General features: G+C 65.9%; 50 protein-coding genes, 1 tRNA gene and 2 riboswitches (1 of these 53 running past the window's edge). Of the genes, 25 read left to right on the top strand and 26 right to left on the bottom strand.

Annotated features, from left to right (window positions below; translation table 11 throughout):
* Positions 1–190, bottom strand: the 5' portion of a protein-coding gene (locus G3T14_RS16550) for an HAD family hydrolase (RefSeq protein ID WP_163643644.1). The gene continues 491 nt to the left of window position 1, outside the view; the window shows 190 of its 681 coding nt (coding positions 1–190); the start codon lies at positions 188–190; the stop codon falls past the left edge of the window.
* 232 nt (positions 191–422) lie between these two features.
* Here G3T14_RS16550 and G3T14_RS16545 point away from each other — a divergent pair, with 232 nt between their 5' ends.
* The 4 genes from G3T14_RS16545 to G3T14_RS16530 all read left to right on the top strand — a co-directional run bounded on the left by G3T14_RS16545 (position 423) and on the right by G3T14_RS16530 (position 3661).
* Positions 423–911 (top strand): hypothetical protein, encoded by a 489-nt coding sequence (locus tag G3T14_RS16545; RefSeq protein WP_163643643.1) that lies wholly within the window; start codon positions 423–425, stop codon positions 909–911.
* Positions 912–1060: 149 nt separating this feature from the next.
* The gene (gene rpiA, locus G3T14_RS16540) at positions 1061–1771 is read left to right on the top strand and encodes a ribose-5-phosphate isomerase RpiA (protein ID WP_163643642.1); all 711 of its coding nucleotides are present in this window, start codon (positions 1061–1063) and stop codon (positions 1769–1771) included.
* 56 nt (positions 1772–1827) lie between these two features.
* The gene (locus G3T14_RS16535) at positions 1828–2415 is read left to right on the top strand and encodes a DUF2059 domain-containing protein (protein ID WP_163643641.1); all 588 of its coding nucleotides are present in this window, start codon (positions 1828–1830) and stop codon (positions 2413–2415) included.
* Between the two features lie 121 nt (positions 2416–2536).
* Positions 2537–3661 (top strand): O-antigen ligase family protein, encoded by a 1125-nt coding sequence (locus tag G3T14_RS16530; RefSeq protein ID WP_163643649.1) that lies wholly within the window; start codon positions 2537–2539, stop codon positions 3659–3661.
* A 5-nt stretch (positions 3662–3666) separates the two neighbouring features.
* Here G3T14_RS16530 and G3T14_RS16525 read toward each other — a convergent pair whose 3' ends face one another.
* Both G3T14_RS16525 and G3T14_RS16520 read right to left on the bottom strand, forming a co-directional pair.
* On the bottom strand, positions 3667–5040 hold the full coding sequence (locus G3T14_RS16525) for a PleD family two-component system response regulator (protein WP_163643640.1): 1374 nt from the start codon (positions 5038–5040) through the stop codon (positions 3667–3669).
* Positions 5041–5079: 39 nt separating this feature from the next.
* Positions 5080–5460 (bottom strand): response regulator, encoded by a 381-nt coding sequence (locus tag G3T14_RS16520; protein ID WP_163643639.1) that lies wholly within the window; start codon positions 5458–5460, stop codon positions 5080–5082.
* A 74-nt stretch (positions 5461–5534) separates the two neighbouring features.
* Here G3T14_RS16520 and G3T14_RS16515 point away from each other — a divergent pair, with 74 nt between their 5' ends.
* On the top strand, positions 5535–5840 hold the full coding sequence (locus tag G3T14_RS16515; protein ID WP_163643638.1) for a DUF3572 domain-containing protein: 306 nt from the start codon (positions 5535–5537) through the stop codon (positions 5838–5840).
* A gap of 9 nt (positions 5841–5849) precedes the next feature.
* Here the strand turns inward: G3T14_RS16515 and G3T14_RS16510 are convergent, their stop codons facing one another.
* Positions 5850–6692, bottom strand: a complete 843-nt coding sequence (locus G3T14_RS16510; RefSeq protein ID WP_163643637.1) for a cell envelope integrity EipB family protein — start codon at positions 6690–6692, stop codon at positions 5850–5852.
* Between the two features lie 315 nt (positions 6693–7007).
* Here G3T14_RS16510 and G3T14_RS16505 point away from each other — a divergent pair, with 315 nt between their 5' ends.
* Both G3T14_RS16505 and G3T14_RS16500 read left to right on the top strand, forming a co-directional pair.
* Complete coding sequence (locus G3T14_RS16505; RefSeq protein ID WP_163643636.1) at positions 7008–7538, top strand: GcrA family cell cycle regulator; 531 nt, start codon at positions 7008–7010, stop codon at positions 7536–7538.
* 195 nt (positions 7539–7733) lie between these two features.
* Positions 7734–7976 carry a hypothetical protein gene (locus tag G3T14_RS16500; RefSeq protein WP_163643635.1) on the top strand — a complete coding sequence of 81 codons (243 nt, stop codon included), beginning with the start codon at positions 7734–7736 and terminating at the stop codon, positions 7974–7976.
* Positions 7977–8006: 30 nt separating this feature from the next.
* Here the strand turns inward: G3T14_RS16500 and G3T14_RS16495 are convergent, their stop codons facing one another.
* From G3T14_RS16495 to murB, 9 genes are all read right to left on the bottom strand, one after another.
* Positions 8007–8216, bottom strand: a complete 210-nt coding sequence (locus G3T14_RS16495; protein WP_163643634.1) for a hypothetical protein — start codon at positions 8214–8216, stop codon at positions 8007–8009.
* A gap of 113 nt (positions 8217–8329) precedes the next feature.
* Entirely contained in the window at positions 8330–9997 is a 1668-nt protein-coding gene (gene recN / locus G3T14_RS16490) for a DNA repair protein RecN (RefSeq protein WP_163643633.1), read from the bottom strand.
* A gap of 108 nt (positions 9998–10105) precedes the next feature.
* On the bottom strand, positions 10106–10984 hold the full coding sequence (locus G3T14_RS16485) for an outer membrane protein assembly factor BamD (RefSeq protein WP_163643632.1): 879 nt from the start codon (positions 10982–10984) through the stop codon (positions 10106–10108).
* A gap of 219 nt (positions 10985–11203) precedes the next feature.
* Positions 11204–12151: a UDP-3-O-acyl-N-acetylglucosamine deacetylase gene (lpxC, locus tag G3T14_RS16480; protein WP_163643631.1), complete on the bottom strand. Its 948-nt coding sequence runs from the start codon at positions 12149–12151 to the stop codon at positions 11204–11206.
* A 419-nt stretch (positions 12152–12570) separates the two neighbouring features.
* Positions 12571–14331, bottom strand: a complete 1761-nt coding sequence (ftsZ, locus tag G3T14_RS16475; RefSeq protein ID WP_163643630.1) for a cell division protein FtsZ — start codon at positions 14329–14331, stop codon at positions 12571–12573.
* Positions 14332–14454: 123 nt separating this feature from the next.
* Positions 14455–15777 carry a cell division protein FtsA gene (gene ftsA / locus G3T14_RS16470; protein WP_163643648.1) on the bottom strand — a complete coding sequence of 441 codons (1323 nt, stop codon included), beginning with the start codon at positions 15775–15777 and terminating at the stop codon, positions 14455–14457.
* 70 nt (positions 15778–15847) lie between these two features.
* Positions 15848–16831: a cell division protein FtsQ/DivIB gene (locus G3T14_RS16465; protein ID WP_163643629.1), complete on the bottom strand. Its 984-nt coding sequence runs from the start codon at positions 16829–16831 to the stop codon at positions 15848–15850.
* A complete protein-coding gene (locus G3T14_RS16460; protein ID WP_163643628.1) occupies positions 16798–17721 on the bottom strand; it encodes a D-alanine--D-alanine ligase in 924 nt (307 codons plus the stop codon). Before G3T14_RS16460 ends, G3T14_RS16465 begins: the two co-directional genes overlap by 34 nt.
* A 112-nt stretch (positions 17722–17833) precedes the next feature.
* Positions 17834–18784, bottom strand: coding sequence for a UDP-N-acetylmuramate dehydrogenase (gene murB / locus G3T14_RS16455; RefSeq protein ID WP_163643627.1), 951 nt, complete (start codon positions 18782–18784; stop codon positions 17834–17836).
* Between the two features lie 88 nt (positions 18785–18872).
* Here murB and G3T14_RS16450 point away from each other — a divergent pair, with 88 nt between their 5' ends.
* Positions 18873–19118: a type II toxin-antitoxin system RelE/ParE family toxin gene (locus tag G3T14_RS16450; protein ID WP_281409819.1), complete on the top strand. Its 246-nt coding sequence runs from the start codon at positions 18873–18875 to the stop codon at positions 19116–19118.
* 10 nt (positions 19119–19128) lie between these two features.
* Positions 19129–19518, top strand: coding sequence for a helix-turn-helix transcriptional regulator (locus G3T14_RS16445; RefSeq protein WP_163643625.1), 390 nt, complete (start codon positions 19129–19131; stop codon positions 19516–19518).
* Between the two features lie 7 nt (positions 19519–19525).
* On the opposite strand, the gene murC is transcribed toward G3T14_RS16445, so the two are convergent.
* The 4 genes from murC to G3T14_RS16425 all read right to left on the bottom strand — a co-directional run bounded on the left by murC (position 19526) and on the right by G3T14_RS16425 (position 25591).
* Positions 19526–20941, bottom strand: coding sequence for a UDP-N-acetylmuramate--L-alanine ligase (murC, locus tag G3T14_RS16440; RefSeq protein WP_163643624.1), 1416 nt, complete (start codon positions 20939–20941; stop codon positions 19526–19528).
* Between the two features lie 52 nt (positions 20942–20993).
* A complete protein-coding gene (locus G3T14_RS16435) occupies positions 20994–22103 on the bottom strand; it encodes a UDP-N-acetylglucosamine--N-acetylmuramyl-(pentapeptide) pyrophosphoryl-undecaprenol N-acetylglucosamine transferase (RefSeq protein WP_163643623.1) in 1110 nt (369 codons plus the stop codon).
* Positions 22100–23266 carry a putative peptidoglycan glycosyltransferase FtsW gene (locus G3T14_RS16430; protein ID WP_163643622.1) on the bottom strand — a complete coding sequence of 389 codons (1167 nt, stop codon included), beginning with the start codon at positions 23264–23266 and terminating at the stop codon, positions 22100–22102. Before G3T14_RS16430 ends, G3T14_RS16435 begins: the two co-directional genes overlap by 4 nt.
* 165 nt (positions 23267–23431) lie before the next feature.
* Positions 23432–25591 (bottom strand): S9 family peptidase, encoded by a 2160-nt coding sequence (locus G3T14_RS16425; protein ID WP_163643621.1) that lies wholly within the window; start codon positions 25589–25591, stop codon positions 23432–23434.
* Positions 25592–26078: 487 nt separating this feature from the next.
* Here G3T14_RS16425 and G3T14_RS16420 point away from each other — a divergent pair, with 487 nt between their 5' ends.
* Entirely contained in the window at positions 26079–26513 is a 435-nt protein-coding gene (locus G3T14_RS16420; protein WP_163643620.1) for a MucR family transcriptional regulator, read from the top strand.
* 263 nt (positions 26514–26776) lie between these two features.
* Entirely contained in the window at positions 26777–27598 is an 822-nt protein-coding gene (locus tag G3T14_RS16415) for a DUF6456 domain-containing protein (RefSeq protein WP_163643647.1), read from the top strand.
* A 12-nt stretch (positions 27599–27610) separates the two neighbouring features.
* Here G3T14_RS16415 and G3T14_RS16410 read toward each other — a convergent pair whose 3' ends face one another.
* From G3T14_RS16410 to G3T14_RS16400, 3 genes are all read right to left on the bottom strand, one after another.
* On the bottom strand, positions 27611–28036 hold the full coding sequence (locus G3T14_RS16410; RefSeq protein ID WP_163643619.1) for a SufE family protein: 426 nt from the start codon (positions 28034–28036) through the stop codon (positions 27611–27613).
* An 85-nt stretch (positions 28037–28121) separates the two neighbouring features.
* Complete coding sequence (locus G3T14_RS16405) at positions 28122–29165, bottom strand: PAS domain S-box protein (RefSeq protein ID WP_163643618.1); 1044 nt, start codon at positions 29163–29165, stop codon at positions 28122–28124.
* Positions 29166–29347: 182 nt separating this feature from the next.
* Positions 29348–30352, bottom strand: a complete 1005-nt coding sequence (locus G3T14_RS16400) for a D-glycerate dehydrogenase (protein ID WP_163643617.1) — start codon at positions 30350–30352, stop codon at positions 29348–29350.
* Between the two features lie 257 nt (positions 30353–30609).
* Between G3T14_RS16400 and G3T14_RS16395 the strand changes: the two genes are divergently transcribed.
* Positions 30610–31206: an SH3 domain-containing protein gene (locus tag G3T14_RS16395; protein WP_163643616.1), complete on the top strand. Its 597-nt coding sequence runs from the start codon at positions 30610–30612 to the stop codon at positions 31204–31206.
* Positions 31207–31304: 98 nt separating this feature from the next.
* Here G3T14_RS16395 and irr read toward each other — a convergent pair whose 3' ends face one another.
* Positions 31305–31808, bottom strand: coding sequence for a Fur family transcriptional regulator Irr (gene irr, locus G3T14_RS16390; protein WP_163643646.1), 504 nt, complete (start codon positions 31806–31808; stop codon positions 31305–31307).
* A gap of 300 nt (positions 31809–32108) precedes the next feature.
* Here irr and fabA point away from each other — a divergent pair, with 300 nt between their 5' ends.
* The 3 genes from fabA (at position 32109) to fabI (ending at position 35264) form a co-directional block, all read left to right on the top strand.
* The gene (gene fabA / locus G3T14_RS16385) at positions 32109–32687 is read left to right on the top strand and encodes a 3-hydroxyacyl-[acyl-carrier-protein] dehydratase FabA (protein WP_163643615.1); all 579 of its coding nucleotides are present in this window, start codon (positions 32109–32111) and stop codon (positions 32685–32687) included.
* Positions 32688–32779: 92 nt separating this feature from the next.
* Positions 32780–34006 (top strand): beta-ketoacyl-ACP synthase I, encoded by a 1227-nt coding sequence (fabB, locus tag G3T14_RS16380; protein ID WP_163643614.1) that lies wholly within the window; start codon positions 32780–32782, stop codon positions 34004–34006.
* Between the two features lie 424 nt (positions 34007–34430).
* Positions 34431–35264: an enoyl-ACP reductase FabI gene (gene fabI, locus G3T14_RS16375; protein ID WP_163643613.1), complete on the top strand. Its 834-nt coding sequence runs from the start codon at positions 34431–34433 to the stop codon at positions 35262–35264.
* A 22-nt stretch (positions 35265–35286) separates the two neighbouring features.
* On the opposite strand, the gene G3T14_RS16370 is transcribed toward fabI, so the two are convergent.
* Positions 35287–36348: an HD domain-containing phosphohydrolase gene (locus tag G3T14_RS16370; protein ID WP_246733388.1), complete on the bottom strand. Its 1062-nt coding sequence runs from the start codon at positions 36346–36348 to the stop codon at positions 35287–35289.
* Between the two features lie 267 nt (positions 36349–36615).
* On the opposite strand from G3T14_RS16370, the gene G3T14_RS16365 reads away from it, so the two are divergent.
* The 3 genes from G3T14_RS16365 (at position 36616) to G3T14_RS16355 (ending at position 38938) form a co-directional block, all read left to right on the top strand.
* Positions 36616–36705 (top strand) — tRNA-Ser (locus tag G3T14_RS16365).
* Between the two features lie 100 nt (positions 36706–36805).
* On the top strand, positions 36806–38332 hold the full coding sequence (locus tag G3T14_RS16360; RefSeq protein ID WP_163643611.1) for a site-specific integrase: 1527 nt from the start codon (positions 36806–36808) through the stop codon (positions 38330–38332).
* A gap of 306 nt (positions 38333–38638) precedes the next feature.
* Positions 38639–38938, top strand: a complete 300-nt coding sequence (locus G3T14_RS16355; RefSeq protein ID WP_163643610.1) for a TSUP family transporter — start codon at positions 38639–38641, stop codon at positions 38936–38938.
* Between the two features lie 102 nt (positions 38939–39040).
* Here the strand turns inward: G3T14_RS16355 and G3T14_RS16350 are convergent, their stop codons facing one another.
* Together G3T14_RS16350 and G3T14_RS16345 are read right to left on the bottom strand one after the other, a co-directional pair.
* The gene (locus G3T14_RS16350) at positions 39041–39442 is read right to left on the bottom strand and encodes a DUF190 domain-containing protein (RefSeq protein ID WP_163643609.1); all 402 of its coding nucleotides are present in this window, start codon (positions 39440–39442) and stop codon (positions 39041–39043) included.
* 10 nt (positions 39443–39452) lie between these two features.
* The gene (locus G3T14_RS16345; protein ID WP_163643608.1) at positions 39453–40847 is read right to left on the bottom strand and encodes a voltage-gated chloride channel family protein; all 1395 of its coding nucleotides are present in this window, start codon (positions 40845–40847) and stop codon (positions 39453–39455) included.
* A 23-nt stretch (positions 40848–40870) separates the two neighbouring features.
* A riboswitch (Fluoride riboswitch) is annotated at positions 40871–40943 on the bottom strand.
* Positions 40944–41039: 96 nt separating this feature from the next.
* On the opposite strand from G3T14_RS16345, the gene G3T14_RS16340 reads away from it, so the two are divergent.
* The 3 genes from G3T14_RS16340 to G3T14_RS16330 all read left to right on the top strand — a co-directional run bounded on the left by G3T14_RS16340 (position 41040) and on the right by G3T14_RS16330 (position 44997).
* Positions 41040–41645: a hypothetical protein gene (locus tag G3T14_RS16340; protein WP_163643607.1), complete on the top strand. Its 606-nt coding sequence runs from the start codon at positions 41040–41042 to the stop codon at positions 41643–41645.
* Between the two features lie 50 nt (positions 41646–41695).
* Positions 41696–41767: riboswitch (Fluoride riboswitch) on the top strand.
* A 744-nt stretch (positions 41768–42511) separates the two neighbouring features.
* The gene (gene xoxF5 / locus G3T14_RS16335; RefSeq protein WP_246733390.1) at positions 42512–44266 is read left to right on the top strand and encodes a lanthanide-dependent methanol dehydrogenase XoxF5; all 1755 of its coding nucleotides are present in this window, start codon (positions 42512–42514) and stop codon (positions 44264–44266) included.
* A gap of 92 nt (positions 44267–44358) precedes the next feature.
* A complete protein-coding gene (locus G3T14_RS16330) occupies positions 44359–44997 on the top strand; it encodes a 2,3-bisphosphoglycerate-dependent phosphoglycerate mutase (protein ID WP_163643605.1) in 639 nt (212 codons plus the stop codon).
* A 193-nt stretch (positions 44998–45190) separates the two neighbouring features.
* Here G3T14_RS16330 and G3T14_RS16325 read toward each other — a convergent pair whose 3' ends face one another.
* Positions 45191–45412 (bottom strand): hypothetical protein, encoded by a 222-nt coding sequence (locus G3T14_RS16325; RefSeq protein WP_163643604.1) that lies wholly within the window; start codon positions 45410–45412, stop codon positions 45191–45193.
* A gap of 1340 nt (positions 45413–46752) precedes the next feature.
* Positions 46753–47229 carry a hypothetical protein gene (locus G3T14_RS16320; RefSeq protein ID WP_163643603.1) on the bottom strand — a complete coding sequence of 159 codons (477 nt, stop codon included), beginning with the start codon at positions 47227–47229 and terminating at the stop codon, positions 46753–46755.
* 1296 nt (positions 47230–48525) lie between these two features.
* Between G3T14_RS16320 and G3T14_RS16315 the strand changes: the two genes are divergently transcribed.
* The 4 genes from G3T14_RS16315 to G3T14_RS16300 all read left to right on the top strand — a co-directional run bounded on the left by G3T14_RS16315 (position 48526) and on the right by G3T14_RS16300 (position 56356).
* On the top strand, positions 48526–51030 hold the full coding sequence (locus G3T14_RS16315; protein WP_163643602.1) for a recombinase family protein: 2505 nt from the start codon (positions 48526–48528) through the stop codon (positions 51028–51030).
* Positions 51031–51517: 487 nt separating this feature from the next.
* Positions 51518–53431, top strand: coding sequence for a DEAD/DEAH box helicase family protein (locus G3T14_RS16310; protein WP_163643601.1), 1914 nt, complete (start codon positions 51518–51520; stop codon positions 53429–53431).
* 114 nt (positions 53432–53545) lie between these two features.
* Positions 53546–54817 (top strand): hypothetical protein, encoded by a 1272-nt coding sequence (locus G3T14_RS16305; RefSeq protein ID WP_163643600.1) that lies wholly within the window; start codon positions 53546–53548, stop codon positions 54815–54817.
* A gap of 321 nt (positions 54818–55138) precedes the next feature.
* Positions 55139–56356, top strand: coding sequence for a hypothetical protein (locus tag G3T14_RS16300; RefSeq protein ID WP_163643599.1), 1218 nt, complete (start codon positions 55139–55141; stop codon positions 56354–56356).
* The last annotated feature ends 1 nt before the right edge of the window (position 56357 follow it).

Genomic DNA, 56357 nt, shown 5'->3' with positions numbered 1-56357 from the left:
CGGTCGCGGTAAAGCCGCGCTGGATCAGCGCCTTGGCCCCGGCTCCGATCATGTCGCGGGCCTCCTCCAGCGGCAGAGCCTTCAGGCCCTCGCGCTCGAGGATGACGTTGAGGGTTCCGACGAGGTCGCCGGCCGTCTCGGCCAAGGTGCCGTCGAGGTCGAACACGGCGATGGGCGGCAGGGTCGACATGGCGTCTCGCAACGTGAAAGGGAACGCGGCCGGTCCGGCCAGAGCGTTTTCGGGGCGGGTGGACACGGCTCGGGTGAAGACGATGCGACCACTCGGACACTGAGAGCCGATCTCTCCCGCACCGAAACGGCTCTAGCGGCGCCTCCCGGTACCGGCAAGAGCCGGTCTCGCGGGTCATGGTTGCGCCGCAAGGCGCTGATACCGCCCCGCGACATCCCGCAACGAGGCGACCATGCGTTTGACGACACTGCGTTCCGGCTTCCGTACCGCCCTCTGCGCCGGCGGCCTCTGCGCCGCGCTGGCAGGCCCTGCGGTGGCGGGTTCCTACGAGTTCGTGCCGGCCCCGCAGATCGACCTGAACCGCGTCTATCGCGTCGACAGGGTCACCGGCGAAGTCACCTCCTGCCAGTACGGCCTGCGCGAAGGCGCCGTCGGGAGCGTTGGGCTCACCGTGTGCTACGGCGCCGGTGAGGGCGCGAGCGCGCAGGTCGCCTCCGAATACGGCCTCGTCGCCTCCCGCCACACCCGCGAGGCAGGCGTGTTCCGGGTCAATTACCGCACCGGCGAGATGAGCATCTGCTACGTCCAGCTCCAGAAGGAGGCGGTGGTCTGCACCGCGCAGGCGAACCCCGCCGCCATCGGCGCCGACGAGGCGGCCACCGGCCCGTCGCCGGGTCGGGCCGGCCCGAGCGCCACGCCACCGCAGGGCGCTCGCCCATGAAGCGTCCGCACGGTCTCGGATGACACGCGACGGCGTTGGACGGGCCGGCACGGCGTGCTAGGGGCAGCCGACCCATCGCGCCCACTTGTGTCCATCCCGAGTTTCCCCATGCGCCTTGCCCCACCCTCCCCTGCCGGCCGAGTCGCGGCATGAGCGGGCCGGATCTCCGGCGCGCCGCCGCCGCGGTCGCCCTCACCCTGGTCGAACCCGGCATGCGGCTCGGGATCGGCACCGGTTCCACCGCCAATGCCTTCGTGGAGTTGCTCGGTGAGCGTGTCCGCGGCGGTCTCGACATCGTCGGCGTACCGACCTCGGAGGCCACCCGGATCGCCGCGACACGCGCCGGAATTCTCCTGGCGACCCTCGAAGAGATGCCGCAGCTCGACCTCACCATCGATGGTGCCGACGAAATCGACGGGCAGATGCGTCTGATCAAGGGCGGGGGCGCCGCGCTCCTGCGCGAGAAGATCGTGGCCTGCGCCAGCACCCGCATGGTGGTGATCGCCGATGCCGCCAAGTCCGTGGCGATGCTGGGAGCCTTCCCGCTGCCGGTGGAGGTCAATGCGTTCGGCCTGTCCTCCACCCGGATCGCGGTCGCCGCCGCCATCGCTGCCGCGGGTTGCGCCGGCGCCCTGACCCTGCGGACCGGCCCGGATGGCGCGCCGCTGACCACGGATGGCGGACATTACATCCTCGATGCGCATCTCGGCCGGATCCCCGATCCGGAGGCGCTCTCGTCCGCCTTGTGGGCAGTGCCGGGCGTGGTCGAGCATGGCCTGTTCCTCGGTATCGCCACCGGCGCGATCCTCGCCGAGGCCCGCGACGGCGAGGCCGTGGTGACCCGCCTCGGCGGGGTCTGACCCAGCGCCGCCCATCCCCCTATTCGAAACAGCACTGAAAGCCCGGAGCGCCCGCCATGTCCCGCCGCACCCTCGCCCTCGTCGTCTCAGGCGCCCTCCTCGTCGCCGCTCCGTCCGCCGCCTTCGCGCAGCAGGCACAGCCGAAGCCGGCCGTAGCGCCCAAAGCCGCCGCCAAGCCCGCGGCAACCCCGGCCGCGCCGACCCCTGCGGCCCAGAATCCGGCCTTCACGCCCAATCACATGGCCCTGGCGCGCGAGGTGATGCTCAGCTCCGGCATCGCCCGCTCGTTCGACTCGATCATTCCCGCCTTCAGCGAGCAGATCCGACAGAACGCGGTCACGCGGCCCGAGCTGGCCAAGGACCTCGACGAGGTGCTGGGTACGCTCGCGCCGGAGATGGAGATGCAGAAGCAGACCATGATCGACACCGCCGCGCGCATCTACGCGCAGCGCCTGAGCGAAAGCGAACTCAACGAGATCGCCACATTCTTCCGCTCGCCCGCCGGCAAGCGCTATGTCGAGACCCAGCCGCAGGTCCTCGACGGCATGGTCCAGGCCATGCAGAACTGGACCCAGGAAGTCTCCGAATACCTGATGGTGCGGGTGCGCGCCGAGATGAACAAGCGCGGTCACCAGCTCCAGTAATCGCCGGACACCCGCGGCCGTGCCGCCCGTCGCCGCCGCGGTCATCCGGGCCGGGACCTCGCGCCTACCCGACACCCTGCGCGCCACCGGCGCGGTGGCGCTTGCCGCCGTTCCGCTCGCGATGGCGGCGGCGAACCGGTCGAGCCCCCTGGTGGTCGGACTCGCCGCCCTGCTGTTCCTGTCGGCCGGATTGATCGAGGATGCGCGGGCGACGCGAATCGCCCTCCTGGCTCCGCTGAGAACACCGCTCGGGCTCGCAGCCCTCGCCTTTCTGGCATGGTGTGGGCTCTCGTTCGTCTGGAGCCCGTTTCCGGCGCTCTCCCTGCGTACCGCGGCCGAGTTCCTGCCGGCGCTGATCAGCGCCTATTGCCTCGCGAGACTCGCTCCCGGTCGGATGCCGGCCTGGGCACCGGCGCTCGCCGGGGGTCTGCTGGGGGCGGCCTGCCTCTATATCGTCGTCGATCTCGCCGCCGACCTTCCGGTGCAGAAGGCGCTGGGCGCGCGGGTCGCCTATTTCATCTTCAACCGCCCCTTGCTGACTATCCTGCTGGTGGCGGGGCCCCTCGCCGCGGTGCTGTACCAACGCGGCAAGCGGGTCGCAGGACTGGCGGTGCTCGCCCTCGGCGCCGTCGCGATCCTTCGGTCGATCAGCGGAGCCGCCGCCATGGGGCTCATGGCCGGCGCGGCGATGGCCGCCATCGTCCGCCTCCTGCCCCGCCGCTTCGGCCTCGGGCTGGCGGGTACGGGGCTCATGCTGGCGCTCGTACTGGCGCCGGTGGAAGGCGACCTCCTCGACAGGCTCATGCCCGAGGCGGTCCACGACCGCCTGGTGCAAAGCAGTTCGCGCGCCCGCGTCGCCATCGCGCGCAGCTTCGGCGCGGCCGTGGCCGCCGATCCCTGGCGGGGGGCGGGCTACGGAATTTCGGCCAAGTTCGCGCAGACGCCCGTCGCCGCCCGGATCGAGCCGGAATTCCGCACGCTACTGGCGGTGGGCCATCCGCATAACAGCTTCCTGCAGGTCTGGGCCGAGCTCGGATTCATCGGTGCGGCTTTGGCCGGCGCTGCCCTGCTGCTGATGCTGCAACGTCTCGCGCTCTTGGCGAGGCCACAGATGACGACCGCTCTCGGACTTGTCGCGGCGGCAGCGGCGGTGGCCTTCGTCGAGCACGGGGCGTGGCAGGGATGGTGGGTCGCCGGCCTCGGTGCGGCGATCGCCTGGTTGCGCGAGGTCGACGCCTCGGCCTGACGGGATCAGGCGGCGGCGGCTTCGACGCGGTTGCGGCCGCTGCTCTTGGCCCGGTAGAGGGCGAGATCGGCACGCTTCAGCATGTCGGCGGCACCGGCATCCTCCGCGCGCCGCCACGCCACGCCGATCGAGACGGTGACGGTCACGGTGCGGGTGTCGCGCTGGATCGAGAACGGCGTCGCCTCGATCCGCTCGCGGATGCGCTCCGCGATGGTGTAGGCGCCGTCGGCCTCGGCGTCGGGCAGGATGATGACGATCTCCTCGCCGCCGTAGCGCGCCACGATGTCGATGCCGCGGGTATGGGTGCGGATGCGCTCGGCGAAGGCGCGCAGCACCTCGTCGCCGGCCTCGTGGCCGTAGGTGTCGTTGATCGTCTTGAACCGGTCGATATCGAGCATCAGCGCCGCCACCGGGCGATTCCGCAGGGCCGCCTCGTCGAACAGGGCACCCAGATGGCTGTCGAGGTAGCGACGGTTGTGCAGGCCGGTGAGGCCGTCGGTGATCGCGAGTTCCATCGAGGCCTGAACGGCACCGCGGAGGGTGTCGGAGAAGCGGCGGCGGCGCACCTGAGTGCGCACGCGGGCGACCAGTTCGTTCCGGTCGACGGGGCGCATGAGGTAGTCGTGCACGCCGAAATCGAGGCCGCGGATCACGCGGGCGCGGTCATGCTCGTCGGCGATCATCATCACCGGCATCGCGCGGGTCCGGTCGAGGGAGCGCAATTGGCTGCACAGACGCAGGCCATCGAAGCCCTCGAGACTGAGGCTGACCAGGGCGAGGTCGAACGTCCCTTCCGTCGCCCGCACCAGGGCGGCATGCGGATCGGCCTCGATGGTGACGGTGTGATGCTGGCTCAGCGCCGCCGACAGGCGGTCGGCCGAACTCGGCCGGTCTTCGACGAGGAGGATCGCGGCATTCTGCCCGGTCTCGGCGGCGGCGAGCGCGAACGGGTCGCCCATGCCGAAATCGCGCGAGGCCATGGCGCGGCTGCGCAACTCGTCGGTGACCGCCTTGAGGCGCACGAGGCTGCGCACACGGGCGAACAACGCGACGTCGTCGATGGGCTTGGTGAGGAAATCGTCGGCGCCGGCATCGAGTCCGCGCAGGCGGTCGGACGGCTGGTCGAGGGCGGTCACCATCACCACCGGCAGATGTGCGGTGGTCGGGCTGTTCTTGAGGCGGCGACAGACCTCGAACCCGTCCATGCCCGGCATCATCACGTCGAGGAGGACGAGGTCGCACAGACCCTTCTCGCAGATCGCGATGGCGTCGGGCCCGTTCATGGCCGCCAGAACGTCGAAGTACTCCAGCGAGAGCTTGGTCTCAAGGAGCTTCACGTTCGGGAAGAGATCATCGACGATCAGGATACGGGCCGACATCGTTCCTCGTGCGGTCAGGTTGGGGTGGAACGTGGCGGATCAGGCGGGCCGGCTGTCGCCGAGATAGTGGCGGACGGTGGCCAGGAACTTGGCGATGGAGATGGGCTTCGACAGGTAGGCTTCGCAGCCGCCCTCGCGGATGCGTTCCTCGTCGCCCTTCATGGCGAAGGCGGTGATGGCGATCACCGGGATGCTCTTGAGGTCGTCGTCTTCCTTCAGCCACTTGGTGACTTCGAGGCCGGACACCTCCGGAAGCTGGATGTCCATCAGGATCAGGTCGGGATGGTGCATGCGCGCGAGCTCGATCGCCTCGATCCCGTTGGCCGTCTTCAGCGTCGCGTAACCATGACCTTCCAACAGGTCGTTGAAGAGCTTCATGTTCAGCTCATTGTCCTCGACGATGAGCACGGTCTTCTTCATGGCCCGTTGTTCCCGGCGCGCGCACGGCGCATTGTCGATCGATCGATGGCCCTCGCCACAGACCTAGCGGATACATGTTGACGAAACGCAAACCGGATGATGGCCATGACGCCGCCGAGCGTCTCGCGCTCGACGCCCTCGCCTGGATGGCGACGGACGACGAACGTCTCTATCCCTTCCTGAATGCCACCGGTGTGACGCCCGACACCCTGCGGGCGAGTGCCGGGGATCCCGGCTTCCTCGCCGGCATCCTCGACTACGTGATGGGCGACGAGGCCACGCTCCTCGCCTGCGCCCAGGCGCTCGACGTCAAGCCGGAGCGCATCGCCACGGCCTGGCGCCGGCTCGGACCACCGGACTTCGACGACGGTTTTTCGTGAGAGGCGCGCCTACGGGGCGCATTCCGAGCCTGACGGGAGCGTGTCGAGGCGGCTCATGTTGCCGATCACCGCAAACTCACCGTAATCCAGCCGCAGCGCGCCGCTGACGCCGTTTTCATAGAGATCGAAGGTCAGGGTGTAGATCGGCGTGCGCTCGCCCTCGCCCTGGGTGAAGTAGCTCAGCGTCACCGGCCAATGCGGCATCGCCGCCATGGCACCGTCCTTGAGCGGCCGGTCGCGCTCGGGGGCCGTCGTCGGCTGGAGCGCGGGAGCAGGGGCCTGGGCCTGCCGTCCGATCACCGCGAGGGTGTCGTAGACCTTGCGGCCATCGTCCGAGCCATCGAACACCTTGACCGACAGGGTGGTCTGTCCGTCTCGCGCGGCCTGGATCAGGCGACGCATGTGAAAGGTCGGGAACAGCACTTCATGGGACGATTGGAACTGGTCGCGCTTGGGCTCCTTCAACCGTACCTTGAGGGTATCGGAGGCGGATTCGGCCGTGCCGTCCACGGATGGGCTGGCGGTGCCGTTGAGGGTCGTACTGGTCTTGAACCGGTAGCTTTTCCCGTCGCCGCTCTCGAATGTGGTGTTGCGGAGATCCGACGTCCGGCTGCCGGTCTCCCCGCTCTCCAGCACCGTCACCTGCCGGGTCTGCATCGTGTAACCCTTGCAGGCATCGCCGGTGAACTCGATGACGATGCGACCGCGCGCACTCTCCACCGCCCGCGTTCCGCCGCTCTCGGCCAGCGACAGGTCGTAGACCGCCCGGTGATTGGCGAGCCGGATCGGCGTCGCGGCGCTCGCTCCGGTGGCGAACAGGAAAAGACAGGCGGTGACGCTGTGGCGACGCATGAGGTTTCCTGATCGGGGGCACGCAGAGCCGATGAGATAGGCCCTCCCCTCCGCAGCGGCAATGCGAGCGGCGACAGGCAGGTGGCCAAGAGAGAACCGGGCGCGAGCTTTGCCGGTGGACAGTCCCGGCGCGGCTACGGCCGCTCTCGAAGCCGCCCTTGCATCGGCGTCGCGGCGTCCTGTACGGTTCGCCTCGTCGCCCAACACGTGAAGGCGATCATCACCCGACGGTCTCCAGATCCTTCGCCATGCACGCGTCTCGGCGTGATCGCGATAGCGATGGCCGGGTGATCGAGGACGATTTCGGAGGGCACGATGGCAGAAACGGTCCCGAGTTGGTCGGAAGAGCGCGTCGACCTGTTACGCCGCCTGTGGGAAGATGGGCTGAGCGCCAGCCAGATCGCCACGCAGCTCGGCGGCGTCACGCGCAATGCGGTCATCGGCAAGGTTCACCGCCTCGGGCTTTCGGGCCGCGTGAAATCCTCCGATGCCGCGTCCGCGACACAGCGCAAGGCAGCGCGCGAGATCGAAGCGGATGTCGAGCTCCAGATCTCAACCGTCGCGGAGGTTGTGGTCACGGTGGAGGTGACGCCACCGGCCCCACCCGAGCGGGCTGTGCCGGTCGCGACCGAGGCGACGCCGATCGCCGTCTCCCGCCGCGTGACGATCATGGATCTGCGCGAATCGATGTGCCGCTGGCCGCTCGGCGACCCGACCTCGCCGGATTTCCACTATTGCGGCGACCGGGCCATCACCGGCCTGCCCTATTGCACGCATCACGCCCAGATCGCCTATCAACCGGCTGCGGAGCGCAAGCGCGACCGTCGGGTCGGAGGGTTTCGCTAGAGCATCGTCCCGGGAAAGTGACCCGCCACTCCGGAAACGGGGATGCGGTCACAGGCGCCGGCAGTGCGAGACCCGATCGATGTCCGGTTTCTACGTCGGCGATATCGTGTTCGAAGCCGGCCGATGGCACGGTTTCGCATCTTCACACGTTACCATCGGTCGCAGGCCTGATGGCCCGCGCGGGAAGGTGTCACCGTGAAGGACCAGTCAACTCTTCCGGGCGCGGCCGAGGACTCGTTCCTCGATCTGCATGCCCAGCGTGAAGACATCGAGCGGCAGCTCGCTTTGGCACAGCAGCGCCAGCAATACGGCACGGATGCCGGCGAGATCAGTCAGGCCGGCACCGACGAACGGACGCTATTGCTGACTCTCGACCGGGTTCTCACCATGATCAGGGCCGCCGAATATCAGCGCCAGCCTGGCGCGCGCCGCTGGTAGGTAGCGGCGTGGGATTCGCTCGACCCCGGTTCAGCCGGCGCGAAGGCGGTCCCGCTCCTTGTGGCGCAGGCGCAGCAGCAGGTCGATCTGGCTGTCGGGTATCGGCTGGGTGTCGCAGGTTTCCTCGTAGAGCGACCGCAACGCAGTCCCCAGGCGATAACGGGTATCGTCGGTGAGGATCGGCTGGAATTCGGTCTCGGCCTCTGCCCGCAGATCGTGATCGGCGCCTCTCTGGTCCAACGTCTCAGTCCCTCGTTCGAGCGATTGTTCCACGTCGGCGCCGAATCGGATCGCACTCGCCGTTTACCGAGTGTTGCGGACCATGGTTAATGAACCGTTAAATCGTAGCGATCTCACGCGTCGGCGGCCTGAAGCAGGCTCGCGGCAGCGGCACGCGCTTCGTCCGTGACCGTGGCACCGGCCAGCATCCGGGCGATCTCCTCGCGTCGTGCCGGTGCCTCCAGCGAGGCCACGCGGGTGGCGACGCGGTCGCTGCCCTTCACCGGATCCTTGGCGATGAGGAAATGCGTCTCGGCGCGGGCCGCCACCTGAGGGGCATGGGTCACCGCCACCACCTGCACGCGGGTGGCGAGGCGCCCGAGCCGGGCACCGATGGCGTCGGCCACTGCACCGCCGACGCCGGTATCGATTTCGTCGAAGATCAGGGTGGGAGCCGAGCCCTTGTCGGCGAGCACGACCTTCAACGCCAGCATGAAACGCGAGAGCTCGCCGCCCGAGGCGACTTTCATCATCGGGCCGGGCCGGGTGCCGGGATTGGTCTGGGCCCAGAACTCGACCCGGTCGTAGCCGGCCGGATCGCGCGAATCCGGATCGGTGGCGATCTCGGTGATGAAGCGGGCGCGCTCGAGCTTGAGCGGGGGCAGCTCGGTCTTCACCGCCGCGTCGAGGGCCTTGGCGGCGCGCTTGCGCCCCTCGGTGAGCTTGAGCGCGGCCTTGGCATAGGCGGCCTCGGCCTGGGCCAGCGTCGCGTCGAGGCCGGCCAGGGCCTCCTCCCCGGCATCGATGGCGGCGACATCCGCCACGTAGCGCTCGCGCAGGGCGGCGAGGGCGTCAACCGCCACGTCGTATTTTCGCGAGGCGGCCCGCAGGGCGAACAGACGCTCTTCCACCCGCTCCAACTCGCGCGGATCGAACTCGGCCTCGCGCAGGGCGGCATCCAGCACCGAATGCGCTTCGTCGAGGGCGGTGAGCGCGGCGTCGAGGGCCGCGACACAGGGCTCGACCAGAGCGGGCAGCTGGCTCGCGCGCCGTTCGAGCTTGCGCAGCGCCGAGGACAGGTGGGAGACGATCCCGCCGCCGGACGCCTCGATGCCCTCGTTGAGCTCGCGGGCGACCTTCTCGCTCTGCTGCATCACCGTGCGGCGCTCGGCGAGATCGGTCTCTTCGCCGGCTTGCGGATCGAGGGTCTCGAGTTCGCCTACGGCATGGCGAAGAAAATCGGCCTCCTTGCGGGCCGCCTCGACCCTGGCGCGGTGCTCGGAGAGGGCATTGCGCGCGGCCTTCACGCGCTTGGCCGCCTCGGCCACCTGGGCGAGCGGCGCCTGCAGGCCGCCGAAGGCGTCGAGGATGGCGCGATGGGTGCCGGGATCGGCCAGGGCCCGGTCGTCGTGCTGGCCGTGGATTTCCACCAGCGCCGTGCCGATGGCGCGCAAGACCTGAACGCCGACGGCCTGATCGTTGACGAAAGCGCGGGTCCGTCCGTCGGCCATCTGGACGCGGCGCAGGATCAGGTCGCCCTCGGTGTCGATCTCCGCCTGGGCGGCGAGTTGGCGAGCGGGATGATCGAGGGGCACGTCGAAGGCGGCGGTGACCGCGCCCTGGCTCTCGCCGTGGCGCACGAGCCGGCCGTCGCCGCGCCCGCCGAGCGCCAGCGCGAAGGCATCGAGCAGGATCGACTTGCCGGCGCCGGTCTCTCCCGTGAGGACGCTGAGGCCCTCGCGAAAGTTCAGGGCCAGCTTGTCGATGAGTACGATGTCGCGGATCGCAAGCTGGATCAGCATGCCGCGTATGAGGCCCCGTTGTGAACGCTGGCCGTGTCCTTACGGCGAAGTGCGGTTCGCTTCACCCGAAAAGATGCCGCTCCCGTGCGGAAGCGGCGATCGGGCGCTCTACTGCGCGTCCGCCGTGCGGCCGATGACGCCGCGATAGATCTTGCTGAGCCAGGAGGTCTTCTCCTCGCGCGGCTCGAGGCCACCGTTCTGGAGGAGCGCGAAGGCATCCTTGTACCAGGGGCTGTCAGGGAAGTTGTGACCGAGAACGGCGGCAGCGGTCTGGGCCTCCTGCGTCAGGCCGAGTGCCATGTAGGCCTCGGTCAGGCGCTCCAGCGCCTCTTCCGCGTGGCGGGTCGTCTGGTACTTGCTCACCACATCGCGAAACCGGTTGATCGCGGCGGGGAAGTTGCGACGCTCGAGATAGAAGCGGCCGACCTCCATCTCCTTGCCGGCGAGCTGGTCGCGGGTGATCTGGATCTTGGCCTTGGCGTCGGCGGCGTATTCCGAGGTCGGATACTTCTGGACGAGCTCCTGCAGGCCGGCGAGGGCCTTCTCGGACCGGTCCTGATCGCGGGTCACGTCGGGGATCTGCTTATAATGCGACATCGCCATCAGGTACTGGGCGTAGGCCGCGTCCTTGCTCGCCGGATGGCGCTGAAGGTAGCGCTTCGAGGCGTTGATCGCGTCGTCGTACTTCTGGCCCTCGTAGTTCGCGTAGGCCGTCATCAGGAGGGCTTTACGCGACCAGTCGGAATAGCTGTAGGCCTTGTCGAGCTCGCCGAACTTCTTCGAAGCGCCTTCGTAGTCCTTGTCTTCCATCTTCGCCAAGCCCTCGCTGTAGAGCTTGTCGGCGGGAACATCCGGGATGACTTCGGGCTTGTACTTTTCGGCGAAGGGATTGATCGAGTCGAGCGCGTCGCAGCCGCCGAGCCCGAGGCTGCAGACGGTGAGGAGCACGGCCGCCATCGCACCGCGGTTGGGATGAGTGAGGCGCATTCCGGTCTTTCCCCAACAGGCGGGCCCGTACATGGACCCCGCGTCGTCAAGCCATCACAGATATCGGTCGCGTGGCTGACGGCGTGATGCCACGGTCCGTGCGCGTTGCACAGCGGACCTCGCTCCGTTTCACGGACGATTCACCGTGGCGTTCGATTTGGGCATGAAAGCGGCGGGATAGGCACGCCGGACAGGATAACCGACCGTGTTGCGGAAGCGCTACAGGTCGCCTGCGAAAGCGGCGATGCCGAGGCTGGCACCGAATTCGGTGAGCGTGGTCTCGCGGCGGATGCCGGGACCTTCGACGATGGCGTAATTGGCGCGGTCCGAGAACAGGGCGGTGAGCACACCGACATTCATGCGATGACCGCCGCAATAGGAGCGATAGGCCCCCTGGAGCGGCAGGCCGGCCAGGGCGAGATCACCCACCGCGTCGAGGAACTTGTGGCGGACGAACTCGTCCGCGTAGCGCAGGCCTTCCGGGTTCACCACTGCGGTGTCACCCACCGCCACCGTGTTCTCCAGCGAGGCGCCGAGGGCGAAGCCGGCCTTCCAGTAGCGCTCCACGTCCCGCATCATGCCGAAGGTGCGGGCGCTGGCGATCTCGCGGCGATAGGCCGAGGGGGTCAGGTCCATCGCCTTGCGGCTGCGGCCGATCACCGGATTTTCGAAGTCGATCTCCACGTCGAGGCGGAAGCCCCGGTCGATCGGGCAGAGTTCGGCGAAAGCGCGGCCGACCTCGATACGGACGGGACGGAGTACCTTGATCCAGCGACGGTGGGCGCTGCAGGACGCGATGCCGACCGCGTCGATGGCCTGTACGAATGGGCGGGCGCTGCCATCGAGGATCGGCATCTCGGGCCCGTCGATCTCGACGAGGACGTTGTCGAGGCCTAGGCCGTAAAGGGCCGACATCAGGTGCTCGATGGTGGCGACGGCGCCGGTCTCAACGTCACCGATGACAGTGCACAACTCGGTGGCGGAAACGCAGGCGTGGTGGGCCTTGATGAGGCGGTCGTTGCCGGTAGCCATTCCGGTGCGGAGGAAGGCAATCCCGTGATTGGCGGGCGCCGGATGCAGCGTGATTTCCACCGGGTTCCCGGAATGGACGCCGATGCCGCGCAGGGTGGCGGCGGTCTTGAGGGTGGTCTGTTGGTTCGTTCGCATTCCATGCCCTCGGCCGTGATCGAGCGCCACTCGTCCTCGATGATGAGGAGAGCCGGCCGCCCCTTGCGATCCGTCCGCTGCTTGAAGCCCCTGCCGGCGCTAACGGTAAAACCGCCGCGCCTTTTCGTTCCAAAATGCGTATAGCCCCGCCCCAAAGCGAGACCAAATCACGGATTCTTACGCTCTGTTACAGACGAGCTTACCGGACCGGTTTCGAAAAGCCATTTTATCTCAATACTTTAACAACAGGTTTAACCCGGAGCCTTTCGGCTCCGGGTCTGTTGCTCAAATGCCTCGGAACGGGACCCTCAGCAATCCCGCGGGCGTCCCGAAGGCACTCCGCGGGGGTTTGGAGGGTGCCTCGCGGGGCGTTTCGAGGCGCCTCGCGGGGCGTGTTTAAGACCTCGCGGGGCGTGCGATCAGTTCGCCTGGCGACGCAGGAAGGCCGGGATCTCGAGCTGATCGTCGTCCATCATGCGCGGCTGCGGGGTCACCCGGCCCTGCGGGTCGAGGTTGCCCTGGGCGGGGCGGTACGCCGGCGGAGCCTGAACCGGCGCACGCTTGGCGTAATCCACAGGTGCCGGAGCTTGCGGTGCAGGCGCGACCGGCGCCCGCAGCTGCGGCAGCGGTGCGGCCTCGGCCTCCTCGCGACGTCCGCCGAAGCCGACGGTGGCGAGGCGGCGCAGCAGGGTCATGCGCTTCGAGTCCGGAGCGGGCTCCACCGGCTCCTCACCGCGCTGGGCGCGGATCTGGGCCTGGCCCGGCATGGGCAGGTCCTGGATCTGCGGCATGCGCGGGGCACGCGCCACGGCGACCGCCGGGCGGGGCGGCACGAACGGGCCGGCGGCCTGGACCGGGGCGGGCTCGGGAGCCTGCAGCGGGGCGGGCTCGTAGGCCATCGCCGCACGCGGCTGGGTCTGGGTCAGCAGAACCTCGTCGCGCATCACCGGAGCGGCCGGCAGTTCCAGCCGCATCGGCTCGGGAGCGGAGGCGATCGGCTCGAGTGCGCGCAGCGGCTGAACCGGAGCCTGGGGCTGAGCCTGCACCGGAGCAGGCACGGCGGTTACGGGGTGCTCTTGTCCGACGGGGCGAAAGGTCGGCGCGGGCTGTGCCGCCCGCGCCCTCGCTTCCGCACGAAGACGCTCGGCGACCTCGGCGATGCGCTGCTCGGTCTGGACGATGTCGGGGTTGTTCTGCGAATTGGCCGAGATCAGCGCCGGCTCGATGCCGGTGGCGACCACAGAGACGCGGATGATGCCGTCGAGGCTCTCGTCGAAGGTCGCGCCGAGGATGATGTTGGCATCCGAATCCACCTCTTCGCGGATGCGGGTGGCGGCCTCGTCGAGCTCGTACAGGGTGAGGTCGTTACCGCCGGTGATCGAGATCAACAGGCCGCGCGCGCCCTTCATCGACACGTCGTCGAGGAGCGGGTTGGCGATGGCGGCTTCGGCCGCGCGGTTGGCGCGGTTTTCGCCGGAGGCTTCGCCGGTGCCCATCATCGCCTTGCCCATGCCGCGCATGATCGCGCGGACGTCGGCGAAGTCGAGATTGATGAGGCCTTCCTTGACCATCAGGTCGGTGATGCAGGCAACGCCCGAGTACAGCACCTGATCGGCCATCGCGAAGGCGTCGGCGAAGGTGGTCTTCTCGTTGGCAACCCGGAACAGGTTCTGGTTCGGGATCACGATGAGGGTGTCGACGGCGGCCTGGAGCTCCTGGATGCCGGCCTCGGCGGTGCGCATCCGGCGCACACCCTCGAACTGGAACGGCTTGGTCACGACGCCGACAGTGAGGATGCCCATGTCGCGGGCGGCGCGGGCGATGACGGGGGCCGCACCGGTGCCGGTGCCGCCGCCCATGCCGGCGGTGATGAAGCACATGTGTGCCCCGGAGAGCTGGTCACGAATCTCGTCGATGACCTCGTCGGCCGCGGCCGAACCGACTTCCGGGTGCGAACCGGCGCCGAGCCCCTGCGTGACGCCGAGACCCATCTGGATCACGCGCTCGGCCTTGGAGGAGGTGAGCGCCTGAGCATCGGTGTTCGCAACGACGAACTCGCAACCGAGTAGGCCCGATTCGATCATGTTGTTGACGGCGTTGCCGCCGGCTCCGCCGACACCGAAGACGGTGATGCGGGGCTTCAGTTCACGGATATCCGGCGCCTGCAGACTGATGGCCATGGGTGTCGAGCCTTTCGTGCCTTTCACGTTTCGTTTGACGCATCGGTGGAAGAGATGCGCCGATTTGGTCTGGCCATTCGCGCCCACCCCGTAGCGGGGGTTTGGGGCGCGACGGCGGTCGTCTCAAAAACTCTCGCGGATCCAGCGTCCGACGCGCGAGAGGTAGCCGTCCGTCCCGGTGCCGGCGAAGGCACCGTGCCCCCGTGGCTCGAAATGCTCCGCATGAGCCACCTGCGGGTAGACGAGGAGGCCGACCGCCGCAGAGAAGGCGGGGCCCTTGGCGGCTTCCGGCAGGCCGCGGATGCCGAGGGGCCGGCCGATCCGGACCTGGCCCTCCATCACCCGGCGGGCGACTTCCGGAAGACCGACGAGCTGGCTCGCGCCGCCCGTCAGAACCACACGACGCCCGGCCTGAGCCGAGAAACCGGCGTTGCGCAGGCGATCGCGCACCAGTTCCAGCACCTCCTCGACGCGCGGGCGGATGATCCGCACGAGCTGCGAGCGCGGCACGTGGGTCGGCGCATCGTCTTCGTCCTCGCCGACCCCGTGGACGGCGATCATGTCGCGCTCGTCCGACGCGGTGGGCAGCGCCGAGCCGTACAGAGTCTTGAGCCGCTCGGCCGCCGCGACCCGGGTCGAGAGGCCGCGGGCGATATCCATGGTGACGTGGTGACCGCCCACCGCGATGGCGTCGACATGGACGAGATGTCCGGCCGAGAACACGCCCACCGTGGTGGTGCCGCCGCCCATATCGACGACGCAGACGCCCATCTCGGCCTCGTCGTCGACCAGAGCCGACAGGCCCGCCGCGTAGGGCGTGGCGATCACCGCCTCGACGCCGAGGTGGCAATGCTCCACCGCCAGCATCAGGTTGCGCGCCGCGGCCGCCTCGCCGGTGACCACATGCAGGTCGACGCCGAGGGCGTTGCCCATCATGCCCGACGGGTCGATGACCGCGCCCTGGCCGTCGATGGCATAGCCGGTGGGCAGGGCGTGCAGCACGGCCCGGCCGGGGCTGACGCCGTGGGCCGAGGCCGTCTCGAGCACGCGCTCCACGTCCGACCCGGTGACGGTCCCGGTGCGGGTGCCGACGCGGGCCTCGAAATGCTGCGAACCGATGCGGCCGCCGGACATGTTGACGATGACCGACTGCACCTCGACCTTCGCCATCCGCTCGGCGGCATGGACCGCCTGGCGGATCGCGCCCTCGGCGGCTTCCAGATCGACGATGGCGCCGCCCTTCATCCCCTGCGAGCGCTGATGCCCGATGCCGATGATGCGGGCGAAATGGGTGCGTCCGCGCAAGGTCGAGAGCGCCTCGGCCGGCTGCAGCTCGGCGATGAGGCAGACGACCTTGCTGGTGCCGATATCGAGCACCGACAGGGTGGTGCTGCGCCGTGCGGAAAGCGGTTTCAGGCGCGGCGTGAGGCCATGCTGGTCGTGCATCATGATACCGAGCCGGGATTGCGGGGGCGAGGCGGAGAGACGCGGACGGCGCCGGACGGGATCGTTCGGCTCATGTCTCGGTCCCCTTGCCCTTCGGCTTCTTCTTCTGGGATTCGAGGCGGGACGCGGCGGCCTCCTCGGTGAGCCGCACCACCACCCGGTCGGGCATGCGCAGGTCCACCGCGATGATGTCCTTCTCGAGGATGCGGTTGTCGCGCTCGAACTTGACCAGCCGGGCCAGGGCTTCGGTCGCCCCGGTCTCGGGGAGGCGGATGTCGACGCCGTCGAGCTTCAGCGTCCAGCGCCGGCCCGAGACGTAGGTGCCGGCCTTGACGCGCTCGGCGAGGGCGCCGGCGGCCTCGATCAGGCCGAGATACTCTTTCAGGCGCTCGTTGGCGCCGTCGCCGACCACCAGGGGAAGCGCGGCGTAGCGATCGTCGCGCATCTGGTCGATCACGGTGCCGTCGGCGGCGATCACCGCGATCTCGCCGTTGCGCTGCCACAGGGCCGCCGGCTCGCGCTCGACCTGGGTGATGACGATCTCGTTGGGATAGACCTTGCGCACGGAGGCGCTGGCGATCAGCGGCACCCGGAGCAGCCGCTCGCGGACCTCGGCCACGTCGAGGAACACCACGGAGGAGTGGCCGTCGATGCCGGCGGCCTGCAGCACCTCGCGCTCGTAGAGACGGGCGATGCCCGAGATGGTGACGCGCTCGACCCCGAAGCCGGCGAGGCGCGCCAGGATATCGAGGGGGCGGCCGTTCTCGGCGACGAAGCGGTCATAGCTGCCGCTGGCGACGAAGGCGCCGAGGGCCAGGGTGGCGGAGGCGAGGAAGAGGCCGGCGGTGCCGAGATGGCGCGGAACCCGACGCTCGATCGGGATCGCCATGCGCGAACGGCGGCCGGGCGCGACCCGGCGCATCTGCCGGGTCAGGCGTACGGCAAAAGCCGCACGGACCGACCGGACCGTGCCGGCGACCGGGCCGAGGAGCCCGTCGGCGCCAGCCTGATCGGCGGCCCCTACCGGCCCAACGTTGCGTCCTCCACCATCCATTGGACGAGCTCACCGAAACTAAAGCCCGCGTGGGCTGCGATCTCCGGGACCAAGCTCGTCTTCGTCATGCCGGGTTGCGTGTTGACCTCCAGCACGACGAGGGCACCGGTTCCTCCCGGCGTGTCGTCGTATCGAAGGTCCGCACGGCTGATGCCCCGGCACCCGAGTGCTTGATGCGCCGTTAACGACAACTCTTGGACACGCTGGTAAATAATTGGTTTAATTTCTGCCGGCAGGACGTGGATCGACCCCCCCTCGGCGTACTTCGCATCGAAGTCGTACCACTCCCCGGAAGCCGGCTTGATCTCGATGACGCCGAGGGCTTTATCCCCCATCACAGCGCAGGTCAGCTCGCGCCCCGCGACGTAGGTTTCCGCAAGGATTTCATCGCCATAGGTCCAATCCGCACGGCCCACTTCCTGGGGCGGATGCGCGCGGCCGTCGCGCACGATGATGACGCCCATGGAGGAACCCTCGGCCACCGGCTTCAGCACGTAGGGCGGCGTCAGCACGTGTGACTTTGCGGCCTCATGACGGTTAACGACGCGACCCTCCGGAACGCTCACGCCGGCCGCGCGCATGATCGTTTTGGCACGTTCCTTATGCATGGCGAGCGCCGAGGCGAGCACGCCGGAATGGGTGTAGGGAATCCGCAGGATCTCCAGGAGACCCTGAATCGTGCCGTCCTCGCCGGCCGGTCCGTGCAGAGCGTTGAACGCCACGTCGGGCTTGAGCTCGGTGAGCACCGTGGCGATGTCGGGCTGGACGTCGACGCGGGTGACCCGGAAGCCCTGGCTCTCGAGGGCGTCGGCGCAGGCATGGCCCGAATTCAGCGAGACCGGCCGCTCTGAGGACCAGCCGCCCATCAGGACGGCGACGTGCTTGGACATGGGAGACTCCAGAAAGAGAGGGGCGCGGACAGATGCCCGGTCTTACATCCGGTCGGCCGTCACGGACCGATCCTCTTCGCGTTGCGGCTCGGTTCGCTGCTGTCGGGCGTGATCACGGAGCGGACACCGTCGCGGATTCCGGCGTCGGGAGACCGATGCGCTTGATCTCCCAGTGCAGCTCGACCCCCGACGTCTCGCGGACCCGCCGGCGCACTTCCTCGCCGAGCCCTTCGATGTCGGCCGCCGTGGCGCCGTCGCGGTTGATCAGGAAGTTGCAGTGCATCTCGGATACCTGGGCGCCGCCCACCGTCAGTCCCCGGCAGCCGGCCGCATCGACGAGGGCCCAAGCCTTGCCACCGGGCGGATTCTGGAAGGTCGAGCCTCCGGTGCGCTCTCGGATCGGCTGGGCCGCCTCCCGCGCGGCGGTGACGCGCTCCATCTCCGCCTCGATGGCGGCGCGGTTGCCGGGACGACCCCGAAAGACCGCCTGGGTGAAGATGACGTCGCCGGGTGCGCCGCTGTGGCGATAGGCGAATCCCATCTCGGCGTGGCTGAAGGTCCGCAGGGTGCCGCGCCGGTCGATACCGCGCGCCTCGACGAGCACGTCGGTGGTCTCGCCGCCATGCGCCCCGGCATTCATCCGCAGCGCACCACCGACGGACCCGGGGATGCCGCGAAAGAACGCGAGGCCATCGAGCCCGGCTTCCGCCGCCGCCTTGGCGAGCCGCATGTCGGGTAAAGCCGTGCCGGCGCGCAGGTGCTCACCGTCGATGGCGACCGAGCCGAAGGCCTTGCCCCCGAGCCGCACCACCACGCCCGGCACTCCGCCGTCGCGCACGATGAGGTTCGAGCCGAGGCCGATCACCGTCACTGGGGTCTCAGGATCGAGGGCCGCGAGCAGCACCGAAAGGTCTTCGTCATCCGCCGGCGTGAACAGCACCTGCGCCGGGCCGCCGACCCGAAACCAGGTGAGATCGGACAGCGGCTGGTTCGCGATCAACCGCCCGCGCAGGGACGGCGCCGCAGCGCGGATGGCGGGAATGATGTCGGGAAAGGCGGTCATGCGTTCTAGCACCTTCCAGAATCATCGATTACGGGTTGCATGGAAACCAATCAGGTTGCGTCATGGGTAAGTCGGCGTCATGGCCAGGATGGTCGTCTTCACACGCGCGGCAGCGCGAGCCCTCAGCCGGATGCCGTCCAACACCGAAGCCCTGATCCGCGACAAGCTGCGTCAGTTGGCTGACGATCCGGCAACCTTGGCCAACAACGTCAAAACCCTGAAGGGAATCGATGGTCATCGTCTGCGGGTGGGCGATTGGCGGGTGATCTTCACGATCGCACCGGATCGGATCATTGTGCATGAGGTCGGGCCCCGTGGCTCGATCTACGGATAGGATCGGCACCATGACCATCGTGCGCACGAAGACCCCATCCGGCGAAGCCATCGTGATCCTGCCCGAAGCCGAGTTCGAGCAATTGCTGGCCCTGGCCGAAGACGCGGCGGATTCCCGAGCTCTCACCGCGTCGCAGGACCGCCTCGGCAACGGGACCGACGAGTTGCTGAGCGAAGACGATCTCGACGATCTGCGCAAGGCGCCGACTCCGCTTGCCTTCTGGCGGGAGCGGCGTGGCCTGACCGTGATGGAACTGGCCGAGTCCAGCGGGATCTCGGACACCGTCCTGGCGGGAATGGAGCGTGGCGAGCGCGGGGGCGACATTGGGGCCTATCGGGCGTTGGCCGAGGCGCTCGGCGTCGACATGGACGACGTCGTTCCAAACGCCGAAGCTGCGTGAACCGACCTCACGCCTTCACCCCGTCCATCGCCGCCAATTCCCCCGGCAGCGCGTAGGCCCATTGGGTGATGTTGCCGGCGCCGAGGCACACGACGTAGTCGCCCGGCTTGGCGCGGCTGGCGACCAGGCCGGAGAGGTCCTCGGTGCGCTCCAGGGCGAGCGCGTCGCGGTGGCCGCGGGATTTGAGGCCGGAGACGAGACCGTCGCGGTCCATGCCCTCGATGGGCGCCTCGCCTGCCGCGTAGACCGGGGCGACGATGACCGTGTCGGCATCGTTGAAGCAGGTGCAGAAATCGTCGAACAGCGAGGCCAGCCGGGTGTAACGGTGCGGCTGGACGATGGCGATGACGTTCCCGTCGGTGGAGGCGCGGGCGGCCTTGAGCACTGCCTTGATCTCCACCGGATGGTGGCCGTAATCGTCGAAGATCAGCGCACCGTTCCATTCGCCGGTCTTGGTGAAGCGGCGCTTGACGCCGCCGAAGCTCGCGAGTGCCTTGCGGATCGTTTCGGGCTCGACGCCGAGTTCATGCGCCACGGCGAGCGCAGCGGTGGCGTTCAGCGCATTGTGCTTGCCCGGCATCGGCAGGACCAGATCCTCCATCTCCAGCCGGAAACCGGGACGCCGATCGCGGATCATCACGCGAAACCGGCTCTGGCCGCCGCGCAGGTCGACATCGATCAGGCGCACGTCCGCCTGGGGGTTCTCGCCGTAGGTGATGATGCGGCGGTCCTCGATATGCCCGACGAGGTCCTGCACCACCGGATGGTCGATGCACATCACCGCGAAGCCATAGAACGGGATATTGTCGATGAAGCGCCGGAAGGCCTCCTTGACCGCATCGAACGAGCCGAAATGGTCGAGATGCTCGGGGTCGATGTTGGTGACGATGGCGACGTCGGCCGGGAGCTTCAGGAAGGTGCCGTCGGATTCGTCGGCCTCCACCACCATCCACTCGCCCTCGCCCATGCGGGCATTGGTGCCGTAGGCGTTGATGATCCCGCCGTTGATCACGGTGGGGTCCATGTTGCCGGCGTCGAGCAGGGTCGCCACCAGGGACGTCGTCGTGGTCTTACCGTGGGTACCCGCGATGGCGACGCACGACTTGAAACGCATCAGTTCAGCCAGCATCTCGGCCCGGCGCACCACCGGCAGGCGGCGCTCGCGCGCCTCGATCAGCTCCGGATTGTCGCGCTGGATCGCGGTGGAGACGACGACGAGGGCGGCATCGGCGACGTTGCCGGCCGCGTGGCCGACGAAGGTCTTCATGCCCTTCTCGGCGAGGCGCCGGACGTTGGCGTTGTCGTTGGCGTCCGACCCCTGCACCGTATAGCCGAGGTTGTGCATTACCTCGGCGATGCCGGACATGCCGATACCGCCGATGCCGATGAAGTGGATGGGTCCGAGCTTGTCGGGCAGCTTCATGGGATGAACCAGTCCAGGTCGGGAGCGCGCAGTCGCGGGCTGAGTTGGAGAATCAGGTGCGGGCGGCCGTGGCGACGACGATGTCGGCGAGGCGTTCGGCGGCGTCGTGGATGCCGGCGCTTTTGGCGCTTGCCGCTGCCGCGGTCAATTTTTCGGGATTGGAGAAGAGGTCCACGAGTTCCGCCGTGAGGCGGTCCGGCGTGAACGCGCTCTGGGCGATCGGCAAGGCCGCACCGATGGCACCGAGCGTGGCGGCATTGGCGGCCTGGTCCTGATCGAGGGCTCCGGGAAGCGGCACGAGGATCGACGGCCGGCCGATGGCGGCGAGTTCCGAGACGGTGGAGGCGCCCGAGCGACCGATGACCAGATGAGCGGCGGCCATGCGCGCCGGCAGGTCCTTGAAGAACGGCGCGGCCTCGAGGCCACCGAGTCCCATGCCGAGATAGAGATTCTGCACCGCAGTCAGATCCTCGGAGCGCACCTGCTGAACAAGGTGAAGCCGCGCACGCAGGTCAGCCGGCAGCGCGCCGATGGCCTTGGGGACGACGTCGCCCATGACGCGCGCGCCTTGGCTGCCGCCGAAGACGAGAAGATGGAGAGGCTCTCCGGTGCCGATCGCCGGATAAGCGACCTTCGCCGCCTCGATCACCGCCGGGCGCAACGGGTTGCCGGTATGGGTGCGGGGGGCGGTGGCCTTCAAGGGCACGCCGCGCACGTTCTTGAAGCCGGTGGCGATGGCACGCGCCCCGCGCGCCAGGAAGGCATTGGCCCGACCCATCACCGCGTTCTGCTCGTGCAGGATGGTGGGGATGCGCAGGATCTGCCCGGCGAGCATCGGCGGCACGGTGGGATAGCCGCCGAAACCGACGATCGCCGCCGGATTCATGCGGCGGATCTCCTTGGCGGCAACGCCGAATCCACGTCCGAGCGTGAGAAGCGCCAGACCGCGCTTGATCGGCGAGCGGCCCGACGGCGTGGCCGACGCGATGGTGACGATCTCGGAGGCCGGGAAACCGGCGGCGATGGAATCGACGCGGGCATCGGTGGCCAGGGCCACGCGAATCCCGCGCGCCCGCAGGGCGTAAGCGAGGCTTTCGGCGGGAAACAGATGCCCGCCGGTGCCTCCGGCGCACAGCAGAACGGTGGCGGTGGCAACGGTCAACGCATCACTCCGGCGACGGTCGCGGGCGCTGTGCCCGGCGGCTTCTGGCTCAGGGTGGTGGTGCGTGGGCGCTTGCGGGTCAAGGCGACGAGGAATCCCATGCCGAGCGCCAGCGAGATCAGCGACGAGCCGCCGTAGGAGACGAAGGGCAGCGTCATGCCCTTGGCCGGCATCAGGCGGACGTTCACCGCCATGTTGATGCAGGCCTGCAGGCCGAACAGGGTCGTGAGCCCGGTGATCGCGAGCCGCGAGAACGTGTCGTCGGTGCGGCGCGCCAGTTTCAGGCCGCGCATGACGATGTAGGCGAACAGGCATACGAGGCCGAGGCAGACGACGACGCCGAACTCCTCACCCGTGACCGAGAAGATGAAGTCGGTATGCGCGTCGGGCAGGTGGCGCTTGGCGACGCCCTCCCCCGGGCCGGTACCGAGCCAGCCGCCGGAATTGAACGATTCGCGCGCCCAGAACTCCTGGAAGCTGTCGCCGGAATCCTTGTCGAGGAAGCGGGTGATACGCTCGCGCACGTGGTGCAGGAACTGGTAGGCGACCGCGACTCCGAGAAGCCCGCCGGCGCCGAGGCCGGCCACCCAGAACCAATGCAGCCCGGCGACGAAGAACAGCGAGCACCAGACGATGGTGATCAGCATGGTCTGGCCGAAATCCGGCTGGAGGATCAGCGGCACGATAGTGATGGGCAGGAGCAGGATCGCCATGAATCCGCCGGGCATGTCGCGACGCTGCGCGCCCTCAGAGAAGGCCCAGGCGGCCACCACCACGAAGGCGGGCTTCACGAATTCGGACGGCTGCAAGCCGAAGGAGCCGAATTGGATCCAGCGATGCGCGCCCTTGATCTCGGGGCCGAACTTGCCGGCCAGGATGCACAGGGTGACGCCGAGGAGCCAGGTTCCGAGCGCTACGCGCCGGATATGGCGCAGGGACAGGAACGAGACCGCGACGATGATGACAAGGGTCGGAGCGAGATACAGCGCCTGCCGGTTGAGGAAGTAGAAGGTCGGCAGGCCGATGCGCTCGGCCACCGGCGGTCCGCCGCCCATGAGGAAGACCAGACCGGCCACCATCAAGGCGCCGAGGCCCGCGAGCAGGCCGCGATCGACGGTCCACCACCAGTCGGTGAGAGGCGTGCGTTCGGCGCGGGACATCATGAATTGCGTTTCCCCTCGAGCCTCACGGCGCTCGCGGGAGCAGCCGACAGCCGCCGGCAGCGTCGAGCCGGCACGGGCGCGATCCTGTGCCGGAATGGTAAACCAATCCTTGCGGAGTTCGCTCGGATCGGCCGGCGACGGGGTCCATCGCCGGCCGGCGCCGCCTCAGTTTTCGGCCTTGCCCACCGCCAGGAGTGCGAAGGCCTGGATCAGGCCGACCTCCTCGAGGCGGTCGAAACGCCCTGCGGCGCCGCCATGGCCCGCCTCCATGTTGATCCGCAGGAGGATCGGGCCGGCACCGGTCATGGTGGCGCGCAGGCGCGCGACCCATTTGGCCGGCTCCCAATAGGTCACCCGCGGATCGGTGAGGCCGCCGAGCGCCAGGATCGCCGGATAGGCCTTCGCCGAGACGTTGTCGTAGGGCGAGTACGACAGGATGGTCTCGAAATCCGCCAAACTCTCGCCGGGATTGCCCCATTCGGGCCATTCGGGCGGCGTGAGCGGCAGGTCGCCGTCGAGCATCGTATTGAGCACGTCGACGAACGGCACGTCGGCCACGATCCCGGCGAACACGTCCGGGGCGAGGTTGGCGACGGCGCCCATCAGCATGCCGCCGGCCGAGCCGCCATGCGCCACGATCCGGCCGGATGCGGTGTATTTCGCGTCGATCAGCGCGTGGGCACAGGCGACGAAATCCGAGAAGGTGTTGGGCTTCTTCTCGCGCTTGCCGTCGAGGTACCAGCGCCAGCCCTTCTCGGTCCCGCCGCGCACATGGGCGATGGCGTAGACGAGGCCGCGATCCACCAGCGACAGGAGGTTGGTGCGGAAGGCGGCCGGCATCAGCGTGCCGTAGGAGCCGTAGCCGTAGAGGAGCAGCGGGGCCGTGCCGTCGAGAGGCAGGTCGCGCCGATGCAGCAACGAGATCGGCACGGTCTCGCCATCGGAGGCCGTAGCGAACAGACGGCGGGTGACGTAATCCTCCGGCTTGTGGCCGCTCGGCACCATCTGGCGCTTGCGCAATTGCCGGGCGCGGGTGACGCAATCGTAATCGTAGGTCTCGGCTGGCGTCGTCATAGACGAGTAAGTGAAGCGGATCACCGCGGTCTCGAATTCGTGACCCGGCTGGAGCCCCAGGGAATAGGCCTCCTCGGCGAAGGCCACCGTGTGCTCGCTGCCCTTGGTGTCGCGCACGATGATGCGCGGGCGCGCATTCTCGATTTCGAGCCGCACGAGGTGGTCGGCGATGACGTGCTGGTGGCGGATCATCACCCCGGCCCGATGCGGGATGACGTCGCTCCAGTTCTCGCGGCCGGGGGCGTCGACCTTGGTGGTGACGATCTTGAAGTCCTCGGCGCCGTCGGCGTTGGTGAGGATGAAGAGGTGGCTCGCCCAGTTCTCCACCGAGTAGATCAGCAACGGCTGCCGTGGCTGCACAACCTGCAACGTGGCGTCCGGCGCCGTGCGGTCGAGGAGATGTACCTCCGAACTCTCGTGGTCGCTCGCCGTGATCGCGAGATAGTCGCCCGACTGGGTCTCCTCGATATGGACGAAGAAGCCTGCGTCGCGCTCCTCATAGAGCAGGACGTCGTCGGCCTGCGCGGTCCCGAGCCTGTGGCGCAGAACCCGGGCCGGACGGTGATTGTCGTCGACCGCCACATAGAAGAAGGCCTGCGAGTCGGCGGTCCACACCACTTCGCCGGTGGTGGCCTCGATCCGGTCGGATGCGTCCGCGCCGGTCTCGACGTCGCGCACCCGGATGGTGTGGAGTTCCGAGCCCTTGGTGTCCGCGCTCCAGGCGAGAAGGCGGTGATCGTCGGAATGGACCGCCGCGGCGATCTCGAAGAAGGCGCGGTCGGCGCCTTCCCGGTCGCCGTCGAGAAGGATGACCTCGCCCTGCTCGGGTCCGCCATCGGCCGCGGTCTCGGCCCCCTGCCCCGGAAGCACCACCACGGTACGCGGGCGCCGGCAGATCAACGGGTGCTGGCCGCCGTCGCGATGGCGGATGTAGTAGGCGTACGGCCCGTCGGGCTCGGGCACGCCGCTGTCATCCTCGCGGATGCGCCCGCGCATTTCGGCCACCAGCGTCTTGCGGAGCGGTTCGACCTGCCCGAGGGCTGCGTCCGCATACGCGTTCTCCGCCTCCAGATGCGCCCGGATGTCGGCGGGCAAGGCCGCGGGGTCCTTGAGCACCTCGCGCCAGTTCTCGGCCTTCAGCCACGCATAATCGTCGGTCACCGCCCGGCCATGGACCGCAAAGCTGTGCGGCCGGACCTCCGCCGAGGGCGCGTCTGACGAAACTGTGATGGGAATGCGATCGGACGCCATCGCGCAAATCCTCGGATTGAAAGACCGGGGCGCCGATCGGACCTACAGGTCCGACGGCATCCCCGCTTGCCCGTGGACATGTGCCGCGTGCAGGGCCGGCAAGCAAGATCACGATCCCGTGGCATTGGGGCATGACGGCCCTTCGCGCGGCCCCGAGGGGATTACGGCGCCAAGCTATCCAGAGATGGCACACCATAAGAGATTCACAATCCAGAACAGGCACCTCGACAGGGCCGGTAGAACGGTCGGAACCGAATTATCCTTCAGGTAAGTTGTTGGTGGGGACCGATCGATCCGCATCTTGTCTTGTCTCGTCGTCGTGAATATCTTGAACAGCCAACGCAATGTGCTAAGGTTTCGACCATCGTAGAGGGCGCGCGGATGACGCAACGTTGCTGCCCATGCGGTGAAACAATCAGGATGCGAAAACGGTTGGGGAGTTTGGAAACCCGTCTCCCCGCTTCGCATTGAAGGAACAGTTCCGATTATGAGCGACATGGAAAACTCGACGGATTACGTAGAGCTGACGGTGGACATCGTCTCGGCCTATGTCAGCAATAATCCGGTCCCACCGACCGAGCTGGCTCAGTTGATCTCCCGCATTCACAGCGCGATTACGCAGATCGGAACCGGGCAGGTCGAGGCGAAGGTGTCCGCCGCGCCGCCGCAGCCGGCAATCTCGATCAAGAAGTCGGTGACCGCCGATCACATCGTCTGTCTCGAAGATGGCCGGACCTTCAAGTCGCTGAAGCGCCACCTGCGCGCCAAGTACGACATGAGCCCCGAGCAGTATCGCGCCAAGTGGGGCCTGCCGCCCGACTATCCGATGGTCGCTCCGAACTACGCCAAGGCCCGCTCCGACCTCGCCAAGGCGATCGGTCTCGGTCAGACGCGCAACGGTAACTACGACGAAGCCGCCTGAACTCCTGCGTGGCGTGATGGTGCGACGTTATCGGGTCGGGTGGATCCGATAACGTCGAAACATCCTGATCGGCCAGACCCTGTAATTGTTTCCGAGGGCGGAAAACTGGTTCCACGAACCGAGCTGACGGGCTCGGCCCATTTGGGTCGTCAAGGCTTGATCTAGGATATTTTTCCTTTACCATGGGTCGAACAGCGCCGGTGATGTACCTGTGCGTAATGGAACATATCATGAACATTCTTCCGCGCGCCCCCGCAAAGCGTATGGCGCGCAGGCCCGACACGGCCGCCGCCTCCCTCGGGCGGGAAGCCGGGCGCCTGCTGGCAGCGCTCGCAGAGGATGGCGCCTATGCCCTGCCCGACCCCACTGCCGAAGACGACCTGATCGTGCGCAGCGGCGGCAGCGGCATATCGGTGGGATGCGGCCGGTTCGCCTTGACGGCCGGGGCGACACTCATCGCCGCCGATCTTGCCGAGCGAGCGGTGGGGCGCCGGGCTCGGCTCACGATCAGCCCGGCGGGACGGGCCCGCCTGCGGCGCGAGCGGGCCGGCGCCCAGCCGCCCTACCTCGCCCAGCATCTCGACCTGGTGAGCGACGCGAGCGCGCCGTCAGAGCGTCGAATCCGGGACGCCTCGGAAAGCCCGCTCGCCTGGATGGCCCGCCGACGCGACCGGGACGGCACGCCCCTCATCGATGCGGCCTGCTACGAGGCCGGCGAACGGCTCCGGCGCGATCTCACCAAGGCGGCCCTGATGCCTCGCATGGGCGCGGATTGGAGTGGGGTGAAGGTCGATGGCGGCGGCCCGCGTGATCCGGCGGCCGGATCGGATGCCATGCTGGCCGCCCGCCAGCGCGTCCGCTCGGCCCTCGGAGCGGTCGGCAACGACCTGTCCGGGCTGCTGATCGACCTATGCGGCTTCCTGAAGGGATTGGAGCGGATCGAGGCGGAACGGCGTTGGCCGGCACGCTCGGCCAAGGTCGTTGCGCGGATCGCCCTGGCGCGGCTCGCGGAGCATTACGGGCTGGAGCGCGAGGCGGTGGGGCCGGAGCGTGCCCGTATGCGCCTGTGGCGCGACCACGCCTGACCGACGGGCGCCTCAGGCCGCGATGAAGCGAGCCGCATCCTTGTGGATGCGGTCCGCCATGGCGCGCACGCCGTTGGCGCGCTTCGACGTGAGATGAGCGCCGAGCCCGATCTGCTTGAACACCGCGAAGACGTCGACGGCGGCGATCTCCTGGGGGGTCTTCCCGTCGTGAAGCGTCATCACCAGGGCGATCAGCCCCTTGGTGATCACCGAGTCGCTGGTTCCCCGCAGGTTCAGCCGCGGCGGTTCGTGGGACTGGTCGAGATGGGACTTGACCCAGACCTGACTTTCGCAGCCGTGGACGCGGTTCTCTTCCGTCAGAAGCTCTGAAGGGAAGTCCGGCAGGGCACGCCCGAGCTCGATCAGATATTCGTAGCGGTCCGGGCCATCGTCCAGGATCTCGAAATTCTCGATGATGGTCGCAATCGGCGGAAGCATGATGGGCGGATCGTCTCGTGGGTGGGGCGGTGCCTGGATATAGGCGATTTCCACGGGGAAACGACCCTGCCTGCCGGGCGACCGCCTATTCAGGCGGCCGGACCAGCACTTCGGGAAGCTGAAGCTCCAGCGGATCCCCGTCCGTCCCGAGACCGCGCACCGCGATCTCGGCCTGAGCGGCATAGGCTGCGATCAGGCGCGGGCCGAGATTGGGCACTTCGACCTTTCCGGGGGGCGCCGCATGGCCGGTGGTCGAGAAGATCGACAGGCGCACCGGCCCACCGGCGACCGCGTCGATGGTGATCGTGATGCCGCACGCCACGCTCTCGGCAGTGGTGTCGAGGCATTCGGACACGATCTCGGCTACGATCATGCCGAGGGCGTTAGCGGTGCGCGGTTCGACGAGGCTGGTGCCGACGCCGCCGACGGTGACGCCGATGCGTCCAGCCCGCCGTAGCTGCCCGAGCCCCGAGGCAAGGCGGTGCAAGTAATCGCGCAGATCAATCGACGCGATATGGGGCGCCTCGTGCAGGTGCTGCTGCACCAGGGCGATCGCCCTCACACGCTGGCCGAGGGCCTCGAAGCTCCCACGGCACGGTGGCGGCGCCGCCCGGCCGTAGAGCCCGATGAGGCTGACCATCACCTGCAAGTTGTTGCGGACCCGGTGATAGACCTCGGCGAGAAGCGCTTCCTTCTCCACCAAAACCTGCTCGGAATGCTCCTCCGCGTGCTTCCGGTCGGTGATATCGAAGCAGGTCCCGATATAGCCCTGGAACACCTCGCCATCGACCAGCGGCTTCCCGGTGTCGAGGAGCCAGCGATAGGAGCCGTCGTGGCGCCGCAGGCGAAACTCGGCGGTGAACGGACGACGCTCGGCCATCGCATTGGAGACGAGCGCGGCGTGGACGTCGAAATCGTCGGGATGCAATCCGCGCCGCCAGCCTTCGCCGATCTCGGCTTCCGCCGAGCGACCCGTGAAAGCGAGCCAGGATTCATTGTGATGGACGCGCGCACCGTCATCATCGGCGCGCCACATCATCAGGGGCATGAAATCCGCAAAGCGACGAAACTCGTCACATCCCACTCCATTGTCCGATGCCACCTCGGTCGACGGCGTGTCCGCGGCCATGATACTCCCGATCTACTCGTGAACTAGGGACTGGCTCCGCGCATGCCAGCGCCGGTCAACGTGCCGGATCGGGGGCCGTTCCGCGTCGCGCGCGAGTGTGAAGGCACACGGTCCGCGGGCGCACTATCCCGAATGAAAACGCCCGCGGAGGGAGCCCGTGGGCTCGCTCCGCGACGGTCGGTCTAGAGCATGCTCGGGAGGATGCGGTCCGGCGGCCGATGGCCGTCCATGAAGGTCTTGATGTTGATGATGACCTTCTCGCCCATGTCGATGCGGCTCTCGTGAGTGGCCGAACCCATATGGGGCAGCAGCACGACCTTTCCCGCACGCGCGAGCTTGATCAGGCGCGGGCTGACAGCCGGCTCCTGCTCGAACACGTCGAGGCCGGCCGCCGAGATGTCGCCCGCCTCGATCAGGCGGGCGAGCGCCGTCTCGTCGATGACCTCGCCGCGCGCCGTGTTCACGACGATCGCCTCCGGCTTGAGCAGCTTGAGCCGGCGGGCCGAGAGGAGATGATAGGTGGCGGGGGTATGCGGGCAATTCACCGAGATGATGTCGACGCGGGCCAGCATCTGGTCGAGGGATTCCCAGTAGGTCGCGTCGAGGTCACGCTCGATCTGACCCGGAACCCGGCGGCGGTTGTGATAGTGGATCGACAAGCCGAAGGCCTTGGCGCGGCGGGCGAGGGCCTGGCCGATCCGGCCCATGCCGACGATGCCGAGCCGCTTGCCGGTGATCCGGCGCCCGAGCATCCAGGTCGGCGACCAGCCGCTGTCCCAGTTGTCGTCGGGGATGATGCGCGCGCCCTCGGTCACCCGGCGGGCGACGGCGAGGATCAGCGCCATGGTCATGTCGGCGGTATCCTCGGTCAGCACGCCCGGCGTGTTGGTGACCGTGATGCCGCGCTCCAAGGCAGCGGCCACGTCGATATGATCGACGCCGTTACCGAAATTCGCGATGAGCCGCAGGTTCGGGCCGGCCTGCGCCAGGAGGCCCGAATCGATCTCGTCCGTCACCGTCGGCACGAGCACGTCCGCCTCGCGGATCGCGTTCACCAACGCCTCGGGCGACATGGCCGCATCATCGGTGTTGAGGCGGATATCGAAGAGCTCGCGCATGCGCGTCTCCACGGCCTCGGGCAGGCGCCGCGTGACCACCACGAGCGGCTTGCGCTTCAACGACGACATGCACCCTCCCCGCGAACGGTCATCAATTCCGCTCGCCTTCACACGGCAGATTCCGGATCCATCGTCTTTGCGCGATGGACGATGCGGCAGCACACCGTGCGTTAACCACGCATCGGTCAAGACAGGAGCCTTCAGGGCCAATGCCCACGGCCCCACACCGTACCGGCCTCTCTACCGAGAGAGACGGTGGAACACAATGCATGCCGGGGGCGCCGACTGGGCGGATCCGGCCCCTTCGCGAGTGAGGAAACCGGACGATGCGCGCCCCTTCACTGCTCCTGGCCTGCGCCGCGACGACCCTTGCGGCGCTGGTCGCCCTGGCACCGCATCGCGCGGTGCAGGCCGCTCCGGTGGCACCGAGCGCCGGCCCCGAGGTCGGCATCGGGCCGGTCACGAAGCTTCCGCTTCCGCGCTACGCCAGCCTGAAGACCGACCGGGTCAACCTGCGCGAGGGTCCCTCCAAGGACCACCGCACCCTTTGGGTGTTCCAGCGCGCCGGCCTGCCCATCGAGATCGTCGCGGAATTCGAGACTTGGCGCCGCATCCGCGACTCGGAAGGGACCGAGGGATGGGTGCTGCATTCGCTCCTGTCGGGGCGGCGCACATCCATCGTCACCGCCGGAAAGACCAAGGACAAGAACGGCGACAAGGCCGCAATCCCGCTCTTCGCGCGCGCCGACGACAAGGCGGACGAGGAGGCGCGACTGCAGGCCGGTGTCATCGGCAGCGTCAAGACCTGCACCGGCACCTGGTGCCGGGTGATCGTCTCATTGCCGCAAAAGGGCGGCGACCTCGACGGTTACATCCATCAGGATCGTCTGTGGGGCGTCTACCCGAACGAACGGGTCGAGTGACGGCACGGACGGGCGGCCCGAGGGGAAAACCCCGATTACGGGCATGAAAAAGGCCCGGATATCCGGGCCTGTTTTCGTCACGTCAGGATCTGAAACGCTCAGGCCTTGCGGATCCCGGCAGCGCGGCGGCGCAGGCGCACGATGACCTCGACACCGGCGATCTCCATGCCCTCGGGGGCATCGGGGAGCGAATCCACGGTGATACCGCAATCCGGCATGTCCAGCACCTGACCCTCGTCCTCGAGGAAGAAGTGGTGATGCTCGCTCGGGTTGGTGTCGAAATAAGCCTTCGACCCGTCGAGGGCGAGTTGGCGCAGCAACCCGGCTTCCGTGAACTGGTGCAGCGTGTTGTAGACGGTGGCGAGAGACACCGGCACCTTCGCCCGCATCGCCTCGTCGTACAGCATTTCCGCGGTGAGGTGACGGTCACCACGCCCGAACAGCAGCCAGCCGAGCGAAAGCCGCTGGCGCGTGGGACGCAGGCCAGCCCGGCGCAGACGATCGCGCAGGTCCGATAGCGGACAACCGCGACGCCCGGCTTCTGTAGCGGGAACGGAGGCCCGCGCATTGAGCACGGCCTGCAGAGGCAGCAGGTTGGACATCAGGCTATCTAACATCTCACGCAACGTTGATCTCGGCATCAAGCTATACGGAAACCGGTGCGATGCTGCAACCCGAGCGCGACGCAGGACTTGCCCGCGCGGGCCGCCGGGACAGACGCGCCGACCCGACCGCCAGCGGCATGATATCGGGGGAGAGAACGAGCACCGCAGGGCGAAGCTTTGAGGCGCACCGGCGCTGTGTTAACGAAGCGCCGCTTTCGAACCGGCTCTGCGGCATCTCCGACCAACCGCAGGACTCGGTCGCACGTCAAGACCAATTCGAGGACCGATCCGCTCATCATGTCTTCCGATTCCGAACCGCATGCTCCGACGGGCGCCCTGGCGTCGAATCCGGTCTCCGCACGGGCGACGCACTATTCCTATGAGGAGCTTCTCGCCTGCGGGCGCGGCGAGCTGTTCGGTGCCGGCAACGCGCAACTGCCCCTGCCGCCGATGCTGATGTTCGACCGCATCGTGTCGATCGGCGCGGAAGGCGGCGCTTACGGCAAGGGCCATGTCCTGGCCGAGTTCGACATCCGGCCCGACCTCTGGTTCTTCGGCTGCCACTTCAAGAACGACCCGGTGATGCCCGGATGCCTCGGGCTCGACGCCCTCTGGCAGCTCGTGGGCTTCCACCTCGGCTGGCTCGGCGCCCCCGGGCGCGGACGCGCGCTCGGTGTCGGCGAAGTGAAGTTCACCGATCAGGTGCTCCCCACCGTGACCAAGGTGGTCTACGGCATCGACGTCAGGCGGGTGCGCCTCGGCAAGCTGGTGCTCGGCATCGCCGACGGCTGGCTCGAGGCCGACGGCCAGCGCATCTACGAGGCCAAGGATCTGCGTGTCGCCCTGTTCCAGGCGCAAGGATCGGCAGGGGCTTAAAGCCCGGTACAGTTGAGATCGGGGCGCGGGCGTCCTACCTGATGCGTATGAGGTGCCGTCCGAAGCACCGGCGGTGGAGAAGAAGCGTGTCCATGCGGCGTGTCGTGATCACCGGGATGGGCATCGTCTCGTCCATCGGCAACAACACCGAGGAAGTCCTCGCGTCCCTGCGCGCGGCCAAATCCGGCATCGCCCGCTCCGCGTCCTATGCCGAGCACGGCTTTCGTAGTCAGGTCGAGGGGCGCCCGAGCCTCGATCCCGAGGGGATCGTCGACCGGCGCGCCATGCGCTTCCACGGCGGCGGCACCGCCTGGAATCACGTCGCCATGGATCAGGCGATCCGCGATTCGGGCCTCGAGCAGAGCGACATCTCGAACGACCGCACCGGCATCATCATGGGATCTGGCGGTCCGTCCACGAAGGTGATCGTGGAATCGGCCGCCATCGCCATCGAGAAGGGCCCCAAGCGCGTCGGGCCGTTTGCCGTGCCCAAGGCCATGTCCTCCACCGCCTCGGCGACCCTGGCGACATGGTTCAAGATCAAGGGCGTGAACTATTCCATCGCCTCGGCCTGCGCGACCTCGAACCATTGTATCGGCAACGCCGCCGAGATCATCCAGGGCGGGCGCCAGGACATCATCTTCGCCGGCGGCTGCGAGGATCTCGACTGGACCTTGTCGGTGCTGTTCGATGCGATGGGTGCCATGTCGTCGAAGTATAACGAGACCCCCGCACGGGCCTCCCGCGCCTACGATGCCAACCGCGACGGCTTCGTGATCGCCGGCGGCGCGGGCGTGCTGGTGCTCGAGGAATACGAGCACGCCAAGGCCCGCGGCGCCAAGATCTACGGCGAGATCGCCGGCTACGGTGCCACGTCGGACGGCTACGACATGGTGGCGCCGTCCGGCGAGGGCGCCATCCGCTGCATGCGGCAGGCGATCGGCGGGCTGAAGGGTGCCCCGATCGACTACATCAACCCGCATGCCACCTCGACGCCGGTGGGCGACGAGAAGGAGATCGAGGCGATCCGCGAGGTCTTTGGGCGCGGGGATTCGTGCCCGCCCATCTCCGGCACCAAGTCGCTGACCGGGCATTCCCTCGGTGCCACCGGCGTGCAGGAGGCGATCTACGCGCTTCTGATGATGAACAACGATTTCATCTGCGAGAGTGCGCATATCGATGAGATCGATCCGGCTTTCGCCGACATGCCGATCCTGCGTGCCCGTCGCGATGGGGTGAAGCTCGGACATGTCCTGTCGAATTCATTCGGCTTTGGCGGGACGAATGCCACCCTGGTGCTGAAGAACGTCGACGCCTGACCGAACGCTGGCCTGATCTCAAGGAACCGCCACTGCAATCCTGGCGTTTCCATTGTGCAATCTGTTTCCAGTGCGCAGTCTTCGGGCGTTGCGCAGTCTTTGGGATCGCGCGACCATGGTCTGGCTCACACTTGGGACATTTGGCGGCCTCGCCATCGCGGGAACCACCGCTGTCTATATCAAGCAGGTGATCATCGATCGGGCAAAGGCCGATACCGACGGGTATTTCTAGAACGCCGCGATTGTACGAAGACTGTCCGACACACGTCCTGAAAATCCCGCGTTCGACCGGCGCGGGATTTGTCGTTTCCGGAGCGTTGCTCGGCCGACTGGGATTGGACATGTCCACGATGCGCGCGCTAAGCGTCATCGCAACGGGAACGGGACCCTTGAGATCCCACAGGAAGCGTCCGCGGGGAAACGCATGACAGGTTTGATGACGGGCAAACGCGGCCTCATCATGGGAGTCGCCAACGATCACTCGATCGCGTGGGGCATCGCCAAGGCCTTGCACCACCATGGCGCGCAACTCGCCTTCACGTATCAAGGCGATGCGCTGGGTCGCCGTGTGGCTCCGCTCGCCGCCTCGCTGGGTTCCGAGATCGTCATTCCGTGCGATGTCGAAGATATCGCCAGCGTCGATGCCGTGTTCGCCGCCCTCGACACCCACTTCGCCGACGGGTTCGACTTCGTCGTCCACGCCATCGGCTTCTCCGACAAGGCGCAGCTCAAGGGCCGCTACGTCGACGTCACCACCCGCGAGAACTTTTCGCGCACGATGGCGATTTCGTGCTTCTCGTTTACCGAGATCGCCCAGCGCGCGGCCAAGCGCATGCGCAACGGCGGGTCGCTCCTCACCCTGACCTATGGCGGCTCGACGCGGGTCATGCCCAATTACAACGTGATGGGTGTGGCCAAGGCCGCCCTGGAGGCGTCCGTGCGCTATCTCGCCGGCGACCTCGGCCCCGATGGCATCCGGGTCAACGCCCTCTCGGCGGGGCCGATGCGGACATTGGCAGGAGCCGGCATCGCCGACGCGCGCCTGATGTTCAACCACCAGCGCGCCCATGCTCCGCTCCGGCGCACGGTGACTCTGGAAGAGGTCGGCGGTTCGGCGGTCTACCTGCTCTCCGACCTGTCCGGCGGCGTCACCGGCGAAGTCCACTTCGTCGATTCCGGCTACAACATCATCTCGATGCCGCGTCCGGACGTGCTTCAGGCGCAGGACGAGGCCGGTGTCATCGGAGAGCCGGGCTAGAACCTCGCGCTCAGTATCCGGTCTACGCAGCTTTGGTCTTGGGCCGATGCTCGCGCACCAGGAGGACGATGTCGCTCCAGCGGGACAGGAACGCGGCGACGCAATCCGGGTCGAAATGGCTTCCGACATTGTCCTCGAGATAGGCGCGGGCCTTCTCCGGAGGCCAAGCGGTCTTATAGACCCGCTCCGAGATCAACGCGTCGAATACGTCGGCCACCGCGATGATGCGGCCCGACAACGGAATTTCCGTCCCCTTGAGACCCTGCGGATAGCCGTTCCCGTCCCAGCGCTCGTGATGCGTGAGCGCGATGTCGGAGGCGAGCTGCAGCAGGTGCGACGGGCTGTCGTTGAGCATGTGGTACCCGCGCAGGGCGTGCTCCTGCATCTCCTGGCGTTCTTCGGCGCTCAGCGCTCCGGGCTTCCTCAGAATGGTGTCGGGAATGCTGATCTTGCCGATGTCGTGCATCGTCGAGGCGAGCGCGATGTCGTTGGCCTCGTCCTTCGACAAGCCGAGCCCCTCGGCGATGGCGATGGCACAGCCCGCGACGCGGGTCAGGTGGTCTCCGGCCTGATCGTCGCGAAACTGCGCGGCCAGCATCAGGCGGCGGATGATCTCGCGTTCGCGCGCGGCGGACTCGACCATGGCCCGCTCGACGGACAGGGCCACGAGCTGGGCCTGCCTCTCGGCGAACCGGCGGACAGTGCTCAACTCGATCAGGGTGTGCAGGCGCGTGCGCAGATCGAGGGGGTCGAGCGGCTGCCCCATGACGTCGGACGCGCCCGCCCCGACGGCAGCACGCCGCACCGCACCGGCATCGCCGGCGGCGATCAGCACGATCGGGGTGCGGGCATGCTCGCCCTGGGCCCGCAGGGCCGCGATCAGGCGGGTCGCGCCCGGATCGGCGCAATCGTCATCGTCGATCAGGATCACGTCGACGGGCTGGTCACCCAACGCGCCGAGCGCGGCCTGAACGCGATCGAACAGCCGGATCGCACAGTCGAGCGGTTGCAGCGCGGACACGAGGTGGAGCGGAGTCGCCGCGGCGACGATGGCGATGAGACTGTCTCCGGCTTCCGTCGCCATGCGTCCCGATCCCCGTCCCACCAGTCCCACCATCACCGGTCATCGGACCTGCTGGCACGTGTGTCTCGCAGGCCCGACGGTTGCATCGACTTGGTTAAGCGAGACTGAAGAAACCCAGCGGCAGAATCGGGCCGCAAAGACCTCGGCGCCATCATCACCCCGACCATCTGATCGCCGTCACGGGTTGCCCTGCTTTGTGCCCCCCTCCCGCTTGTGAGACGGCAATCACTCGTGCTACGCACCACTCGTCTCATCGAGGCGCCTTGCGGAGAGGTGGCAGAGCGGTTGAATGCACCGCACTCGAAATGCGGCATGCCTGCAAGGGCATCGGGGGTTCGAATCCCCCCCTCTCCGCCAAAACACCTGAAAAGCCTTTATTTTCAGACGCTCCCAAGGGAAACAGCGACTTCGTGGCCGTCCGGTGGTACACACGGGTGGTACACACGTGGTTCTTGCGATGTCACGCCCTTGGCCCCATCCGAAGACCGGCGTCTTCTGGTTCCGTAAGCGGATCCCGAAGGACCTCCTGGCGCTTGTCGGCAAGCGCGAGGAGAAGGCCAGCCTCGGGACGAAGGAGGTCGGCGAGGCCAAGCGGCGCCACGCCGCGCACGCAATCCTCGTCGATCAGCGCTGGGAAAACCTGCGAGCCGGCGTGCGGCGCCTGAACATGCTTGAGATCAACGCCATTGCTGGGGAGTTCTACGAGAACCTCGTACCCGAGTTCCAGGCGGGCGGGTTCTCGCCGGTCTCCAACGTGATCTCGGCCGCGATGATCGATGGGTTCGTCAAGGACCCCAGTCCGGGGAACCGTACGCAGTTCCTTCGTTTCCACGGGAAGGAGATAGACGCCCATCTCGCGCGTAAGGGGTTGGTCGTGGACCCCGATACGAGAGGCTCGCTGGAATACGCGATCGCCAAGGCGATCCTCCAGGCCGTCGAGCAGAGCATGAAATATCTCGACGGGGACTACTCGCCCGATCCGATGGCGGGGCGGTTCCCGAAGATCCAGGACAAACCGAAGACGGTGGTGCTGCCGCTGGAGGAATGGTTCGCGGCGTACGCGAAGGCCTCGGAGCTCGCGCCCTCCACCCAGAAGCGGTGGCTGCCGGCACTGGCCACGCTGGCCACCTACATCGGCCACGACGACCTCGCCCGCGTGACGCCGGACAACGTCGCGGACTGGGTCGACGACCTCGCCCGCGGAGGACGCCGCGCCAAGACCATCCGCGATGTCTACCTCGCCTCGGCCAAGGCATTGTTCGGCTGGCTGAAAGGCACCCGGAAGGTGGCTGCCAATCCCTGCGAGGGCTTGCGGGTGAAGGTGGTCGAGGGACCCGTGCTACGTGACCGCTCCTTCACGGATGCGGAGGCGTCCATCATCCTCGCAGCGGCCCTTTCGCCCCAGAAGGGGCGTCTCAGCCTCGAACACTCGGCGGCCCGCCGATGGGTCCCATGGCTGTGCGCCTACTCCGGAGCGCGGGTCGGCGAGATCACCCAACTGCGCCGCAAGGACATACGCCACGAGAACGGCGTGCCGATCCTCCACATCACGCCCGAGGCGGGCACGGTGAAGACGAAACGGTTCCGGTACGTGCCGATCCACCCGCACCTGATCGAGATGGGCTTCCTGGACTACGTCAGCACGCGACCGGGACCGTTGTTCTACGACCCGGCACGGGGCCGAGGCGGATCCGATGCCAACCCGATCTCGAAGAAGGTCGGGGAGCGGCTCGCGGCCTGGGTGCGGAAGCTCGGTATCACCGACGTCGGCGTCGACCCGAACCACGGCTGGCGCCACGCCTTCAAGACACGCGGCCGAAGGGGCGGGATGCGGGATTCGGTCCTCGATGCGATCCAGGGGCACGTGCCGCAGACCGAGGGCGGGAAGTACGGGGAATTCCCAGCGGACGTAATGGCCAATGAGATGAAGTTGTTTCCTCGATACGCCGACCGCCCGACCGTCCACGAAGCCGTTGCCGCATAGCATCGACGAGCTCAGGGTGCAGTCGGTGCGGCGTACCCCAGGCCCTTTCAATGCAGCAGGTTGGGCCGTGAGGTCCCACCTGTCAGTCGATCAGCGGGCGTAGCAGAACAAGATCGTCGGTCTTGACGGGAAGTGGACTTTTTGCCCCCCACCATTGAATGGATCAGCGTACGGGGCTTGTGAGACGATCGCTTCCCTCGGACGGGCCGGGTCCCGGGAGGCGGATCTCCGGTGTCCGTTGGACGACCCCCTTCCGGACGCACAGAAACGTCCGGGACGGCGTGCGGGCATTGCAGGGAGCGATGGATGATCGATGATGGAGCGACGGTGAGGCCGATCGAGGCGGCCTCGGTCGGTGCGGTCACTGGCTTCATGTCCGGCCTGACCGGCACTGGTGGCGGCGTGTTCCTGGCCCCGATGCTGATCGGCCTCGGATGGGGCGCCCCGAGGCATGCCGTGGGCATGTCCGCGCCGTTCATCCTCGCGAGCTCGATCGTGGCCCGTGTGGGTACCGTGCTGGTCGGACAGGTCCCGGCACCCGACACGGCCCTTCTAGCTCCCTTCGCCCTCCTGGCGGCAGCAGCAGGCACCGCCATCGGCTTGTGAAGGATGTCAGGGGCCGCCACCCGGGACCTCATCGCGGGCATTCTCGTTCTGGCGGGCTGACGCCTCCTGATCCCGTTCCGGGATCGGCCTGTGGAACCGGCATCAGGGGGCTTCGGTGCGGGACCCGGGTGTCGGAGGGCCGACGGTCCAATGCTCAAGATGCTTGTAGACGATGACCTTGCTCGCGAGCTGGGCCCCGTGCCGGGAGCAGAACCGTTCGAGCTGGTCGCGGCTGCCGATCAGCTCGACGCACATCGTCAGTTCGGGATTGGCGGCCTCGGCACCGTCGTCGAGGACGGGGCCGTGGTTGCTGTAGCCGTGGTGGGCATGGTGCGCGACTGCGTTGATGAGCCCTTCCGCCTTGGCTTGGGCAACGAGTTCCCGATAGAGCGGCTTGCCGCCCGAGAACCATCCGGTCCGCCCGGTGCCGGCCTTGTCCCGGGGCTTCAGGTAGATCCGGATCATGCCGGTCTCGGTGGCGACGACGCGATGCGACGGGATCATGACGGCTCCTTCAGTGGCCGGAATGCTGGGAGGCAGGTTGGGGCTGAACGGCTGGCGCGCGGCCCGTCCGAGCCTCGCGGAGGGTCGCGCCGCCGGCGAGGCCCGTCGACGCCTTCGGCACCGCGATGCGCTGGGACAGGTAGATGCCGTTGTGACCCGAGCAGAGATAGGCGAGGAAGCAGGCCACCGCGAGGTAGACCCCATGCGTCGCTCCGAAGAGCTCGATGCCCATCAGCGTGCAGGCAAGCGGCGTGTTCGCGGCACCGGCGAACACCGCGACGAACCCGAGCGCGGCGAACAGGTCCACCGGCACACCCAGCGGTCCGGCCAGTGCGTTCCCGAGCGCGGCCCCGATGAAGAACAACGGCGTGACCTCGCCGCCCTTGAACCCGGCGCTCAGGGTCACGACCGTGAAGAGGATCTTGAGGGCCCAGCTCCAGGGATGGATGTCCGGTCCAAAGAAGCTGGTGATGGTCAGCCCGCCGGTGTCCGCCGCCGAGACGCCGAGCCCGAGGTAGTCCCGCGTGCCGAAAGCGTAGACGAGGCCGATGACGGCAAGGCCGCCGATCACCGGCCGGAGCGGTCCGTACGGGACCAGACGCTTGAGCCATCCCCCGAGGACGTGGTTGGCTTCTGCGAACACGAGGCCGACGACGCCGAACGCGATGCCGGCGAGGGCAACCTTGGCGAGAAGCAGCGGCTCCACGGTCAAGGCCTTGGCGGTGCCGGCGAGGAAGCCGACGTGATAAAGTCCGTGGTGGATGCCCCAGGCCTGGCAGGTCCAGTCACCGACCACCGCCGCTAGGAGGCAGGGTACCAGGGCGGCGTACTCGACCCGTCCAAGGGCGAGGACCTCCAACGCGAAGACGGCCCCGGCGATGGGCGTTCCGAAGACGGCGCCGAAGCCGGCGGCGATGCCCGCCATCAGGAGGACCCGCACCCCGGAGGCATCGACCCCGAACATCTTGCCGAAGGCGCTGGCTAGGCTGCCGCCCATCTGGACCGCGGTGCCCTCACGGCCGGCCGATCCGCCGAACAGGTGCGTGACGATGGTCCCGAGGAAGATCAGGGGCGCCATCCGCAGGGGCACGCCGCCATCCGGCTCGTGGATCTCCTCGACGATGAGGTTGTTGCCGCCTTCGACGCTCTTCCCGAACAGATGGTACAGTAGGGCGACGGCGAAGCCCCCAACGGGAAGCAGGAACAGCAGCCAGGGATGTTCGAAGCGTGCCTCGGTGGCCGCGTCGAGGCTCCAGAGGAAGGCGGCGCAGAGCGTGCCCACGACGACGGCCATCGGCACCAGGATGGCGGACCAGCGCGCCACAGAGATGGCATGTGCCCGACGCGTCCTGAAGAACGCCGCGAGGTTCAGGCTTCGAGACAGGTTTTGAAAGGTCGCGCGCATGAGTCCCCCTTGTTGCGGCGCCGCAAAAGGTAGGAGTCATTAGCCCAAGGGGCGGTTCGGCCGTAAGGCCCGGCAGATTCCATTGCCGTCAGTCGGAGATGCGGCCGTTCGGCCCTCCCGTCAAGATGCGATGTTTCGGCCTCTGTCGCCTGTGCTTGGAGCCAAGCCAAGCATTGATCAAAGGAAGTGCACATGGCCGTCGCGGGGCTCGGAGCCGTCATCACTTTCCAGGTGACCTTCACCGAACTGTTCATCGCCGCCACGGTAATGATGACCGCCGCATACCGGTTCGGCTGGCTCAGCGTCCTGGCCGGCTCCATCGCCGGGGCGCTCGTCGTTGCGGCCCTCGGGATCGCCCTCAGGTCGGCGGCCTACCTCCTGGCCCTCGACGTCGTCGACTGGATCTCCGCGGTCCTGCTGATCGGGTTCGGGCTCTACCTCGTGTACGAATTCATCGACGGGATCGCGAAACGGGATGCCGGCAAGCCCTCCGCCACCGTGGACGGAAACTGGAACCGGTCGCTGAATGCCGCCGGGCTGGGCGTCGCGGCCTGGGCCATCGTCGCCGAGGGCCTGGAGATCCTGGTGGTGTGGCTCGGGGTTGCGCTCCGCGAGGGCGCAGGGACCGCGACGCTGGGTGTCGGCATGGGCCTGGTCATCGTCGCGGGATTGGGTCTCGCCCTGGGAGGGACAGGGGCCTTCCGGAAGGTGCCGCCATACGTTCTCGATGGGATCGCGGCCTTCATGGTCCTGAGCTACGGCGCCTACTTCCTGTCCCTTGCTATCACGCAAGCGTGAGCGGATCGGGAAGGGATTGACGCGGCCCATGGATTAATCCACGTTCCCCAACGTGGGATGGGGATGAAGCTCCCCGATAACTGCCGGCCCCCTATGGGTCGGACGATAGCTTCTACCGAGCGCTTCGGCGCGGGTAGAGCTATGTGTTTACCCGCACCGGCGCGCTCATGATCGCAACCGGACCACCGCAAGGGGTCCCCGCATGAGCCGACCGATGACCGCATCCCACCTCCGACCGTCCTGATGCCCTCCGATGCGCTCCGGCGCTCGGCCTGGGCCTTTCCGTGTTCCGCGCACGAAAAAAAGGCGGGGTCATAAGACCCCGCCGTGATCCAGTCCGCTTCCGAGCGGTTCATTGCAAGAAGCAGCTCGATCTAGTCTGTCGCAGGAATAAGGATAGCTAAGAGATACTCGGAGTCAACGGGTCGAACCCTGAGATTCCGAGTAAAAAATCTGGCATCTTTATTTAAAAAAACTGCACTACATGCGATCCTGATAAAGCTACGGCTTTTTCGGGCGACGGCGCTCTGGCTAAATCATTATTGGAAGTATAAGTTATGGATAAATCTGTCGCACTTACGAATTTCTTATTGCGCACGTCTTATAATTCGATATTCCTAGCGGCGTTCTTCTTGGGTTCCGCGACTCTAGGCCGGCGAGATCCAAGATCGGACGGACCCCGGTCCAGGGTCCGGCTTTTCCATCGTGAAAAGCCTCTCAAATCGGCGACGATGGGCACGAATGTCGTCGCGAAGCGCCCGGCGGTCAGAACGTCCGGGTCCGAACGTTCATTTGGAGGAACACCAATGAGGAAGATCGCCCTCGCGGCGTCCGTCGCCTATGCCGCGACGCTCCTGCCGGCTGCCATGCCGGCGACCGCCAACGAAAACCTGATGAAGATGATGCAGGACCCCAACCAGTGGGCGTTCCCGGCAGGGGATTACACCAACCAGCGCTACTCGAAGCTCGACCAAATCAATAAGGACAACGTCAAGAACCTCCAGGTCGCCTGGACCTTCTCGACCGGCGTGCTGCGCGGCCACGAGGGCGCACCGCTCGTCATCGGCAACATGATGTACGTCCACACCCCCTTCCCGAACATCGTCTACGCGCTAGACCTCGACAAGGACGGCGTGATCGTCTGGAAGTACGAGCCCAAGCAGGATCCGAACGTCATCCCGGTGATGTGCTGTGACACGGTCAACCGTGGCTTGGCCTATGCTGACGGCGCCATCATCCTGCATCAGGCCGACACCACCGTCGTGTCGCTCGATGCCAAGTCCGGCAAGGTCAACTGGTCGGTCCAGAACGGCGACCCGAAGAAGGGCGAGACCAACACCGCCACCGTGCTGCCGGTGAAGGACAAGGTCATCGTCGGCATCTCGGGCGGCGAGTTCGGCGTACGCTGTCACGTGACCGCCTACGACCTCAAAACCGGCAAGCAGGCGTGGCGCGCCTATTCGGTCGGCCCGGACGACGAAATGCTCGTCGACCCGGAGAAGACCACCTACCTCGGCAAGCCGGTGGGCAAGGATAGCTCGCTGAAGACCTGGGAAGGCGACCAGTGGAAGACCGGCGGCGGTTGCACCTGGGGCTGGTATTCCTACGACCCCAAGCTCGACCTGATGTATTACGGCTCGGGCAACCCCTCGACCTGGAACCCGAAGCAGCGTCCGGGCGACAACAAGTGGTCGATGACCATCTGGGCGCGTAATCCGGACACCGGGCAGGCCAAGTGGGTCTACCAGATGACGCCCCACGATGAGTGGGACTACGACGGCATCAACGAGATGATCCTCACCGACCAGAAGGTCGACGGCAAGGAGCGGCCGCTCCTGACCCACTTCGACCGCAATGGCTTCGGCTACACCCTGGACCGCGCCACCGGCGAGCTCCTCGTCGCCGAGAAGTTCGACCCGGTCGTCAACTGGGCCTCCAAGGTCGACATGGACAAGGGCTCCAAGACCTACGGTCGCCCGCTCGTCCAGGCCAAGTACTCCACCGAGCAGAACGGCGAGGACACCAACTCCAAGGGTATCTGCCCCGCGGCGCTGGGTTCGAAGGATCAGCAGCCTGCGGCCTACTCGCCCAAGACCAACTTGTTCTACGTGCCCACCAACCACGTCTGCATGGACTACGAGCCGTTCCGGGTTTCCTACACCCCGGGCCAGCCCTACGTCGGTGCGACCCTGTCGATGTACCCCGCACCGAACAGCCATGGTGGCATGGGCAACTTCATCGCCTGGGATGGCGTGAAGGGTAAGATCGCCTGGTCCAACCCCGAGCAGTTCTCGGTGTGGTCGGGGGCGCTCGCCACTGCCGGCGACGTGGTGTTCTACGGCACGCTCGAAGGCTACCTGAAGGCTGTCGACTCCAAGACAGGTAAGGAACTGTACAAGTTCAAGACCCCGTCGGGCATCATCGGCAACGTGATGACCTACACCCACAAGGGCAAGCAGTACGTCGGCATCCTGTCGGGTGTCGGTGGCTGGGCCGGCATCGGCCTCGCGGCCGGCCTGACCGACCCGAACGCCGGCCTCGGCGCGGTGGGTGGTTACGCCGCCCTGTCGAGCTACACCAACCTCGGTGGTCAGCTCACCGTCTTCGCCCTGCCGAACTAATCGGCCGGACGGTACGGTAAGCAATCGGGTGCCGGCGCGGGTCCTCCGCGCCGGCATTCCCTTTTCTGCATCACCCGTCGCCAGGAGCCCGCGTGCTCGCCTCCTCCGAACCCACACCGAGACGATGCCTCGTCCTGGTCCGCCATGGCCAGAGCCAGGCGAACGCCGACGGCCTCTTCACGGGAATGCTCGATTCACCTCTCACCGAGCAGGGCCGACGGGAAGCCTGCACGGCCGGGATGCGCTTGCAGGATGAAGGTTTTCGCTTCGCTGCGGCCTTTACCTCGACCCTCGCGCGGGCCATCGTGACCTCGCGGCTGGCGCTCGATGCCCTGGGTCAAGCCGATCTGGTGCCCCGACGGGATGCCGCCCTGGACGAGCGCGACTACGGCGACCTCAGCGGTCTCGGCAAGGAGACCGCCTACGGACGTTTCGGGGCGGAGCGGATCGAGGGCTGGCGGCGCTCCTACAAGGGACAGCCGCCGAACGGCGAAAGCCTTCGGGATACCGTCGCCCGGGTCGTGCCCTTTCACCTGAGGTATATCCAGCCGGCGGCGATGCGAGGTCCGACGCTGGTCGTCGCCCACGGCAACTCGTTGCGGGCCCTGGTGATGGCCCTCGAAGGATTGGGGCCGGACGAGATCGAATCCCTTGAACTCGCGACCGGATCGATCCGGGTCTACGGGTTCGCACCGGACACGACCATCGACACGCGCATGGTGATCGGCTGAACGATCCCCTGCTGGATACGGTCTCAGGTCAGCGGCAATCCCCAGATGTTTCGCTTGCCCCAGAGCAACCACGCTCGGCGGTTCTCGTAGTCGCGTTCGGCCTCCATTCGATCCGTTGCCGATCGGGCGCGCCCGACATCTGCACCGTACCGGTCGAGGGTGATGTCAAGGCCCGTCAGGCGCCGGTGCAGGATCAGCGCTCGACCGGCAGGGAGCGCTCGGAGCCTTCCGAGCGCAGTGCTTGGATCGCGGCCGTCACGTCCGAGACCGCCACGGTCAGGTCCCCCAGGATTTCCACCAGATCGTCGAAGCCCGACCCTTCCTCCGTCTCGGTCTCCGGTGGCGCCAACGCGGCCAGGATTGCCGCCAACACCCGGTCCTGCCTGTCCAGCCGCTGCGCGATCTCGTAATCCATGTCTCGTCTCCTCCGGTTCGAAACCTGCCAAGCGTGCGTGGACGTCCGCCGCCGGGATACGCGTTCCTTCGAAGCGTCGTGCCGCCGCGCCGATCAGCCGTGTGGCGAGGTGTGCCGTCCCGCTCGCGTCGACGATGACGGCACCGACCCGTCCATCCCTCAAAACGAGCCCACGGGCAGCTAAGGCAGCCACGAACGTCACGGTGTCGTCGCTTGCCCGCCAAGCCGCCAGGGCCGCCCGGCGAAGGTCGTCCAGGGTTATACCCGTTCGATCTTGGATCAGGCGTTCCTGCGGGGTCAGCGGCGCGATCGGCCTCGTCGATTCCGTCGTTCCGGAAGCCTCCAGCCAGGACGCCACGTCGGTGCGTCCCTCGGCCTTCAACGTCCGAACGACGGATCGGGCGTGCTTCGAGGCGACCGGTGCCATTCCGAATTCGCGTTCGACGATACGGCCGCATTTTTCCCGACGGGCATAGTCCCAGGAGAGATTGACGACTGCCCCGGACGGCCGAACGAGGGAATACACGCGGTGCTCGTGAGGCCGGCCGGCCTTGACGTGCACGACGCCGCAGTACGCCTGCCCGGTCAAATCGAACTCGTCCTCGAACAGTGCCCACCACCGCACGCGGGCCGCGGTGTTGTCGGAAATCCCCGGACCCGGATCGATGTGGACGTGGTAGACCACCCGATCGGTGCGGCCACCGAGCGAGCCGGCCACGAGCTCGCGGATCTGCTCGGCCAGGGTCACGCTTCCGAGCCCGCGGGCCGGGATGACCGTGACATCGTTCTCAGCCTTCATCAGGTGCCGGGCGAGGGCACTGCCGAGGCCTCGCCCGCGCGTCGCCCCCGAGATCATCGCGCCGCTCGCCTGATAACGAGGGGAATCAAAAGCTCGCGTACGGTCGTCAGGCTCAGCCGAGCCGCGGGGAGGTCCTTCATTGAAATGGCGGCGTTCACGGCGGCGAGCTCTCGGATTGCGGCTGAGATCGCCGCGGCGTCCTCGTCCGGCCGGCGCACGGGCCGACCGCTTCGGGCATCGGCCGCGGACTGCAGCTCGACCCTCTCCAGGAGCCTGCGCCGCACCCACGCCCCGGCGGTAATACCCTCGCGACGCGCGCAGTCGGCGACGGCGGCGTCAAGCGCACGGCTCATGCGCGTCACGAAACGGACCGGCAAGCCCGGGGGGCGCCTCACCGAGCGCGTTGAGCCGCCGGGCGTCCCGGGTACGGTCGTCGGAGACCGGTCTTCGGAGGGCGGGACGGGTCGCTGGGAAGGGAAATGCCTGGCAATGGTCATCGTCTCGTCGTCCGTCGTGGTGCGATCGTCCCGAAGCTGGGACATCAAGCCGGGCGGCCTGGGAGAGGCGGTTGATGCACGGCCGCGTCCGGGATCGCCGCCGGGTCCGTATCGCCCTCGCCGGCGCGTCCCCGCCTACGGGCGATCCGCTCCAGGGCTGCCGCCTTGCGGGCTTCGAGGACGGCAAGGACATCGGCCGGGACCGCCAGCGCCTGCGGCATCGGCTCCCCATGGATACGGGCCCGCTCGATCCGCGTATCGAGCGCCGCCAGGGCCCGAACCCACGTCTCGATGCCGTTGGTCATCGCGCGCATGGCCAGGGTCCTCTCGATCTCCTCGTCGATCTCGGGCCGGCACCGCCAGGCGGTTTGCTGCGTCAGCCGCAGCGCATACTGCCAGGCCCATAGGTCGGGACCCATCGCCTCAAACAGGCACCTGAGGTTCGATGAGGGCAGTCGGTCGAACGTTCCGCCCTCGACGAAGCGGGCATAATCGCGCGTTGCCGTCGCCAGCGAGAGCATGCGCGTCGACCGGGCGGTTGCCCCTCCTAATGACGGCGTGGCCTCTGTGGCACCGAGACGGGGTCCCGGACTCGGCCGCGGATGTCCAACATCGGGGAGCCTTTCGGACGGACGGGACATCGAGATGCTCCATGATCGGCCGGACGAATCCCGGCTTAGCCGTTATGAGAGCACGTTCACGATTTGTTCCAAGTGGGATGCCAACAATAATTTTGGGATCCACCCTCATCGTGGTCCGAAGCCCGGACCGGATCCGGGATGGCGAGGATCGCGATGCTGCCCCGATTCGCGTCGGATAAGCGCCAATTCTCGGTGCGGCTGGCAAATCTGGGATGACATCCATGGCCAGTCGGGACACGGGGTCCAGGCCGGATTTGGCGTGACCGTATCGGATGCGGACACTCGAACCTCACGCAACGGAGGTTCAACCATGCTCAACGCCATCGCCCGTTTCTTCGGATGGGATAATCCCCCGCCCGTTCGATCGCCCGTCCAGGCCAAGGTGAGATCACCGGAGGCGGCGAGAGGCATGGTCCATCCGGGGCCGCCCTCCGCCGCCATTCTCCCGGGTTTCCCCGTGGCGGCGCATGACAAGTCGAAGGCGGAGGCAAGCGTAGGAGAGGTTAAGCCAGCCATGGTCGTCATCCCTGGTCGGGATGAAGTCCAGAGGATGCCCCGAGTGGCATCCCCAGGGCTCCCGCCCGTGGACCCGGTAGAAGGAACTGGGTCTAACACCACAACGGCTGAAGCTGACGATCAGACTGAGGTGGCCTCAGCGAAGAAGGGTAAGCCACGGTCTAACGGTCGCCGCGCACGCTCCAAGGCCAGCGCGGCACCGAAGGGCTCAGCTGACAATCGCGATGCCGCTGCGGAATAGAGAACGGGACTGACATCGATCCTGTCGAACAACCCGGCCTCGGCTGACTACGGCAATCAAAAGGAGTGTCGTTTGCGCTTCCAGACAGAAATAAGAGTGCGATTGCGACAAGCGCGACCTACACTGCCTAAATACGCACTCGATGCCGCTGTACGTGATTTCATGGTCGTGATCGCTCAAGTCGACGTACGACGTGAGTTGCATGAGCGCCTGTCGGTCGTATTGATGGAGAGTGCCAAGACCACTCCCGAGGCCGACTTCGCAAAGAACCACAACAGCGCAAAAAATTAACCTCGGAAGATATCGCCGTCCATCAGGACGGCGATATCAATCTTGCGGCAAACATTTGTGTCGTAAGGGGCGTGCATGTCTCGCGACGTAAGAGAGAGACCTGAGCTTTCGAAGAGGGCGTCAAGGCTATGAGGGTCGCAACCTACGCACGCGCCTCCACCAACAAACAAGAGCTTAGCGTACCTGATCAGCAGGGTGCGACGCGGCGATACGCTGCTAAAAGCTTAAATTGGCGGATTATGGCCGAAATCGGAGATGTTAAATCTGGCCGCTATGCAAGCAGCCGTGTTGGTTTCCAAGAGCTGAAGCGCAGAATCAAAAATAATGAGTTCGATATTGTACTAATTGACGAACTTACTCGCCTAAGCCGTAAATTTAGACATATTCTAATGTTTAATGATTTATGCAAACAACACAGAGTCACAATAATAACCATTAATAAGGGTGAGCTTAATAATATATTACTGATGGCGCTTGCCATCGCTGCCGAACTCCAGCTGGAGACTGGTAGCGAGCAGGTCATAAGAGCACTTAAAGCCAAGCTTTACCGCGGACTTAGATCTTCATCTGTGCCGTATGGTTACAGGGCTGCAATAGTTAACGGTGAAAAAGGCCATCTCGATGTGAATAAAGACCAAGCTCGCCAAGTCGTTCGCATTTTCAAATGGGCAGCGACAGGAATGAGCCTTGTTGATATTTGTGTCATTTTGAATTCCGAGAAAGTTCCTGCCCCCCGAAGTGCGACTTGGAAAGCCAGAATATTATCTCGGGTCGTTAGATCTACTGATGGTTCCAGCATGCTGCGAAGTGGCATTCTGCATAACCCAGTCTACTACGGAAAAAATCTCGCTAATCGCATACATCGAGAAGCTGATGCCGAAACAGAAGCTCATCGCATCGAAATCCGGCCTGAAAGTGAGTGGATCAAAGAAGCGGGGCTGCATAAGAAAATCATATTAGAAGACTTATTCGATCGGGTCCAGGCGGTACGAGGGGCGATTACAATTAAGCAAAAACGCTCTGCTGGAGGAAGAAAGGCTTTACTTACGGGAAAGATTTTCTGCTCCGTGTGCAACGGTACTATGATTAGGTCGAGTATGGGCGAAGCGGGGCGCCAAAGAATTCGTTGTCGAAGCTCTATATTCAAAGACCAGGAGTTTCTATGCACCAACACTAAGTCGCATTACGCGGATGTCGTTGACCACGCTGTAGTGCTAGCCGTAACAACCTACCTCAGCCATAATCAGGAGTCATTTAAGGATTATCTAAATGCCCACAATGCAGCAAGGGCAGCTGAGACATCAAAAAATGCGAGAAGAGCAAATAGTTACAAGGCCGATGTTGAGCGGATATCAGTCCAGATTGACAATCTGGTCAATGCGCTCGCGAACGGTGGTGATTACGAAACACTCAATCCGAAGATTTCTGATTTGAAAAAGCAGAAAGCAGATTTCACGGCGCTTCATCGTAATGAATTAAGTGCAAAGTTTTCATTCAAGATTGATAAGGCTTCTATCGATAGTTATAGAAGGGCTTTATCATCGCTAGCCGATCGATTAAACAGGGCCGATGGATCCGAAGCTTTGGACGACGGGGTTTCTGCTCGCTTCCGAGCATTGATTGAGAGGGTCGTTCTTTATTCCTCTCCAAAACACAAACAGGGTTTCCGGGCGGAGATTTTTAGCCGTGTGGGTGACCTCGTAGCTGTCGACGCCGGCAAAAACTTGCAGAGCAACGACACATTCCAGATGGAAAGTGTCGTTGCTCTGCAAGAATGGGCGAGGGCAAATTTGGTCGTTGAGCTCCCCCCCTTATCGAGTGACGAACTTTCCTCCCTTGCCATTGAGGAAAATGATAAACTCGATCTGGAGCCAGCGCGTAAGGCGCTAATGGAAATCCTTGCAGAATCGTCGTACCCAATGCTTACTTCAGAAATCATCCCCCTTTTGCAAAATAAAGGTTTTGATGTTTCCGCAAAACCTGGCTTCACAAGTCTAAAATACATTGTAAAAAATCAAATTGATTTCATTAATTTGAAAGGATCTGGGTATTGGCTGAGACAAAGGCCATACCCGCTCGTTAAATATGACCCCTCAACGCCTAATAGCTATGACAAGCCCCTACAGTCCCTCGATCAGCACCGAAAGAAATTACACAAAGAGAGTGGTGCTGTTCAGTATATCGTTGATGTTCTTTCATTTGCAGACAAGCCGCTAAACTTTGCTGATATATCTTTTATGCTTTCTCTTTCTAAAACTTATGAGCACTTTAGTCATCCAATTTATGGGGTCCGACCCCTGACAATTCGCAATGCAAAGATTTTTTGCAGCTCAACAACAAATGTCTATTGGTTGAAAAACCCTTCTATCAAATCGAGGTACTCGAACGTTTTTGAAGGTAGAATCATTAACTCGCCAACAATACTTCAATCTGTCTGCGACGAAATGTTAAAGCCAATCGATAAATACGAAATTCTCAAGCTTATGGAGGAGCGAGGATTCAAGCAATCCTGGTGCAACGTTAGTGTGCAGCTTGCGTCTCACCTCTCGAAAAACGGAATGATGTTCATCAAAGATCAGGGGTGGTGGCCAGCAGATCGGAATTTAACAAAACTGATATCTGGTCCAAGGTAGGTTTGTGCATCATGCGAAACTAACGTATAGGTTGTTAGGTCGCAATTCATTTTGCATGCTAGATGCTCCCTCCTAATATGCAAACTTGAATCTGGTCCGAACCGAAAGAGGTGCTGTCGTCGAAGACTGTGACCGGTTCGCTCCCAGGACTGCTTTCTATTTAAGGGCCGGCTGTATTCAGGATATTGTCGGCTCTTCAAAATGCTTCTTTGTCGCGCATCCCGGGTCACAAAAGCATTCTCAAATCAAGTTGAGGCGTCCCGCTTGCGGACCAACGATGAACCCTGGTGCAAGCTGTTGCCCAGGCGGCCTCGATCCAGATCGGCCCGGACCGATCCAGCGGATCGGCACCTGCTAGCGGGACATGCCACATCCATCCACCGGATATCGTTTCCGGGGCATCGCACGACATGGCGGGCTCGCGCTCCGCAATCTAGGGTGTACCATCCCCGCCCGACCCGAGGCATTCCGCTCGACGAACGTATCCATGCCACCTTCCCTCGAACTCGACCTACCGGTGCAGCTGGCCCTGGATGGCAGGGTCCTCGGAAATCTCATCCGGCAAGTCGCCCGAACCTTCGCCCGGGAGACCTATCGGGTCGACGAGGCACGCGTAGGGTCCGTTCTCGCGCGTAGCCTGACGCGGCCTGATGGGACGCTGGCCTGCATGGTCGTGGGTAGGCGCGTGGTGGATGGCGGCGACGTCGCGGACCTGCTGCGGGTGGCGCATCCGGCGCAGCTCGCCCGCGGCAGGGTGGACGGCGCCTGGATCAAGCCAGCGGCAGACGATCCGGGCGACTTCGACGTCGAGGCGCTCGCTGCCCGATGCACGCATGCCCTGGAAAGCTTTCGCGGCGCGTTCGTCTTCCGAGAGGAGCGTCGCGAAGGGGAGCGCGTCGTTGAGGTCGGCCTGCGTCCGCCCCAGACGGGAGCCCTCTACGCCATACTCGCGCACTGGACGATCTCGAACACGCCCGCCACGGTCGTCATGCCGACGGGCACCGGCAAGACCGAGACAATGCTGGCGGTCCTCGCCTGGGAGCGCCTTCCGCGCTTGCTCGTCGTCGTGCCCGGCGACGCCCTGCGCAAGCAGGTCGGGGACAAGTTCCTGACGATGGGGCTGCTGCGCCAGCTCGGCGTGCTCGACGGGCGAGCCGGTCACCCCGTCGTCGGCATGCTCGAACACATGCCGCGAACGGCGGCGGAGGTCGACGAGATCTTCCTCCGCTGCAACGTGGTCGTCACGACGATGAGCATCGCCGGGCGATGCGCCGAAGCCGTGAAAGGCCGCATGGCGGAAGTCTGCAGCCATCTCTTCATCGACGAGGCCCATCACGTCCCGGCGCGTTCCTGGGATGGTTTCCGGACGCACTTCGCGGGCAAGCCCGTCGTCCAGTTCACGGCGACGCCGTTCCGCCGGGACGGAAAGCTCGTCGACGGACGCGTCCTGTTCAACTACCCGCTGCGGAAGGCGCAGTCGGAGGGATACTTCAAGCCCATCGGATTCCTGGCGGTCGACGAATTCGACCGGGAGGAGGCCGACCTCGCGATCGCCTGCGCTGCGATCGATCGCCTCGAAGCCGACCTCGGGCGCGGCTTCGGACACCTCGTCATGGCCCGCGCGGACGACAAGGCGCGGTCAGAGGCGGTCCTGGGCATCTACGCCGGGCTCGCTCCGCACCATGCGCCGGTGCTGCTCCACAGCGGCCTGAAGCGACGCGAGCAAAAGGAGGCGTTGCGGCGCCTGCGGGCGGGGGAAAGCCGCATCGTCGTATGCGTGGACATGCTGGGCGAGGGCTTCGACCTGCCCGAACTGAAGATCGCTGCCATTCACGACCCGCACAAGAGCCTCGCCATCACCCTGCAGTTCACCGGGCGCTTCACGCGTTTCCGGGCCGACCTTGGGGACGCGACGATGATCGCGAACGTCGCCGACCCCCGCGTCGAGGACGCCCTCCAGGAACTCTATGCCGAGGACGCCGACTGGAACGTCATCCTCAGGGACCTAAGCGAGGGTGCCACGGGTCGGCAGGCCCGACGCTCCGAATTGCTCGAAGGCTTCGGCGAGGTGCCCCAGGAGGTCTCGCTACGCAACATCTTCCCGAAAATGAGCGCCGTGGTCTACCGCACCGATTGCGCGGCATGGCGGCCGGACCGGTTCGAGGAGGGCGTCGGTCCGGCGGGCGTCCATTGGGGGCCGGTGGTCAACGAGGGCGCCAAGCTCATGCTCTTCATCACCGAGGAGCACGAGGAGGTGCCCTGGGGGGACGTCAGGCAGCTCCGCAACAGGGAATGGCACCTCTACGTCGTGCACTGGGACCAGGATCGCGGTCTCCTCTACATCAACAGCTCGAACAACGGCTCGGACCACGAGGCCCTGGCGAAGGCCGTCGCGGGCTAGGGTGCCAACCTAATCAAGGGCGAGCGGATCTTCCGCTGCCTGCACGGGGTCACCCGCCTCGTCCTGACGAACCTCGGCCTGAGCCACGTCATCAACCAGAACACGCGTTTCAGCATGCACGTCGGGACGGACATCTCAGACGCGTTGCCGGAGGCGATCCGGCAGAACAAGAAAAAGTCGAACCTGTTCGGCAACGGCTACGAAAACGGCGGTCGCGTGACCACCGGCTGCTCGCAGAAGGGCCGCATCTGGTCCTATCGGATTGCCTACGACCTCGCCGAGTGGATCGAGTGGTGCCACCGGGTCGGAGCAAAGCTGGTCGACGAGACCATCTCGACGGAGCAGGTCTTTAGCGGTGTGATCCTGCCTCGTCCCCTGACTGAGCGGCCTAAGCTTGTCCCGGTGGTCATCGAGTGGCCCGAGGAGTTCCTCCTGCGAAGCGAGGACGTGATCCGCATTGAGATCGACGGGGAGGCCGTACCGCTCTACGAGGCCAGCCTCGACATCCTCGACTTCACCGACGACGGACCGATCCGTTTTCGGGTCACCGCCGGCGCCAAGCTCGCCGACTACCAAGTCCGCTTCCGTGGCGAGAGCGTCGAGTTCGAGCGCGAGCGCGGCTTCGAGGCCTTCGTGCTCACCAACCGACGGCGCCGAAGCCTGACCGAATGGTTCCGGCGCGAGACGCCGGTGATCCGTTTCGCCAACGGGGCGTCCCTGGAGCACAACGAGCTCTACGAACTGCCGCCGACCCCGGACCGCCGACCGTTCGACCGCGACAGGATCGAGACGCTCGACTGGTCGGGGATCAACCTTCGCAAGGAATCCCAGACCACCGCGAAACACCCCGATTCCATTCAACGGCGGGTCATCGAGACGGTCCTCGCGCCCGCATACGATCCCCATTTCGAGATCGTGTTCGACGACGACGGCGCGGGCGAGGCCGCGGACATCGTCTGCGTGCGGGTCGTGGGCAACCGCGTCCTCGTGCACCTCTACCATTGCAAGTTCTCGAAGGATGCGACGGCGGGCGCCCGGGTGGACGACCTCTACGCCGTCTGCGGGCAGGCCCAGCGCAGCATTCATTGGCGAGGAGACGTCGAGGCCTTGCTCCGGCACCTGCGCCATCGGGACGAGTTGCGTCGCAAGGCGGCCGCGAAAGCCGGGACTGCCTACGTCACGCGGTTCGAGCGCGGCGACGCGAATACCGTGCAGGCAATCCTGCGGAAGCTGCCGCATCTCGTTCCGGAATTCCGCATCTTCGTCGTGCAGCCGGGTCTCTCGCGCGCAAAGGCGATCACGTCTCAGCTGGAACTGCTGGCAGGGACCGAGGCGTACCTGAAGGAGACGTTCGGCATCGCCATGACGGTCTACGCGAGCCAGTGACGGATGCCACCTTCCTGCATCGGTCGCGCCCCCCGAAAAGGACGACGTCCGTCGCCATTCGGCGCTGCATCGACTGGATTACGGCTTGGCCGGAGACACACTTCGGTGGTACACACGGCAATTGAAAGCGGACAATGAAAGTCCTGTTTCCCCTAGGGAAAGCGCGATCCGGGGTACAGTCCCCCCCTCTCCGCCACATTTTCTCGCATAGGCTGAGCCGCTCTCACAAAGCTCCTCCGCCCGCCATGTACACGGGATTGTACACGCGTGCCGAGCCGTCATCTCACCCGCAATGGTAGGACCCCTGTCTTTCAGATCCGCTTGCCGAAGGCCCTCGACCCAGATTTGCGCTTAGCGCCGATTCGGGTGACGATCGGACAAGTGCCGAATTCGCGGGCGCGCCGGATTGCCGACATCCTCGCGGGAATAGCACGCTACGAATTCGAGCGTATCCGGAGCAGCCCATTGGACGCTGTCGACCCTGCAGCCAGCCGCAGGCGCATCGAGCAACAGCTTACGGTTGCCCTGCCGGCATTGCTTGGTCTCGCCGTCCTCGACCGCTGTGCGTTGCCTGACGACATTCGCGTGCCCGCTGTTGATGCCGTCTTCGATGCGCTGAGCCACATCGGCTGCACCCGTGCAATGAAACCGGAGTCATCAGCACGCGGACCCTTTTTGGAGGTGCCGATCGTTTCAGCCCTCCAAGACGAGAATACCGCCCGCGGCATGCTCGGCATGAGCTCGGTCGCCATCGCTGCGCGCCCTGATCCCGTCATGGCCGAACTCGCCGCCATCAGAGCCATGCTGGGCACGAAGGATGGTCCGAAAGGCCCACCGTTCAGCACCGCATCCAAGCGCTTTATCGAAGGCCGCAAGAAGACCTACGGCGATCCTCATCACCCCGAGATCGGCTACCTCGAACACCGTAGAGCGATCTTTCTGGCGATTACCGGTGATAAACCGATCGACAGCTACACGCGCTCCGATCTCCAGGAATTCGTCAACGAAATCGCTTGGCTTCCGCCAAATGTCTCTAAACTGGAGGACTACGACGTTGAGCGCGTGCATGATTACATAGCAGCGAATAAATCGCAGGAAGGACAAGGTTTAGCCGCAAAAACCATTCGTGAGACCTATCTCAGCAGGATCAAAACGATACTGCGGGAGACCTGCGCTGACGCAAAAGTGCCGATTGCCTTCGAGGGCAGGATCGTGATCCCGAAGCGCGCGGCACCCTCGAAGTCACGGTTCGCGCCCGATCAGGATGAGTTTGGACGAATCGTCGAGAAGGGTATAGCGTCTGGCATACTGTCCGACGCTCTTCTTCCAGCTTTAGGTCAGCTCACCGGCCGCCGTCTTGGACTCCTTGTCTTCATGCGTCGCGAGAACATCATGCGCTACAACGGCGTGTGGGTTTACCGCTCGCAGTCGCACCAATTGCGCGACGGACGCTGGGAGCCGATCCCCTTCAAGACGGACGAGTCACTAGCCCGTCTTATTCATGAGGGCGGTGGATTTGGGGTGGCGAGCGTAGCGTAAA

It is taken from the genome of Methylobacterium sp. BTF04 (assembly GCF_010692745.1).
GTDB lineage: Bacteria > Pseudomonadota > Alphaproteobacteria > Rhizobiales > Beijerinckiaceae > Methylobacterium.
This window is presented reverse-complemented; position numbering and strand designations above follow the sequence as displayed.

Excerpts from the sequence above, each read along its gene's own strand:
- G3T14_RS16545 (WP_163643643.1), top strand. The coding sequence starts at position 423 with ATGCGTTTGACGACACTGCGTTCCGGCTTCCGTACCGCCCTCTGCGCC.
- rpiA (WP_163643642.1), top strand. The coding sequence starts at position 1,061 with ATGAGCGGGCCGGATCTCCGGCGCGCCGCCGCCGCGGTCGCCCTCACC.
- G3T14_RS16535 (WP_163643641.1), top strand. The coding sequence starts at position 1,828 with ATGTCCCGCCGCACCCTCGCCCTCGTCGTCTCAGGCGCCCTCCTCGTC.
- G3T14_RS16530 (WP_163643649.1), top strand. The coding sequence starts at position 2,537 with ATGGCGGCGGCGAACCGGTCGAGCCCCCTGGTGGTCGGACTCGCCGCC.
- G3T14_RS16525 (WP_163643640.1), bottom strand. The coding sequence starts at position 5,040 with ATGTCGGCCCGTATCCTGATCGTCGATGATCTCTTCCCGAACGTGAAG.
- G3T14_RS16520 (WP_163643639.1), bottom strand. The coding sequence starts at position 5,460 with ATGAAGAAGACCGTGCTCATCGTCGAGGACAATGAGCTGAACATGAAG.
- G3T14_RS16515 (WP_163643638.1), top strand. The coding sequence starts at position 5,535 with ATGTTGACGAAACGCAAACCGGATGATGGCCATGACGCCGCCGAGCGT.
- G3T14_RS16510 (WP_163643637.1), bottom strand. The coding sequence starts at position 6,692 with ATGCGTCGCCACAGCGTCACCGCCTGTCTTTTCCTGTTCGCCACCGGA.
- G3T14_RS16505 (WP_163643636.1), top strand. The coding sequence starts at position 7,008 with ATGGCAGAAACGGTCCCGAGTTGGTCGGAAGAGCGCGTCGACCTGTTA.
- recN (WP_163643633.1), bottom strand. The coding sequence starts at position 9,997 with ATGCTGATCCAGCTTGCGATCCGCGACATCGTACTCATCGACAAGCTG.
- G3T14_RS16485 (WP_163643632.1), bottom strand. The coding sequence starts at position 10,984 with ATGCGCCTCACTCATCCCAACCGCGGTGCGATGGCGGCCGTGCTCCTC.
- lpxC (WP_163643631.1), bottom strand. The coding sequence starts at position 12,151 with ATGCGAACGAACCAACAGACCACCCTCAAGACCGCCGCCACCCTGCGC.
- ftsZ (WP_163643630.1), bottom strand. The coding sequence starts at position 14,331 with ATGGCCATCAGTCTGCAGGCGCCGGATATCCGTGAACTGAAGCCCCGC.
- ftsA (WP_163643648.1), bottom strand. The coding sequence starts at position 15,777 with ATGCACGACCAGCATGGCCTCACGCCGCGCCTGAAACCGCTTTCCGCA.
- G3T14_RS16465 (WP_163643629.1), bottom strand. The coding sequence starts at position 16,831 with ATGGATGGTGGAGGACGCAACGTTGGGCCGGTAGGGGCCGCCGATCAG.
- G3T14_RS16460 (WP_163643628.1), bottom strand. The coding sequence starts at position 17,721 with ATGTCCAAGCACGTCGCCGTCCTGATGGGCGGCTGGTCCTCAGAGCGG.
- murB (WP_163643627.1), bottom strand. The coding sequence starts at position 18,784 with ATGACCGCCTTTCCCGACATCATTCCCGCCATCCGCGCTGCGGCGCCG.
- G3T14_RS16450 (WP_281409819.1), top strand. The coding sequence starts at position 18,873 with ATGGTCGTCTTCACACGCGCGGCAGCGCGAGCCCTCAGCCGGATGCCG.
- G3T14_RS16445 (WP_163643625.1), top strand. The coding sequence starts at position 19,129 with ATGACCATCGTGCGCACGAAGACCCCATCCGGCGAAGCCATCGTGATC.
- murC (WP_163643624.1), bottom strand. The coding sequence starts at position 20,941 with ATGAAGCTGCCCGACAAGCTCGGACCCATCCACTTCATCGGCATCGGC.
- G3T14_RS16430 (WP_163643622.1), bottom strand. The coding sequence starts at position 23,266 with ATGATGTCCCGCGCCGAACGCACGCCTCTCACCGACTGGTGGTGGACC.
- G3T14_RS16425 (WP_163643621.1), bottom strand. The coding sequence starts at position 25,591 with ATGGCGTCCGATCGCATTCCCATCACAGTTTCGTCAGACGCGCCCTCG.
- G3T14_RS16420 (WP_163643620.1), top strand. The coding sequence starts at position 26,079 with ATGAGCGACATGGAAAACTCGACGGATTACGTAGAGCTGACGGTGGAC.
- G3T14_RS16415 (WP_163643647.1), top strand. The coding sequence starts at position 26,777 with ATGGCGCGCAGGCCCGACACGGCCGCCGCCTCCCTCGGGCGGGAAGCC.
- G3T14_RS16410 (WP_163643619.1), bottom strand. The coding sequence starts at position 28,036 with ATGCTTCCGCCGATTGCGACCATCATCGAGAATTTCGAGATCCTGGAC.
- G3T14_RS16405 (WP_163643618.1), bottom strand. The coding sequence starts at position 29,165 with ATGGCCGCGGACACGCCGTCGACCGAGGTGGCATCGGACAATGGAGTG.
- G3T14_RS16400 (WP_163643617.1), bottom strand. The coding sequence starts at position 30,352 with ATGTCGTCGTTGAAGCGCAAGCCGCTCGTGGTGGTCACGCGGCGCCTG.
- G3T14_RS16395 (WP_163643616.1), top strand. The coding sequence starts at position 30,610 with ATGCGCGCCCCTTCACTGCTCCTGGCCTGCGCCGCGACGACCCTTGCG.
- irr (WP_163643646.1), bottom strand. The coding sequence starts at position 31,808 with ATGTCCAACCTGCTGCCTCTGCAGGCCGTGCTCAATGCGCGGGCCTCC.
- fabA (WP_163643615.1), top strand. The coding sequence starts at position 32,109 with ATGTCTTCCGATTCCGAACCGCATGCTCCGACGGGCGCCCTGGCGTCG.
- fabB (WP_163643614.1), top strand. The coding sequence starts at position 32,780 with ATGCGGCGTGTCGTGATCACCGGGATGGGCATCGTCTCGTCCATCGGC.
- fabI (WP_163643613.1), top strand. The coding sequence starts at position 34,431 with ATGACAGGTTTGATGACGGGCAAACGCGGCCTCATCATGGGAGTCGCC.
- G3T14_RS16370 (WP_246733388.1), bottom strand. The coding sequence starts at position 36,348 with ATGGCGACGGAAGCCGGAGACAGTCTCATCGCCATCGTCGCCGCGGCG.
- G3T14_RS16360 (WP_163643611.1), top strand. The coding sequence starts at position 36,806 with ATGTCACGCCCTTGGCCCCATCCGAAGACCGGCGTCTTCTGGTTCCGT.
- G3T14_RS16355 (WP_163643610.1), top strand. The coding sequence starts at position 38,639 with ATGATCGATGATGGAGCGACGGTGAGGCCGATCGAGGCGGCCTCGGTC.
- G3T14_RS16350 (WP_163643609.1), bottom strand. The coding sequence starts at position 39,442 with ATGATCCCGTCGCATCGCGTCGTCGCCACCGAGACCGGCATGATCCGG.
- G3T14_RS16345 (WP_163643608.1), bottom strand. The coding sequence starts at position 40,847 with ATGCGCGCGACCTTTCAAAACCTGTCTCGAAGCCTGAACCTCGCGGCG.
- G3T14_RS16340 (WP_163643607.1), top strand. The coding sequence starts at position 41,040 with ATGGCCGTCGCGGGGCTCGGAGCCGTCATCACTTTCCAGGTGACCTTC.
- xoxF5 (WP_246733390.1), top strand. The coding sequence starts at position 42,512 with ATGCCGGCGACCGCCAACGAAAACCTGATGAAGATGATGCAGGACCCC.
- G3T14_RS16325 (WP_163643604.1), bottom strand. The coding sequence starts at position 45,412 with ATGGATTACGAGATCGCGCAGCGGCTGGACAGGCAGGACCGGGTGTTG.
- G3T14_RS16320 (WP_163643603.1), bottom strand. The coding sequence starts at position 47,229 with ATGCTCTCGCTGGCGACGGCAACGCGCGATTATGCCCGCTTCGTCGAG.
- G3T14_RS16315 (WP_163643602.1), top strand. The coding sequence starts at position 48,526 with ATGAGGGTCGCAACCTACGCACGCGCCTCCACCAACAAACAAGAGCTT.
- G3T14_RS16310 (WP_163643601.1), top strand. The coding sequence starts at position 51,518 with ATGCCACCTTCCCTCGAACTCGACCTACCGGTGCAGCTGGCCCTGGAT.
- G3T14_RS16305 (WP_163643600.1), top strand. The coding sequence starts at position 53,546 with ATGCACGTCGGGACGGACATCTCAGACGCGTTGCCGGAGGCGATCCGG.